At 49.7% G+C, this 57,671-nt stretch carries 46 protein-coding genes (1 of these 46 running past the window's edge); 27 read left to right on the top strand and 19 right to left on the bottom strand.

Annotated features, from left to right (window positions below; all coding sequences use genetic code 11):
- Window positions 1–1,495, top strand: the 3' portion of a protein-coding gene (locus tag ABD851_RS09285) for a BNR-4 repeat-containing protein (protein WP_344978467.1). 17 nt of this gene lie to the left of the window's left edge; the window shows 1,495 of its 1,512 coding nt (coding positions 18–1,512); the start codon falls outside the window, past its left edge; its stop codon occupies window positions 1,493–1,495.
- Window positions 1,496–1,590: 95 nt separating this feature from the next.
- Entirely contained in the window at window positions 1,591–3,171 is a 1,581-nt protein-coding gene (locus ABD851_RS09280; protein ID WP_344978465.1) for a glycoside hydrolase family 28 protein, read from the top strand.
- Window positions 3,172–3,174: 3 nt separating this feature from the next.
- Here the strand turns inward: ABD851_RS09280 and ABD851_RS09275 are convergent, their stop codons facing one another.
- A complete protein-coding gene (locus tag ABD851_RS09275; RefSeq protein WP_344978463.1) occupies window positions 3,175–3,750 on the bottom strand; it encodes an RNA polymerase sigma-70 factor in 576 nt (191 codons plus the stop codon).
- Window positions 3,751–3,872: 122 nt separating this feature from the next.
- Between ABD851_RS09275 and dinB the strand changes: the two genes are divergently transcribed.
- Entirely contained in the window at window positions 3,873–4,982 is a 1,110-nt protein-coding gene (dinB, locus tag ABD851_RS09270) for a DNA polymerase IV (protein WP_344978461.1), read from the top strand.
- 29 nt (window positions 4,983–5,011) lie between these two features.
- Here the strand turns inward: dinB and ABD851_RS09265 are convergent, their stop codons facing one another.
- Together ABD851_RS09265 and ABD851_RS09260 are read right to left on the bottom strand one after the other, a co-directional pair.
- Window positions 5,012–6,880 carry a M1 family metallopeptidase gene (locus tag ABD851_RS09265; RefSeq protein WP_344978459.1) on the bottom strand — a complete coding sequence of 623 codons (1,869 nt, stop codon included), beginning with the start codon at window positions 6,878–6,880 and terminating at the stop codon, window positions 5,012–5,014.
- Between the two features lie 23 nt (window positions 6,881–6,903).
- The gene (locus tag ABD851_RS09260) at window positions 6,904–7,422 is read right to left on the bottom strand and encodes a DUF4251 domain-containing protein (RefSeq protein ID WP_344978457.1); all 519 of its coding nucleotides are present in this window, start codon (window positions 7,420–7,422) and stop codon (window positions 6,904–6,906) included.
- A gap of 181 nt (window positions 7,423–7,603) precedes the next feature.
- Here ABD851_RS09260 and ABD851_RS09255 point away from each other — a divergent pair, with 181 nt between their 5' ends.
- Window positions 7,604–8,197: a nitroreductase family protein gene (locus tag ABD851_RS09255; RefSeq protein ID WP_344978455.1), complete on the top strand. Its 594-nt coding sequence runs from the start codon at window positions 7,604–7,606 to the stop codon at window positions 8,195–8,197.
- 40 nt (window positions 8,198–8,237) lie between these two features.
- Here the strand turns inward: ABD851_RS09255 and ABD851_RS09250 are convergent, their stop codons facing one another.
- The 4 genes from ABD851_RS09250 to ABD851_RS09235 all read right to left on the bottom strand — a co-directional run bounded on the left by ABD851_RS09250 (window position 8,238) and on the right by ABD851_RS09235 (window position 12,455).
- A complete protein-coding gene (locus ABD851_RS09250) occupies window positions 8,238–8,882 on the bottom strand; it encodes a hypothetical protein (protein ID WP_344978453.1) in 645 nt (214 codons plus the stop codon).
- 247 nt (window positions 8,883–9,129) lie between these two features.
- Window positions 9,130–10,488, bottom strand: coding sequence for an ATP-binding protein (locus ABD851_RS09245; protein ID WP_344978451.1), 1,359 nt, complete (start codon window positions 10,486–10,488; stop codon window positions 9,130–9,132).
- A 193-nt stretch (window positions 10,489–10,681) separates the two neighbouring features.
- Window positions 10,682–11,881: an energy transducer TonB gene (locus ABD851_RS09240; RefSeq protein ID WP_344978449.1), complete on the bottom strand. Its 1,200-nt coding sequence runs from the start codon at window positions 11,879–11,881 to the stop codon at window positions 10,682–10,684.
- The gene (locus ABD851_RS09235) at window positions 11,868–12,455 is read right to left on the bottom strand and encodes an RNA polymerase sigma factor (RefSeq protein ID WP_344978447.1); all 588 of its coding nucleotides are present in this window, start codon (window positions 12,453–12,455) and stop codon (window positions 11,868–11,870) included. Before ABD851_RS09235 ends, ABD851_RS09240 begins: the two co-directional genes overlap by 14 nt.
- 128 nt (window positions 12,456–12,583) lie before the next feature.
- Here ABD851_RS09235 and ABD851_RS09230 point away from each other — a divergent pair, with 128 nt between their 5' ends.
- The 8 genes from ABD851_RS09230 to acs all read left to right on the top strand — a co-directional run bounded on the left by ABD851_RS09230 (window position 12,584) and on the right by acs (window position 23,777).
- Window positions 12,584–14,530: a YfbK domain-containing protein gene (locus tag ABD851_RS09230; RefSeq protein ID WP_344978445.1), complete on the top strand. Its 1,947-nt coding sequence runs from the start codon at window positions 12,584–12,586 to the stop codon at window positions 14,528–14,530.
- A gap of 69 nt (window positions 14,531–14,599) precedes the next feature.
- Window positions 14,600–16,243 carry a carbamoyl-phosphate synthase large subunit gene (gene carB / locus ABD851_RS09225; RefSeq protein ID WP_344978443.1) on the top strand — a complete coding sequence of 548 codons (1,644 nt, stop codon included), beginning with the start codon at window positions 14,600–14,602 and terminating at the stop codon, window positions 16,241–16,243.
- Between the two features lie 16 nt (window positions 16,244–16,259).
- A complete protein-coding gene (locus tag ABD851_RS09220; protein WP_344978441.1) occupies window positions 16,260–16,529 on the top strand; it encodes a hypothetical protein in 270 nt (89 codons plus the stop codon).
- A complete protein-coding gene (locus ABD851_RS09215; protein WP_344978439.1) occupies window positions 16,508–16,903 on the top strand; it encodes a type II toxin-antitoxin system VapC family toxin in 396 nt (131 codons plus the stop codon). Before ABD851_RS09220 ends, ABD851_RS09215 begins: the two co-directional genes overlap by 22 nt.
- The gene (locus tag ABD851_RS09210; protein WP_344978437.1) at window positions 16,893–18,074 is read left to right on the top strand and encodes a carbamoyl phosphate synthase preATP-grasp domain-containing protein; all 1,182 of its coding nucleotides are present in this window, start codon (window positions 16,893–16,895) and stop codon (window positions 18,072–18,074) included. The genes ABD851_RS09215 and ABD851_RS09210 overlap by 11 nt, the downstream gene beginning before the upstream one ends.
- A 38-nt stretch (window positions 18,075–18,112) precedes the next feature.
- Window positions 18,113–20,224 (top strand): ComEC/Rec2 family competence protein, encoded by a 2,112-nt coding sequence (locus ABD851_RS09205; protein ID WP_344978435.1) that lies wholly within the window; start codon window positions 18,113–18,115, stop codon window positions 20,222–20,224.
- A 26-nt stretch (window positions 20,225–20,250) separates the two neighbouring features.
- Window positions 20,251–21,771 carry a bifunctional phosphoribosylaminoimidazolecarboxamide formyltransferase/IMP cyclohydrolase gene (gene purH / locus ABD851_RS09200; RefSeq protein ID WP_344978433.1) on the top strand — a complete coding sequence of 507 codons (1,521 nt, stop codon included), beginning with the start codon at window positions 20,251–20,253 and terminating at the stop codon, window positions 21,769–21,771.
- A gap of 68 nt (window positions 21,772–21,839) precedes the next feature.
- Window positions 21,840–23,777 (top strand): acetate--CoA ligase, encoded by a 1,938-nt coding sequence (gene acs, locus ABD851_RS09195; protein WP_344978431.1) that lies wholly within the window; start codon window positions 21,840–21,842, stop codon window positions 23,775–23,777.
- 72 nt (window positions 23,778–23,849) lie between these two features.
- On the opposite strand, the gene ABD851_RS09190 is transcribed toward acs, so the two are convergent.
- From ABD851_RS09190 to ABD851_RS09170, 5 genes are all read right to left on the bottom strand, one after another.
- Window positions 23,850–24,035, bottom strand: coding sequence for a hypothetical protein (locus ABD851_RS09190; RefSeq protein WP_344978429.1), 186 nt, complete (start codon window positions 24,033–24,035; stop codon window positions 23,850–23,852).
- Window positions 24,036–24,044: 9 nt separating this feature from the next.
- A complete protein-coding gene (locus ABD851_RS09185) occupies window positions 24,045–25,235 on the bottom strand; it encodes a PepSY-associated TM helix domain-containing protein (RefSeq protein ID WP_344978427.1) in 1,191 nt (396 codons plus the stop codon).
- A 52-nt stretch (window positions 25,236–25,287) separates the two neighbouring features.
- On the bottom strand, window positions 25,288–26,550 hold the full coding sequence (locus ABD851_RS09180; RefSeq protein ID WP_344978425.1) for a hypothetical protein: 1,263 nt from the start codon (window positions 26,548–26,550) through the stop codon (window positions 25,288–25,290).
- 99 nt (window positions 26,551–26,649) lie between these two features.
- Complete coding sequence (locus ABD851_RS09175) at window positions 26,650–29,082, bottom strand: TonB-dependent receptor (RefSeq protein WP_344978423.1); 2,433 nt, start codon at window positions 29,080–29,082, stop codon at window positions 26,650–26,652.
- 229 nt (window positions 29,083–29,311) lie between these two features.
- On the bottom strand, window positions 29,312–29,911 hold the full coding sequence (locus ABD851_RS09170; RefSeq protein ID WP_344978421.1) for a L,D-transpeptidase family protein: 600 nt from the start codon (window positions 29,909–29,911) through the stop codon (window positions 29,312–29,314).
- Between the two features lie 379 nt (window positions 29,912–30,290).
- Between ABD851_RS09170 and ABD851_RS09165 the strand changes: the two genes are divergently transcribed.
- From ABD851_RS09165 to ABD851_RS09105, 13 genes are all read left to right on the top strand, one after another.
- Window positions 30,291–30,971 (top strand): LuxR C-terminal-related transcriptional regulator, encoded by a 681-nt coding sequence (locus ABD851_RS09165; RefSeq protein WP_344978420.1) that lies wholly within the window; start codon window positions 30,291–30,293, stop codon window positions 30,969–30,971.
- Between the two features lie 1,184 nt (window positions 30,972–32,155).
- The gene (locus tag ABD851_RS09160) at window positions 32,156–33,436 is read left to right on the top strand and encodes a thioredoxin family protein (protein WP_344978418.1); all 1,281 of its coding nucleotides are present in this window, start codon (window positions 32,156–32,158) and stop codon (window positions 33,434–33,436) included.
- 120 nt (window positions 33,437–33,556) lie between these two features.
- Window positions 33,557–34,855 carry a glycosyltransferase family 25 protein gene (locus tag ABD851_RS09155; RefSeq protein WP_344978417.1) on the top strand — a complete coding sequence of 433 codons (1,299 nt, stop codon included), beginning with the start codon at window positions 33,557–33,559 and terminating at the stop codon, window positions 34,853–34,855.
- Window positions 34,856–35,401: 546 nt separating this feature from the next.
- Entirely contained in the window at window positions 35,402–36,622 is a 1,221-nt protein-coding gene (locus ABD851_RS09150) for a lanthionine synthetase LanC family protein (RefSeq protein ID WP_344978415.1), read from the top strand.
- Window positions 36,623–36,661: 39 nt separating this feature from the next.
- Complete coding sequence (locus ABD851_RS09145) at window positions 36,662–37,324, top strand: DUF5672 family protein (RefSeq protein WP_344978414.1); 663 nt, start codon at window positions 36,662–36,664, stop codon at window positions 37,322–37,324.
- A gap of 25 nt (window positions 37,325–37,349) precedes the next feature.
- Window positions 37,350–37,979, top strand: a complete 630-nt coding sequence (locus tag ABD851_RS09140; RefSeq protein WP_344978412.1) for a class I SAM-dependent methyltransferase — start codon at window positions 37,350–37,352, stop codon at window positions 37,977–37,979.
- A 328-nt stretch (window positions 37,980–38,307) separates the two neighbouring features.
- Window positions 38,308–39,963: a cysteine peptidase family C39 domain-containing protein gene (locus ABD851_RS09135; protein WP_344978411.1), complete on the top strand. Its 1,656-nt coding sequence runs from the start codon at window positions 38,308–38,310 to the stop codon at window positions 39,961–39,963.
- 1,095 nt (window positions 39,964–41,058) lie between these two features.
- A complete protein-coding gene (locus ABD851_RS09130) occupies window positions 41,059–43,278 on the top strand; it encodes a peptidase domain-containing ABC transporter (protein ID WP_344978409.1) in 2,220 nt (739 codons plus the stop codon).
- Window positions 43,279–43,325: 47 nt separating this feature from the next.
- A complete protein-coding gene (locus ABD851_RS09125; protein WP_344978408.1) occupies window positions 43,326–44,624 on the top strand; it encodes an HlyD family secretion protein in 1,299 nt (432 codons plus the stop codon).
- A gap of 35 nt (window positions 44,625–44,659) precedes the next feature.
- Window positions 44,660–45,811 carry a peroxiredoxin family protein gene (locus ABD851_RS09120; protein ID WP_344978406.1) on the top strand — a complete coding sequence of 384 codons (1,152 nt, stop codon included), beginning with the start codon at window positions 44,660–44,662 and terminating at the stop codon, window positions 45,809–45,811.
- 343 nt (window positions 45,812–46,154) lie between these two features.
- Window positions 46,155–46,688, top strand: a complete 534-nt coding sequence (locus ABD851_RS09115; RefSeq protein WP_344978405.1) for a hypothetical protein — start codon at window positions 46,155–46,157, stop codon at window positions 46,686–46,688.
- A 75-nt stretch (window positions 46,689–46,763) separates the two neighbouring features.
- Window positions 46,764–47,348 carry a lysozyme inhibitor LprI family protein gene (locus ABD851_RS09110; RefSeq protein WP_344978403.1) on the top strand — a complete coding sequence of 195 codons (585 nt, stop codon included), beginning with the start codon at window positions 46,764–46,766 and terminating at the stop codon, window positions 47,346–47,348.
- A gap of 135 nt (window positions 47,349–47,483) precedes the next feature.
- Window positions 47,484–48,464: a hypothetical protein gene (locus ABD851_RS09105; RefSeq protein WP_344978402.1), complete on the top strand. Its 981-nt coding sequence runs from the start codon at window positions 47,484–47,486 to the stop codon at window positions 48,462–48,464.
- On the opposite strand, the gene ABD851_RS09100 is transcribed toward ABD851_RS09105, so the two are convergent.
- The 3 genes from ABD851_RS09100 to ABD851_RS09090 are packed head-to-tail and all read right to left on the bottom strand — an operon-like array spanning window position 48,457 to window position 51,108.
- A complete protein-coding gene (locus tag ABD851_RS09100; RefSeq protein ID WP_344978400.1) occupies window positions 48,457–48,795 on the bottom strand; it encodes a HepT-like ribonuclease domain-containing protein in 339 nt (112 codons plus the stop codon). The genes ABD851_RS09105 and ABD851_RS09100 overlap by 8 nt on opposite strands.
- Window positions 48,792–49,094 (bottom strand): nucleotidyltransferase family protein, encoded by a 303-nt coding sequence (locus tag ABD851_RS09095; RefSeq protein WP_344978398.1) that lies wholly within the window; start codon window positions 49,092–49,094, stop codon window positions 48,792–48,794. Before ABD851_RS09095 ends, ABD851_RS09100 begins: the two co-directional genes overlap by 4 nt.
- 28 nt (window positions 49,095–49,122) lie before the next feature.
- Complete coding sequence (locus ABD851_RS09090) at window positions 49,123–51,108, bottom strand: glycoside hydrolase family 76 protein (RefSeq protein WP_344978396.1); 1,986 nt, start codon at window positions 51,106–51,108, stop codon at window positions 49,123–49,125.
- 93 nt (window positions 51,109–51,201) lie between these two features.
- Between ABD851_RS09090 and ABD851_RS09085 the strand changes: the two genes are divergently transcribed.
- Window positions 51,202–52,149 (top strand): TolB family protein, encoded by a 948-nt coding sequence (locus tag ABD851_RS09085; RefSeq protein WP_344978394.1) that lies wholly within the window; start codon window positions 51,202–51,204, stop codon window positions 52,147–52,149.
- A gap of 52 nt (window positions 52,150–52,201) precedes the next feature.
- Here the strand turns inward: ABD851_RS09085 and ABD851_RS09080 are convergent, their stop codons facing one another.
- Window positions 52,202–54,625, bottom strand: coding sequence for a hypothetical protein (locus ABD851_RS09080; protein WP_344978392.1), 2,424 nt, complete (start codon window positions 54,623–54,625; stop codon window positions 52,202–52,204).
- A 163-nt stretch (window positions 54,626–54,788) separates the two neighbouring features.
- Between ABD851_RS09080 and ABD851_RS09075 the strand changes: the two genes are divergently transcribed.
- Window positions 54,789–55,469 (top strand): DUF1345 domain-containing protein, encoded by a 681-nt coding sequence (locus ABD851_RS09075; protein WP_344978390.1) that lies wholly within the window; start codon window positions 54,789–54,791, stop codon window positions 55,467–55,469.
- 83 nt (window positions 55,470–55,552) lie between these two features.
- On the opposite strand, the gene ABD851_RS09070 is transcribed toward ABD851_RS09075, so the two are convergent.
- The 3 genes from ABD851_RS09070 to ABD851_RS09060 form a co-directional block, all read right to left on the bottom strand.
- Complete coding sequence (locus tag ABD851_RS09070; protein WP_344978388.1) at window positions 55,553–56,044, bottom strand: DinB family protein; 492 nt, start codon at window positions 56,042–56,044, stop codon at window positions 55,553–55,555.
- Window positions 56,045–56,135: 91 nt separating this feature from the next.
- On the bottom strand, window positions 56,136–56,972 hold the full coding sequence (locus ABD851_RS09065; RefSeq protein ID WP_344978386.1) for a class I SAM-dependent methyltransferase: 837 nt from the start codon (window positions 56,970–56,972) through the stop codon (window positions 56,136–56,138).
- A gap of 51 nt (window positions 56,973–57,023) precedes the next feature.
- Window positions 57,024–57,488, bottom strand: coding sequence for a DinB family protein (locus tag ABD851_RS09060; RefSeq protein WP_344978384.1), 465 nt, complete (start codon window positions 57,486–57,488; stop codon window positions 57,024–57,026).
- Window positions 57,489–57,671 lie beyond the last annotated feature (183 nt).

The raw sequence follows: 57,671 nt of genomic DNA, 5'->3' as shown, positions 1-57,671 counted from the left end.
AAAAAAAACTTGTCTTCTCCTCTTGTGCAGCCTGCCGGCGCTTTATGCAGCCGGGCAAAGCACTGACTCCGGCCGGGAATCCGACCCTTATTCCTACAAGTCGGCCCGGTTCATCGATAAGCAGGACGACGGCTACCGGGGTATCTGGTATTTCATCGGTCACCTGAAGGACAACCCCTACGTCTATAAATATGCCGGCGGCATGGCCACCTATCCCTCCAATCACTATCCCTTCTCGGTATATGTGCCCAAAGTAAAAAAGACCTTCTTCTGTTACGGCGGCACCGGCCATGACGGCAAATCGCTCTACCACGAGGTCGGCTACTTCAACCACCGCAACGGCAAGGTGTCGCGTCCCACCATCCTGCTGGACAAGGCCACCGGCGACGCCCATGACAATCCCGTGCTGCAGGTGGACAAGGACGGCTATATCTGGATCTTCTCCACCGCCCACGGCACCGGCCGGCCTTCCTTTATCCACCGCAGCCTAAAGCCTTACGACATCAGCCGCTTTGAGCAGATCCGGCCCGTCAAGCTGGTCGACGGCAAGGAAGTGCCGATGAACAACTTCTCCTATCTGCAGATGTATTACGACGATCACGGCTTTACCGGTCTTTTTACCCACTACGAAACCCAGCAGCTGAAATACGGCAAAAGAGGCTGCCGGGTGATCGGCTACATGACCAGCCCCGACGGCATCCACTGGTCGGCGTGGAAAGACATCGCCAACATCGAGGAAGGCCATTACCAGACCAGCGGCAAAAAAGGCAACCGTATCGGCACCTCCTTCAACTACCATCCTACCCGGAAGACCGGGGCAGGACTGGACTACCGGACCAACCTGTACTATGTCTTCACCGACGATCACGGCCAAAGCTGGAAGACGGCCGACGGCAAGGCCATATCCCTGCCGCTGCGGGAGATCCACAACCCGGCGCTGATCCATGATTATGCCGCCGAAGGGCTGAAGGTCTATATCAACGACCTGAACTTCGACCGTGAAGGCAACCCGGTGATCCTGTACGAGACCACCAAGGGCTGGGAACCGGGTCCGGAGAACGGGCCCCAGCAGTGGTATACGGCACACTGGACGGGTGGCAGCTGGCAGATCCTGCCGGTGACCGCTTCGGACAACAACTATGACATGGGCTCGCTTTACATAGAAGATGACGGTACCTGGCGGATCATTGCCCCGACCGATCCCGGTCCGCAGGCTTATAACACCGGCGGCTCGATCGTGATGTGGACCAGCCGGGACCAGGGCCGTCACTGGGAGAAGCTGAAGGAGCTGACGCCGGGCGCAGAGAACAACCAGAGCTACCCGCGGCGGCCGGTCGATGCCAACCCGGAGTTCTATGCCTTCTGGGCAGACGGCAACGGCAGGAAGCCCTCGGCTTCCCACCTGTATTTCTGCGACAAGCAGGGCCGGGTGTTCATGCTGCCGGAGCACATGAAAAAACAGGAAGAAAAGCCGGTTCGTGTTTTTGCAAAATGATCATCATCTCCGGCACCTGCCGCAGTCCCTGCGACAAGTGCCGGAAATGTATTATTTTGGAGCACATCCTGCTTAACTGCTCCAAATCATTTTCGATGAGAACAAGATGCCGGAGGAAGATATCCTTCCCAATGGTTTGCCTTTTGCTCCTGTCTCTATCCGCATCGGCTGCAGACATCAATATCCTGAAATACGGGGCCAAAGGAGATGGCACCACCCTGAATACCGTCGCCATCCAGCAGGCTATCGACGAATGCTCAGCCACCGGCGGAGGCCGGGTAACAGTGCCTGCAGGAATTTTTCTCTCGGGAACCCTTTACCTGAAAAGCAAGGTCAACCTGTTTCTCGAAGCGGGAGCCGTACTGAAGGGCAGCAGCCGGATCAGCGATTATCACGAGGTCCGTCATACACCGGCGCTGATCATCGCGGAAGAACTGCAGCAGGTATCGGTGACAGGTCCGGGCACCATCGACGGGAACGGCAAGGCCAAAAGTTTTCAGCATGGGGACAATGCCAAAGGGCGACCTATGCTGATGTTTTTTATCGATTGCAGCGATGTGGGGATAAAAGACATCCGCCTTCGCTCCCCCGCCTTCTGGACCCAGAAATACCTGGGCTGCGACGGCGTGCTGGTCACCGGCATATCGGTATATGCCCATGCCAACTGGAACAACGACGGTATCGATATCGACAGCAAGAATGTAACCGTTTCCAACTGCCGCTTTGATACCGACGACGACGCCATCTGTCTGAAAAGCGAACGGGAGGAACCCTGCGAGAACATTACCATTACCAACTGCGTGGCCGCTTCCAATTGCAACGGCATCAAAATGGGCACCGCATCTTCAGGAGGGTTCCGCAACATCAGCATCAGTAATTGCGCAATACATGCTGCAAGCGAGGACAACATCCGTCACTGGAAGACGACCCTTACTGGCATCACCGCGGATAAAACGGTGATCTCGGGCATCGCCATCGAAGATGTGGACGGAGGTCATTCTGATCAGATCAACATTTCCAATATTACGATGCAGTCGGTACAGACGCCGATCTTCATCCGCCTGGGTAACCGCCATCAGCCTGCCGGCTCCCTGCAGCATGTCAACATCGGAAACATCATTGCCACCAGCGAAAGCCAAATGTGCAATATCATTTCCGGCATCCCCGACGCTGACATCAAAGACGTAAGTATCCATGATATTCAGCTGGTCAGCCATGCGGCAGGCAAAGCGGCGTTGGCGGACTCCGTGCCCGAAAACACGCGGGGTTATCCCGAAAACCGGATGTTCGGGCAAACCCTGCCGGCCGCCGGATTCTTTATACGCCATGCGGAGCATATCCGCCTTTCGCGCATTTATCTGGAAGTCCCGCCTGAGGAAGAACGGCCTTTTCTGGTAGCCGATGACACACGAGGCCTGGAAGTCAATGATGCGGGATTTGTGAAAGGAACAGCGCACGCTTTTCCGGTACTTTATTTTATGCGCAATGCAAAGGAGGCAGCCGTAACGCCGCCCATGTTTCTTCCGTCATTTGACGTATTGCTACAGACGGAAGGCAAAGGACCGGCGGACATCCGTCTTTTTTTGAAGGAAAAACCGGCGCGCGGGAAAACCTTTTCTACAGACCAGGGAACAAAAAAAGACGCGGTAAAAGTATTCTTCCCCGGACAGGATTAACGGTCAATGCAGCCTTGCGATCAGCAGCAGCACAATCGTCAGTGAAGACTCGCCCAGCAGTCCCCGCAGGATGCGGATGGCGCGCATCTTCTGCGTCTTTACCGTATTGACGGAAACCCGCAGCTGACGGGCCACTTCTTCATTCCGCAGCTCTCCGAAATAACTGAGATCAACCACCCGGCGGCAACCCGCCGGCAATCGCTGCAGGGCCTGATGGATATGTTCCAGCGCTTCGGCTTCGATCAGACGATGGATAATGCGGTTCTCCGCAGCTTCTTCCGGCACGGCCCGCTGGTCCGCCTCGTATTTATGCACCACCTTCTCGTGCTTGCCGGCATTCAGACAGGCGTTTTTTATCGTAATGTACAGAAAGGAGCGAATAGCGGGGATACCTTCAAAATCGGTTCGCCGCTCCCACAATTTCAGAAAAGCATCCTGCACCACATCCCTCGATCTTTCGGTGTCTCCGAGAAAGCCGGAAGCAAAATAACAAAGCCGTGTATGGAACAGGTTGAAGATATGCCGGAAAGCATATTCATCTCCCTGGTGAAGACTCTTTATGTATGATTCGTCGGACATGAATGCTGGAACCGGTTTAACGTTGAAAGGTAGCTAAATTATTTTTTTCAGACAAGCTGCTTTGCTGCGCAGACAACGATCGGGACAACGGCAAAAACACTAATTTCGTATACGGCTTCATCATGGACCAGGCTACCGAGAACGAACCGCTGATACGTAAGATCATCCACATCGACATGGATGCTTTTTACGCTTCCGTGGAGCAGCGCGATAACCCTGAATACCGCGGCAAGCCTATTGTGGTAGGCGGTTCGCCGGAAGGCCGCGGAGGAGTGGTAGCCACGGCAAGCTATGAGGCCCGCGTGTTCGGTATCCGTTCTGCCATGCCTTCGCGCACCGCGGCGCAGCTTTGTCCCCAGGCGCTCTTTATCCGCCCTCGCTTCGATGCCTACAAGGAAGCCTCCGGAAGGATACGCAGCATCTTTTACCGCTATACGGACCTGGTGGAACCGCTCTCCCTGGATGAGGCCTATCTGGATGTCACCGAAGACAAGCTGCAGATCGGTTCGGCCATAGCGGTAGCCCGGCAGATCAAGCAGGCCATACGCGAGGAGCTGCAGCTGACCGCTTCGGCCGGCGTGTCGGTCAACAAGTTCGTGGCCAAGATCGCCTCCGATATGAACAAGCCGGACGGGCTGACCTTTATCGGGCCCTCCGCCATTGCCGCATTCATGGAGAAACTTCCGGTTGAAAAGTTTTTTGGTGTGGGAAAAGTAACGGCCGCGAAGATGAAAAGGATGGGGCTGCATACCGGCGCCGACCTGAAAAAGCTTGGAGAGAACGAGCTGGTACAGCATTTCGGTAAAACCGGCCGGTTTTACTACCGTATCGTCAGGGGCATAGACAACCGGCCCGTACAGCCGCACCGGGAAATAAAGTCGCTGAGCGCAGAAGATACCTTTCCGCAGGACCTGCAAAAACCGGAGGACATGCGGCAGGAGCTGCAGCGGCTGGCCGCCGTGGTAGCGGAAAGGTTAAAGCGGAATAACCTGCAGGGCAGGACGGTTACGCTGAAGATAAGATTCGGGGATTTCAGGCAGATCACACGCAACCGTTCCTTTCCCCATGCGGTCAGCGATCCGGAAACCATCTGCGAAACAGCAGCGCAGCTGCTCGACTCCATTCAGCCCGAAGATAAAAAGATCAGGCTGCTGGGTATCTCCCTTTCCAACTTCGGGGACGGGATTCCGCATCGTCAGCCCGGCGACGGAAAACAGATGCGTCTGTTCTGATACCGCCATTCGGGAGAACGGAGGCGTTGTCACAACGTTTTCCGGTTATCCGCTTCACGGGCATCCATAAAGATACCGCCATCCAACGCCACCGCGCGAACCGCCTTACGCGCCGGTACGGTCACTTTCGCCTGCCGCTGATCGGCCTGCCAGATGGCCGGCGTCTGGTGGAATACCGCCGTGTCCCCGTCGGTGTAATACAGCTTTACATCCACCGGCACGGCGAAGCCGCCCGTATTCCCAATCGTAAGGGTATATCCCTTGCCGGATTTGCGGACCTCCTGCAAAACAAGGTCGATGTAATTATTTGAAAAAAACCAGCTGTTCCAAAACCAGTTCAGATTACGCCCGGTGGCGTCATTAAATGCGTTGAAGAAATCCCAGGGAATGGGATGCCTGCCATGCCAGCGGTCCATGTAAGCATGCAGTCCCTTTCTGAACAGATCGTCGCCCAGCAGGTCTTTCAGCGCCAGATAAGCCAGCGAGGGTTTTACATAACCCCCGTTGCCATACCCTACGCCGTTCAGCTGGTTGGAAGGCGTAATAATGGGAAGGTCTTCTTCCGAAGCCGGATCATGGATCCAGCGGTTGACGCGGAATTTCCGGTAAACCGAGTCGGCCTCTTCGGGAGCCCTTTCCGTCCGCCCGATCAGCAGCTCATAGGTAGTGGCCCATCCTTCATCCATAAAAGCATAACGGGTTTCGTTGGTGCCCATATAGAACGGGAAATAGGTATGCGCCATCTCGTGATCCTGCACCATCCGCGAAAAAGCCGTATCGGGAGTCGTGCCGTCGTTGATCATCATGGGATATTCCATGTCGGCATATCCCTGGAAGGCGGTCATTTTCGGATAGGGGTAAGGCACCCCCGGCCAGTGATGCGAAAACCAGTCCAGCGCATAACGGCCCCAGCGCACCGAATGGTGAAAATCCGCAGCCGTGTCGTTATAAGCCGCCTGTACGCTTACCCGGCGTCCCTTCTCCACTGTCACCCCGGCCGCATCCCACACAAAATGATCGCTGAGGGCCAGCGCCATATCAGATACGTCTGAGGCTTTCCATTTCCAGATATTGAAGGCGTGCTGCGCCGTCACTTTCTTACCCTGCAGCTCCTTCAGGGTAGCCATATGAATAGTGGCATCAGACTGCAGCGACTGCTCCAGCTTCCGGGCATAAGCCGGCTGCAGCACCTCATCCGGGTTCTGCAACGTACCCGTGGCCCATACGATATAGTTGGCCGGCACCTTTACCTCCAGCGTATAGTCGTTAAAGTCGTTGTAAAACTCCTGCCGGTCGGAGAAGTCCAGCCGGTCCCATCCGTTGTAATCGTCATACACCGATATCCGCGGATAGAAATAGGCCAGGTAAAAAGTGGTGCTATCGATAACGCCTTCACGGCCCGGCGCCACGGACAGGTCGTAATGCCAGTCCATCGAAAGCGGGATCGAGTCCCCGGGCAGCAGGGGCTGCTGCAGGGGAATGTTCGCCCAGGTACCGAAGTCGTCGCTGTTCACCGGCAACGATTCGCCGCGGATCGCGAGGCGGTCGATATGCACGCCTGAACCGAGGTAATCCTGCTGGGTAAAATGCGCCCGCGGGGCCGCCGGCTTATGGATATTCAGCACCAGCCGCAATACCAGCGTATGCAAGGTATCGGGACTCCGGTTGAGATACGTGATGCTTTCGGTGCCGCGGACACGCGGGTCCGGAGGGGTAACGGTAACGGAAAGATGATAACGTCCGTAATTCTGCCAGTAGTTTTTGCCGGGGCGACCATCGGGGGAGCGGGTGCCGTTGTCGAACGCCTGCTTTATGTTGCGCGGCATATAAAGGGTCTGCGCAAAAGCCTGTCCTCCGGTCAGTCCGACCAGTCCGGCCCAAATAAAGAATCTGTACATGTGCAAGAAAGATAATGATAGGTTCAGGGATTGTCCGTTTCCTTACCCGCTTCCATGATCCCGTTAAAAGAAATAGGCTGACGGTTGGTGCTGATTACCTGCAGGGTGGCATACCCCGCTTCGGAAACGGTAAGGGTAAGCTGCTGCACCTCTTTTTCATCCTTCGGCTCGATCTGGATCAGCCACCCGCCCTTTTTACGATCGCTGGTGTTGTAGGTAAACTGGGAAGAGGAAAATTTGATGCCGCCCTTCGAGGGATCCATCGGCGCGGAATATGCCCGCCCGAAATAGGGCAGATAGGCTTCCACCTTGTCCTGGCTTACCTTAAGATCGTAATCGCTGGTCAGGTGCCGGGTACGTCCGCTGGAAGGAGATACCATCTGGGCTTTGAAAACATAGTTCCGGGCGTCGAGCATTTCCCGGACGGCAGCGGCTTTATCGGGGTCGGCCTTACCGGACTGTCCGGGCGTCATGCTCCGGGAGCAGCCGGCTGCCGCCGGCAGGAAGAAGGCGGCCATGCATAGCCAATGGATCGTTTTCATGATACGGGTTTTAGTACACCTAAGTTACGCTTTTTACCTGTATGACCTTTCTGCGCCACTTCTCTTTCCTTCGTTTTCCTCAGCAGGCTCCGCCGTGCCGGCAGCACCATTCGCTTTTATGCCGGGAAAGGAGATCGGTTGCCCGGGGAGCCTTACCTTTGCGGCATCAAAGTCAGCACTTATGACCTCACCGCTTTCTCCCGATGCAGCCGGCATCCTGAATACGATCATCCGTTCCCGCAGGACGGTAAAGCCCGAGTTTTTTACCGGCGAAGACGTTCCCCGCCCCGTGCTCGAACAGCTCCTGGAAAATGCTACCTGGGCGCCTACGCATAAGAAGACCGAACCCTGGCTTTTCAAAGTTTTCCAGCAGAAGGCGCTGGAGCGGCTGGGTAACTACCTCGCGGACCATTACCGGGCACATACGCCGGCGGATAAATTTTCAGCCGTGAAGGAACAGCAGAACCGGGAAAAGCCGCTGCGCTGCGCCGCCGTGATCGCCATCTGTATGCGCCCGCCCGCTGCGGACCTGCCGGAATGGGAAGAGATCGCTGCCGTAGCCTGCGCGGTGGAGAACCTGTGGCTGAGCATGACGGCTTACGGGCTGAGCGGCTACTGGAGCAGCCCCGCTGCCATGACGGAGGGCGCAGAGTTCCTGGAACTGCAGCCCGGAGAGCGTTGTCTCGGCATTTTTTACCTGGGGCATGCCCCGGTGCAGGATACGGTCCGCCGCCGGGCACCGCTTGCCGAAAAGGTGAAGTGGGTGACAGAGTGAGATACCCCCTGTCCTGAAAGGGGAAAGGCTAAGGGTTAAACTATGTCTGCAGGCAAGGCCTGTTTACTTTTCGTATCCATTCGTTACTTATCCGGATATAGTATGCCTGCCTGCTCTGATTGATAAAGGAAAACTGTATCAGGGCGTGCCGCATCGTCTTATCAAAGATGACCTGATCAATAAAAAAAGCATAGTTAAAGTAATAAAGCGGAACCACCCCGGCGCCGGTGATATCCCGAACGAGGCCGCGGCGGTAGAGTTTCAGCATTTTTTTCAGAAAAGCAGATTTTTGGTATGGATCACTAACACCCGTGTCCTTCAAAAAAGCGTTTAATGTATTCACCAGATCCGTATCGGCGATAAGCGGAGTAAACCTTCCTTTATTTGAAAGTTGAATGCTGTAATTATACTCCCCGCAATCAACCTGTTCCGGAAACTTGTAGTAATTAGCGGAAAGAAAGGAGCTGTAAACGCCGGGATGCGGGTATAACTGAGGGGGCAAATTAGAGGGAATATGCCTTCCATATATCTCAGCGCTGTCCAGCCTGTCCACAAAACAAACCCGTATCCGGGGCTGCAGCACCACATATTTTTCGTCAAAGGGTTTGCTGGCTGCGTCAGGGGTAAATCCACTCAACGTATCCGCACAATATGCATCCACAAAAGCATTGACCAAACGGCTCATTTTGGCCGAGACTTTGTCTAAGGAATCTTCCGGCACGTATTTATATTTCAGAATGCACTTCTCCGCCAGTTCCTGAGAATTTTTTCCATAAGCTTCCTTTAACTCCGTTAAACTTTGCGCGCTGGCGTCAACAAGTGGCCAGGCCCAAAGTAGCAGTGTAAGCAAGAGAAGAGGCCGCATAAAATGAGAATGGGTAAAATATGCATTAACTCAGACCATACCACTATAAAGTTAAAGAATAATATGATTATTTTTTGTTGATCTCGTCCTCGAACCACTTTATGTAATCTTCTATTTCGGAGACCAGATAATAAGGCAGATTGAGCAGATAACACTTTTTTTTGGCGGGTGTAGTTATCGTCGAAATCCTGACCTCTCCCGAATAGAAACGCAAAGCCATATTGTGGGGAGCAAGATCCATAAAAGCCATGAGAGAACGCAAAGTGCCGGTAGCACCCGACTTCACCTCTAACGGAACCAGCTTTTCTTTGTACCGGTATAAATAATCCACCTCAGCTGAAGCAGCGCTTTTTTCACGGACCCAAAAAGACAAGCCATGGAGAGCGCTATACTGACGAGCCAGTAATTCCTGTCCGACGATATGTTCTATAACCCTGCCATGATAGATATTATCCAAATCTGAAGTCCCCAGAAGCTCCTGTTGAATACCGACAAAATAATTCAGCATTCCTGTGTCCAATACCTGGAGACGGGGAGCCTTATTTAGGTCGGGTTGCAGCGGCAGCACAGGGCTCGTCTGCGGATATATGAGGTGTATGAGCAGGGCTTTTTCGAGCGAACGCAAGGCCTCGCCCATTTCTCTGGACCGGTAAGACGAATGGCCAAACCCGTGGAATTTAATTCTCTTGCCGGCTTCTGCGAAGCTGGAGCGTATAGCGTGCCGTATATATTCAGTCTGCGCTGGATTCGTGGCATATTTTTCTACATCATCCAGATAGGATACCAACAACGATTCATAAATAGAAGCAAGGGCCGTCAGATCCCTGTGGCTGGCATAATGCGCAACAATTTCGGGCATGCCGCCGATCAGGCAATAGGTTCTGAACAATTTCAGCAATGTGCTATGCGCAAAGGAGGGAAGCGGCACTGTGTGGAGCTGCTGCTGAGCAGCCTTTTCACCTGTAGCACCAAGAAATTCAGGAAAAGAAGCCGGATGAATAACGAGGTATTCTACTCTACCGACAGGAAAGTTAATATCGGGATTAAACAGGCTCTCAAGCATTGAGCCGGCTGCAATAACAGATAGATCCGGAGTTTCCTCATAAAAGTACCGGAGCTGCTGCAGGGCGCCCGGCACTTCCTGAATTTCGTCAATAAATATTAGCGTATGGGCGAGATCCTTCAGGAGAATATTTTTTCTGAAAAATAAGGTCTGAAGGAGGGTTTTAAAATCCGAAAAATGCTCAAACGGCTCCCGGTCTTCCGGAAGTTCCAGGTTAAGGTAAATAAATTGTGGATACTCCTGCGAGAATTGACGAACAACCGTGGTCTTGCCAACCTGACGGGCTCCCCTGATAACCAACGGCTTACGACCATCCTTATGCCGCCACTTACGGAGTTCTTCCAATATGTTTCGATAGAACATGTAACAAAATTAGGGTAATTTTTACAAAAATTTGTAACAAAATAAGCCCAAATTTCATTTGATCTTGTAACAAAATAGGGGCAATTTTATCCGGATTTTGTTACAGTATCTATCCAACCATCCGACGCCGGTTACCCAAGCGGGTTCTATTCCCGATTTTGTTACAGCATATACCCCATTCAGCCCCGGTCCTTCAGGGCAGTGTAAAGGGTACTTCCAAGCTCACCCGCGCCGGCCGGCCGTCTGCGGCCGGCTTCCAAACCGGACCAGCCTTCAGCAAACGGACGGCCTCTTCGCCACATCCCCACCCAGGGTCTTCCAGCACCTGTATGTCCTGCAGCGAACCGTCGGGCATCACCATAAAGGCGATTTTTGCATTTCCCTCCGTCCCGTGCGCCAGCGCCTGCCGCGGATAACGCAGGCTGTCCGACAGATACTGCCTGAGCGCAAAGTATCCACCCTCCGGCTGCGGGCGCAGCCCGGTAACAGTATCGTTTACCTGCACTTCTCCCTCCCCGATCCGGGCGCCTTCTGCCTGCTGCCGGGCATAGCCGGCCGCCTTCCGGCGCACGGAAAAGATAGAGACCTTTCGCGCATTATCCCGTGCAGCGGGAGCCGCAGCAGCGATGTCCCTGCTCCCGGCATCGTCTGCTGCTGTATCGTGTCCGCTGCCGGACGCAGCGGCCAGCACAGGAGCGGCCGGGGTATCCGGAACGCGTTCTTTTTCCTGGAGTCCGTCCGCCACGGGGTTAACTTTCCCGGAAGGGGATGCCGAGGCCACCTCGGGCTCCGCCGGCCTTTTTGCAGTGGTTACCTGTTTCTCGGCTCCGGCGGCAACAGATCCCCGTTCCGAAGCGACCAAGGAGGTTCCCGCGCCGGACGAAGGAGCATTCTGCCCGGTCGCCTTGGCAGCAACAGATCCGCTGTCACGTTCAGATGCAACAGCAGGCTGTCCCGCCGAAGCAGCAACCGACCCGCTATCTGCCCTACTACCCACCCCGCTGTCCGCCCTGCGGCTTTCCTGCATGACCAGGTCAGACAAGGATCCCGGTGGAGACCCATCATACTGCAAGCGGTAAATTCCCCACACACCGGCCAGCAACAGCGCTGCTGCGGCAGCCGCTGCCATCCATATACGTCTGCTCCGGGGCGGCAGCGCAGCCCGGCGAGCGGTCCGGGCATCGAGCCGCTGCCGGAGCTCCTCCAGGTGCCGGCGTTGGTCCGGGTCCCGGCGGGCATACCCTTCCAGCGCATCCGCCAGCAGAGGATCTTCCAGAGCCTGCTTCTCCAATGCGTGCATAGCCTTCCCGTCCAGCTCCCCGGACAGGTAGCGGCGGATCAGCTCGGGGGTGACCCCGGATGCAGGCCCGGTGGATGATCTATGCTTGCTCATGCCGTTGTCGCTCTATACATATTTTCAGGTTCCGCCTGCCGTTCTGGATATAGCTCTTCACTTTTTTGGGCTCATAGCCGGTCAGGGCTGCAATCTCCTTATAGCTTTTCTCCTTCAGGTAAAAAAGGTCCACGCTTCTCCGCTGCTCCTCGGGCAGAGTATCCATACACCGTTCCATGGCCTGCAGGTCAGCTTCAGGAGAAACCCCGTCTTCAGGATGCGAAAAATCCGCTTTTTCCACAAGATCAGCCGCATCCGCCCGCTCTTGTATCCCCTTCCCGCGGGCCGACCGCAACTGCATGAGACAATAATTTCTTGTCAGCACATGCAGCCAGCTTCTGAAATGACGCACTTCGTGCTGCCGGAGCTTTTCTACCAGCAGCTCAAAGACCTGCATCACCGCATCTTTCGCCGCCTCTTCCTCAAAATACCGCAGGCATACGCCATAAACCAGCGGCATATACCGCTCGTACAACCGGCCGAGATATGAAAGCTCCCCGGACGACTTATACCCCCGGATCAGCGTCTCGTCATCCGGCTCCTTATTATTTCCTATTGAACGCAAAAAGGCCACAGGCGATTTTCAGGGATTCAATGTTACTAAAAATTTCTTCCCCGGCTTTTATGGAAATCGAAAATTCTTCACATCATACGGCCGGAACCCATTTCGAACATCATCATTCACACAAAAAATAAAAACCGATGAAAACGTATCTCTTTTCTCTATACCTGCTGCTCGTCGCTTTCTCTCCCGCGGCCGCACAGGATATGCGCATCTCCGGTACCGTAACCACCATTCCCGGCGGACAGCCGCTCGGCGGCGTAACCGTGCAGGAAAAAAATGCCGCAGCGCAGACCTCCACCGATGCCGCGGGACATTACAACCTGATCCTCTCCCGGAAACCCGCCGTCCTCGAGTTCCGGCTGCAGGGCTACCATACCCGGACCGTTACCGCCGGCAGGGCCGACACCGTGATCAATCTGCAGCTCGAAACCCGGGCGCAGACGGCCCCCGAAGCAGAGGCCGCAGCAGCTCCCGCCCAGCTGAAAATGCGGCAGCATACGATAGCTGCCGTAATGCCGGCCATGGACCGCTCCGGTTATGGACTTATCCGCCCGCCCTTCGAGGGTTATCCGCCTTTTCATACAGAAGAATATGATGCCATCACGGAGAACCGTTTCGTTTCCCCGCAAAAACAGCCCCTGTCCACCTTTTCCATCGACGTGGACGCGGCCTCTTACAGCAATGTGCGCCGCTTTATCCGGAACGGGCAACTGCCTCCGCAGGACGCGGTGCGTATCGAAGAGCTGATCAACTATTTCAATTATGCCTATCCTCAGCCCGGGGGCGACGATCCGGTAGCCATCCATACGGAAGCCGCTCCCAGCCCCTGGAATCCCCAAAACAAGCTGGTACGTATCGGCCTGCAGGCCAGGAAGATCCCCGCAGACCGGCTTCCCGCTTGTGATTTCGTGTTCCTGATCGACGTCTCCGGCTCCATGGCCGCCCCCAACAAGCTGCCCCTGCTGCAATCCTCCCTCAGGATGCTGACGGGTCAGCTTCGTCCCCAGGACCGAGTGACCCTTATCACCTACGCGGGCGCAGCCGGCACCGTCCTGCCCGCCACCCCGGGCAGCGAACAGCGAAAGATAAAAACAGCCATCGACGCACTCCGGGCCGGCGGCTCCACCAACGGCGGGGCCGGCATACAGCTGGCCTACCAGGCCGCACGTGCGCAGTTCCGGGAAAACGGCAACAACCGGGTGATCCTGGCCACCGACGGGGATTTCAACGTAGGGATATCCAGCGACGCAGAACTGGAGCGGATGATCGAGAAAGAGCGGGAAAGCGGTATCTTCCTCACCGTGCTGGGCTTTGGCATGGGCAATTACAAGGACAGCAAGATGGAAAAGCTGGCCGACCGCGGCAACGGCAACTATGCCTATATCGACGACCTCGGCGAGGCCCGGAGGGTTTTGCTCCACGAATTCGGCGGCACCCTCTTTACCGTAGCCAGGGACGTGAAGCTGCAGGTAGAGTTCAACCCTGCCAGGGTACAGGGCTACCGGCTCATTGGCTACGAGGACCGCCTGCTGAACGATGAAGATTTTAACAACGATAAAAAAGACGCCGGAGAGATCGGCTCCGGCCAGGTGGTGACAGCGCTCTACGAGATCATCCCGGCAGGTATCCGGAGTCCGTTGATGGACAGCGTGGATAACCTGAAATACCAACGTACCCTACCGCTGCCGGCACAGCAGGGCAACGAACTGATGACCGTCAAGCTACGGTATAAAGAACCACAGGGGGGCAAAAGCCGGCTGCTCTCCCGCACGGTACAGGACACGGGAACTCCGCTGCAGCGGACCTCTTCCGGATTTCGATTTGCCGCTGCCGTGGCGGAATTCGGACTGCTGCTGCGGCAGAGCGATTTCCGGGGACAGGCCAACTACGGTTCCGTCCTGGAACTGGCCGGACAGGCGCTGAGCGACGACCCGGAAGGATATCGTCACGCATTCATCGATCTGGTGAAGAACGCGCAGCAGCTGACGCACGACGGCCCTGAGAACACCCCGGAAACAGAAAATTCCGCTTTTATTCCGCGAAATCACATTTTTCCCCTTTCAATAAAGGAGATTAAGCCCTAATTTTGCACGATTTCCCCGGCAAGAAGGGTCCGGATAAAAGTGGCTGATCTCAAAACCGTATTCACGCAAATGCCCAAAGACAATCGTTTCAAAACCGTACTTATCATCGGCTCCGGCCCGATCATCATCGGACAGGCCTGCGAATTTGACTACAGCGGATCCCAGGCCGCCCGCTCGCTCCGCGAGGAAGGTATCCGGGTGATCCTCATCAATTCCAACCCCGCTACCATCATGACCGACCCCATGATGGCCGACAGGGTATACCTGCTGCCGCTGACCGTGGAAAGCCTGGAACAGATCCTCGAAGAAAACCAGATCGATGCCGTGCTGCCTACCATGGGAGGGCAGACGGCGCTGAACCTGGCCAAGGAAGCCGACGAGCTGGGCATCTGGGAAAAATACAAGGTGGCCCTGATCGGCGTGGACATCAAAGCCATCGACAAAGCCGAGGACCGGGAGCTGTTCCGCCAGTATATGATCGAGATCGGCGTAGCCGTTGCGCCGGCGCATATCGCCAACTCCTTCCTCGAAGGAAAGGAATTTGCCCAGGAGATAGGGTTTCCGCTGGTCATCCGCCCCTCCTTTACGCTCGGCGGTACCGGCGGCGGCTTTGTACACGACAAGGACGAGCTGGACGAAGCCCTGCAGCGGGGTCTCGAGGCCTCCCCCATTCATGAGGTGCTGGTGGAGAAAGCCGTGCTGGGCTGGAAGGAATTTGAGCTGGAGCTGCTGCGCGACGCAGCCGACAACGTGGTGATCATCTGTACGGTGGAAAATCTGGATCCTATGGGAGTCCATACCGGCGACTCCATCACCATCGCCCCGGCCATGACCCTCAGTGACAGCGCTTTCCAGCAAATGCGCAACACCGCTATCCGCATGATGCGCGGCCTTGGCAATTTCGCCGGCGGCTGTAATGTGCAGTTTGCCCTGAACCCGGAGAATGAAGAGCTCATCGCCATCGAAATAAATCCCCGTGTAAGCCGCTCCTCCGCGCTGGCCTCCAAAGCTACGGGTTACCCCATCGCCAAGATAGCCGCCAAGCTGGCGATCGGCTATACGCTGGACGAGCTGAAAAACCAGATCACCCAGACCACCTCCGCTTATTTCGAGCCGGCCCTGGACTACGTGATCGTCAAGATGCCGCGCTGGAACTTCGACAAGTTCAAGGGCGCCAACGAAACGCTGGGTCTGCAGATGAAATCGGTGGGCGAGGTAATGTCTATCGGCCGCACCTTCCCCGAAGCCATCCAGAAGGCCTGCCAGAGCCTGGAAAATGAAGCCATCGGCCTGGGCTACTACGGGAAATCGCTGATGAAAGCCGACCAGCTGATGGAGCGGATCAAGACCCCTACCTGGGACCGCATCTTCCGTATCAAAGACGCGCTGATGGCCGGCCTTTCCGTAAAAACCATCCATCAGCAGACCTATATCGATCCCTGGTTCCTGTATCAGATCCAGGAGATCGTGGACCTGGAAAAACAGCTGGAGACCCACGACCTGGACAGCCTGCCCGCCGAGTTGCTGAAGGAGGCCAAAAAAATGGGCTTCTCAGACCAGCAGCTGGCCATGCTGCTGGGCAACTGCACGGATGACGAGGTCTATGAAAAACGGAAGGCGCTGGGCATTGTCCGTACCTACAAGATGGTGGATACCTGCTCCGCCGAGTTCGAGGCCAAAACGCCTTATTTCTATTCTACATTTGAGGGATAATGGGTATTTTTGCTATATGATGACGACAATTTCTATAAGATCAGCAAATAAAAAAGCCATCAGTGCTATAAAAACCCTGGCAAAAGAACTGGAAATGGAGGTGAATGAACCAGCTAAAAAAGAAAAATCTGCTGGTCAGCATAAATGGGAAGAGTTGATAGCGGCCGGAGTAATAGTGCCAGGTGATCCTTCTGTTAAAATAGCCGAATCAGCGGGTATATGGACGGGGCGCAACCTTACACTTGAACAGCTAAGAAAAAAGGGGTGGAAAAGAAAAATCCAATAATCTGTGATTCAGATATTCTGATCGATTATTTTAATGAAAAGAGTACCCGGTATCGCACTATTCTTCGTCATCTTCAATCGTTCGAAAACAACAACCTGCCGATATGTATTTCCATCATTACAAAAATGGAATTGATCCAGGGAAGCAAAAATAAAGCTGAGATCGACCGATTGCTTAAAAAATTAATCTTTCATCTTACAGAAGAAGTTTCAGCGCTCGCCTTTCGTTTTGTCCAGGATTTTTCAAAAAGTCATGCGCTGCAGATACCCGATGCGCTGATTGCCGCTACCGCAGTAACTTTTAATATTCCCTTATATACCTATAATAAAAAACATTTTAAATACATCCCCGGAATAAACCTGTATGTCCCATAACGAATCCATACCATCGAACAAGGAAAAGATCATCGTACTCGGCTCCGGCCCCAACCGCATCGGGCAGGGCATCGAATTTGACTACTGCTGTACCCACGGCCTGCAGGCCATCCGCGAGTCGGGTTACGAAGCCATCATGATGAACTGTAACCCGGAGACCGTGTCCACCGACTTCGACATGGCCGACAAGCTGTATTTCGAGCCGGTATACTGGGAGCACCTCTGGGAGATCATCGAGCTGGAAAAGCCCAAAGGGGTCATCGTGCAGCTGGGGGGACAAACCGCGCTCAAGCTGGCCAAACGCCTCCAGGAAAAAGGCATTCCCATCATCGGCACCTCGTTTAACGATATGGATATCGCCGAGGACCGGGGCCGCTTTTCGGATATGCTCAAGGAACTGGGGATCCCTTATCCCAAATACGGTACCGCCTATACGGCGGATGAGGCCATGAAAGTGGCAGAGGAGGTGGGTTATCCCGTGCTGGTACGCCCCTCCTATGTGCTGGGCGGACAGCGCATGCGGATCGTGATCAACGAAGAGGAGCTGGAAAAGGCCGTGGTGAGCCTGCTGAAGCACCTGCCGGGCAACAAGATCCTCATCGACCATTTCCTGGACCGCTGCCAGGAAGCGGAAGTGGATGCCATCTGCGACGGGGAAGATTTTCACGTCATGGGCGTTATGGAGCATATCGAGCCCGCCGGCATACACAGCGGCGACAGCAACGCCGTGCTGCCGGCCTTCAACCTCAGTCCCATGGAGGTGACCACCATGGAATTCTACGCCGAAAAGATCGCCCGCGCGCTGAACATCCGCGGTTTGATCAACATACAGTTCGCCATCAAAGACGGAAAAGTATACGTCATCGAAGCCAATCCCCGGGCATCGCGTACCACTCCTTTTATCGCAAAGGCTTATCAGGTGCCTTACCTCAACATTGCTACCAAGGTGATGCTGGGCGCGAAGAAGCTAAAGGATTTCAAGATTGAAAAACGGCTCCAGGGCTTCGCCATCAAAGAACCGGTGTTTTCCTTCAACAAATTCCCCGGCGTCAACAAAGAGCTGGGACCGGAAATGAAATCTACCGGTGAAGCCATCCGCTTTATCCGGGATCTGCGCGACCCCTACTTCCGGAAGCTGTTCAAAGAAAGAAGCATGCTGCTGAGCCGGTAATCCTCCGCACGGACCGGCTTTTTTCCGTACCTTAAAGGATGCTCCCTCCTCAAGTTCCGCTCTGGAAAAGGGCTCCCTTTGTACGGTTGCTTCCCCCGCTTATCGCCGGTATCGGCGCAGGACTGCTGTTTCCCCGCCTCCCCTTTCCCCTTTCAGCAACCATCCCCGCGCTGATGGCCGCGGTCTGCTATGCGGTATACCGTTGTCTTCCCCTCGCCGGGCGCTTCCGCTACCGTTATCTCCCCGGCTTGAGCATCCACCTGGCCCTGCTGGCGCTGGGGTGGCTGGCCGTACAACGCGCCGACTGGTCCCGCCGTGACGATTTTTCCGGGAAGCTGCCGCCGGCAGACAGCAGCTATATCGTAGCCCGGCTGGACGAGCCGCCGATAGAAAAACCCAAAACCTGGAAGGCGGAGGTCACCCTGCTGGAAATCATCCGGGGAAAAACCCGGGAGAAGATAAAAGGCCGCGCCCTGCTTTATTTCCGCAAAGCCGGCGCCCCACCCCCGCTTTATTACGGCGACCGCATCCTCATGCGCAACCGTCTCCAGCCCATCCGTAATTCGGGAAATCCCGGCGGCTTCGACTACCGCGCCTACTGCGCCCGGCAGCATCTCTATCACCAGGCCTTCCTGCAGGCGGCGGACTGGCAGCGGCTGGCCGGCAGCAGCGGCAATACGCTGAAGAAGCTCAGCTTCCGTTGCCGCGATGGCTGCCTGGCTGTGCTGGAGCGGTATGTTCCCGGGACCCGGGAAGCCGGCTTTGCCGAAGCCCTGCTGCTGGGCTACCGGGACAACCTGGACAAAACGCTGCTGCAGGCTTACGCCAATACGGGCATCGTGCATATCATCGCCGTCTCCGGTCTGCACGTAGGGCTGATCTATCTTATCCTGCTGGTCCTGCTCCGGCCCCTTTCCACGGGGCGGCAGGGACAGCTGCTCCGCGGCATCCTGCTGCTGGCCGCCCTCTGGGGATTTGCCGCCCTCACCGGTGCAGGCCCGTCGGTGATGCGCGCCGCCCTGATGTTCTCCATCCTGGCCGCCGGCGTGCTGTTTATACAGCGGCGGGACGATACGGGCAACAGGCTGGCTGCCTCCGCCTTCCTGCTGCTCTGCGGCAATCCTTACTGGCTGATGGACGTCGGGTTCCAGCTGTCTTACCTGGCGGTGCTGGGCATCGTCCTGTTCCAGCCCCCGCTGGCCCGGCTGTTCCGCTTCCCGTATCGCTTGCCGGCGGCTGTCTGGAAGGTAACGGCCACCACGCTGGCCGCCCAGGTGTTTACCCTTCCGCTCTGCCTGTATTATTTTCACCAATTCCCGCTGCTGTTCCTGCTGTCCAACCTGGTGGCGGTGCCGGCGTCTTCGGCGATCCTGGTCGCCATCCTGATGCTGCTGGCCCTGTCCCCCTTTCCCCTGCCGGCAGGATGGCTCGGAAAAGCCATCGGTTGGTCCATTGCCCGGCTCAACGACCTGACCCTGCAGATGGACAGCCTCCCGCATACCCGCTGGGAAGGCATTTCAACCGGTGTCACGGAAACGGTATTGCTGTTCCTCGTGACCGGCTGCCTGGCCGCCTGGCTGATGCGGCGGCAGCCCCGGAACCTGCTATGGGCACTCGCCCTGTGCGCGCTCCTGGCCGGCAGGTACGGCATGCGAAGAGCTGCCACACGACAACAGAAAAAGATCATCGTGTACAACATCCCGGGCTATACCGCCATGGACCTTGTGGACGGCCTCCATAGCTATTTTATCGGGGATACCGCCCTGCTGCGCCAACCCCTGCTTTACCGTTATCATCTCTTCCCCGCGCGCACCCTTTTGCAGGTGCACCCGGACCGGCACGGCAACCGACATATCTTTAAAAAGGGACCTTACCTGCAGTTTTACCACATCCGACTACTGCTGCTCGATTCCTCGTTTCGCAGCTTTATACCCGCGGCCACGCTGGCCGTCGACTATGTGATCCTCCGGCAGAACCCGCCGGTTTCCATGCGCTGGATCGGAAAATACCTTCCCGGAAGCCGTCTTGTTTTTGACGCTTCCAATGCCCCGTGGCGGATCAGGAAATGGAAAAGTGAATGCGAAGCGCTAAATTTGCCTTGCTTCTCGGTACCCGACAAGGGCGCCTGGATTGCGGATATCCCGCGATAAAAAACCATTCAACAACCGATCCTTCCATGCAAAAACAAATCAAATCGGCGCTGATCTCCGTATTTCACAAAGACGGGCTGGAAAACATCATCAAACAATTGCATGCCCTGGGCGTCACCATTTATTCCACCGGCGGCACCCAGCAGTTTATCGAATCGCAGGGCGTACCCTGCGTCGCCGTGGAAGCGCTTACCGCTTACCCCGGCATCTTAGGGGGACGGGTAAAGACCCTTCATCCCAAGGTTTTCGGCGGCATCCTGGCCCGCCGCACCGATGCGGGCGACCAGGCCCAGCTGCAGCAATACGAGATCCCCGAGATCGACCTGGTGATCGTAGACCTGTATCCTTTTGAAGAAACGGTTAAAAATACCCGCGAAGAGCAGCAGATCATCGAAAAGATCGATATCGGCGGCGTATCCCTGATCCGCGCCGCGGGCAAGAACTATAAAGACGTAGTCGTTATCGCTTCGGGCCGGGAATACCCGGTGCTGGAAAATATCCTGGCTGAGCAGCAGGGCAAGACCACGGTGGAAGAACGGCGGAAGCTGGCGGCCACCGCCTTCGAACATTGCGCCCACTACGATGTGGCCATTGCGCAGTATTTTATGCAGGAGCAGGAGCCGACCTATTTCCAGCAATCCGCAGCCCCCGCCCATGTGCTGCGCTACGGGGAAAACCCGCACCAGCAAGGCGTGTTTTACGGCCGTCTTGAAGATACTTTCCAGCAGCTGCACGGCAAAGCCATTTCTTATAACAACCTCGTGGACATCGATGCGGCCTGCCAGCTGGTGCAGGAATTTGATCCCGCTGCGGACGCTACCTTTGCCGTCATCAAGCATACCAATCCCTGCGGCATTGCCACCCGCCCCACCCTGAAGGAAGCCTGGGAAGCGGCCCTCGCCGGCGACCGTGAAAGCGCCTTCGGCGGCGTGCTGGTCTGTAACGCCAAAGTAGACCGGGACACGGCCGCAGCCGTCAGCGAGATATTTTTCGAGATCCTGGTCGCCCCGGATTTCGACCCGGAAGCCTTAGCGGTGCTGCAGCAGAAAAAGAACCGCATCCTGCTCCGGCAGCTGCAGCCGGTGCGCGTTGCACAGCTCAGCAAAAATATGGTAAACGGCGTGCTGGTGCAGGACCCCGACCGGGGAAATTACCAGGAGTGGAAAGATGCCGCCCGCACCTGCACCGCAGCGGAAAAAGCCGACCTCGCCTTTGCCAACCTCGTTTGTAAACATCTTAAGTCCAACGCCATCGCCCTGGTAAAAGACCGGCAGCTGATCGGCAAGGGCTGCGGCCAGACTTCCCGTGTGGACGCCCTGCGTCATGCGCTGGAAAAAGCCCGGCAGTTCGATTTTGACCTGCAGGGCGCGGTCATGGCCAGCGACGCCTTCTTTCCGTTCGACGATTGCGTGCGCATTGCACAGGAGGCCGGCATCACCGCCGTGATCCAACCCGGCGGCTCCATCCGCGACGGCGATTCCATCCGTTTCTGCCAGGAAAACAACATGGCGATGGTGCTTACCGGCATGCGGCATTTTAAACATTAAGAGCCTGTTTAAAATTTTTTTTACATTTAAGCTCCTTTTGCTCATCTCTCAAAATAAAAGGCAAAGTCATGGCATACCCCTATCAGATCAAAACGCAAGCCGATTATGAAAAGGCCTATAAAAAAAGCGTGGAAGACCCGGAAGGTTTCTGGTCTGCTATCGCCGATACTTTTTATTGGCGGAAAAAATGGGATAAGGTGCTGGAATGGGATTTCAGCGGACCCGATGCGCCGCAGGTAAAATGGTTTCAGGGCGCCCGGCTCAACATCACTGAAAATTGCCTGGACCGCCACCTCGATACCCGAGGGGATCAGCCGGCCATCATCTGGGAGCCCAATGATCCGGATGAGCATCATCGTGTGCTTACTTACAAACAGCTGCATCAGAAAGTATGCATTTTTTCCAATGCGCTGAAAAATAACGGCGTAAAGAAAGGCGACCGTGTCTGTATCTATATGGGCATGGTGCCCGAGCTGGCCATTGCCGTGCTGGCCTGCGCACGCATCGGCGCCATCCACAGCGTGGTGTTCGGCGGCTTTTCGGCCAAGTCCATCGCCGACCGTATCCTCGACGCTTCCGCCGACTTTGTGATCACCTGCGACGGGGCCTACCGCGGCAACAAGGTCATTCCCCTGAAAAGCGTAGTGGACGATGCCCTGGTGCAATGTCCCGATGTGAAAAAGGTGATCGTGCTCACCCGCACCCATACCCCGGTATCCATGATCAAGGGGCGTGACGTATGGTGGGAAGACGAGATCAAAAAAGTGGAAACGCTGGGCAACCCGCCCTGCCCGGCCGAAGAGATGGATGCAGAAGACACCCTCTACGTGCTTTATACTTCCGGCTCCACCGGCAAGCCCAAAGGCGTGGTACATACCACCGCGGGCTATATGATCTATACGGCCTACACTTTTGTGAACGTATTTAATTATCAGCCGGGAGAAGTGTACTTCTGCACGGCCGATATCGGATGGGTCACCGGACACAGCTATATCGTCTACGGACCGCTGGCCGCCGGCGCCGTCTCGGTCATGTTCGAAGGAGTACCTACCTGGCCCAATGCGGGGCGGCTCTGGGAGATCGTGGACAAGCACAAGGTAAACACCATCTATACCGCTCCCACGGCTATACGTTCGCTTATGGCGCACGGCCTGGGCTTCGTGGAGGATAAGGACCTCAGCTCGCTGCGTGTACTCGGCAGCGTGGGAGAGCCTATCAACGAAGAAGCCTGGCACTGGTTCGACGAGCATATCGGGAAAAAGCGCTGTCCCATTGTAGATACCTGGTGGCAGACCGAAACGGGTGGCATCCTTATTTCTCCTATCGCTACGGTAACGCACACGAAGCCTTCCTATGCCACACTGCCCCTGCCGGGCATACAGCCGGCGATCATGGATGAAAAAGGACAGGAAATACCGGCGCCGCAAAAGGGAGAGCAGGTATCGGGCAACCTTTGCATCCGATTCCCCTGGCCGGGCATGCTGCGCAGCACCTGGGGCGACCATGAACGCTGCCGCAAGACCTACTTCGACGCTTATCCCGGCAAGTACTTCACGGGCGACGGCTGTCTGCGCGACGGGGACGACGGCTACTACCGCATTACCGGTCGTGTAGACGACGTGCTGAATGTCAGCGGTCACCGTATCGGCACGGCAGAGGTGGAAAACGCCATCAATATGCACGCCGACGTGGTGGAGAGCGCCGTGGTCGGCTATCCGCATGATATCAAAGGACAGGGCGTCTATGCGTTCGTCATCACGGAAAAAGAGCCGGACAATCCCAATCTGGCCCGGAAGGATATCCTCGAAACGGTGGCCCGCATCATCGGCCCTATTGCCAAACCCGATAAGATACAGTTTGTAAAAGGCCTCCCCAAGACGCGCAGCGGCAAGATCATGCGCCGTATCCTGCGGAAGATCGCGGAAGGGGAAATGGAGAACCTCGGCGATACCACTACCCTGCTGGACCCCGGCGTGGTAGATGATATCAAGCAGGGAAAGCTGTAGGCCGCTACTTGTTGAATATAAGCGTTTCCGTTATTCCCGGATAAAAACGCTTTTTTCGCACCTCCGCGTTGCTCAGGCCCGTTGCCGGCCAAAAACATACCGGCAGAGTACCAGCACCGGTATCGCCAGCGCGGTCCAGGACAATGCATCCCAGAGGCCGTCGCCAAGCAGTGCGGAAAGCAGACCCAGGAGGGTCAGCGCGGCCAGGAGCAGCGGTATGCCCCAGAGCTTCAGGAAAGAATTTTGAGATCGGTTCATAGCCGTTTTTTAAACCGTTTCGCCGGCCGTGCTTAATGCCGGTGATGGTATATCCATCGTATCCGCGGCGCTTTCAAAGCGGGCCAGCTGATGGCGGGTAGCCTTCATACGGGCAAACCACAGGTATAGCCCGCTGATCAGCACCACAATGGTAGCCAGGTCGAGCAGCGCCCAGAGTATCTTCAGGGGAAGGCCCCCGTAGTCCCCGAAATGCAGCGGCTCCGACAAGAACAGCGTATTTACATACCAGGGCATTTTCCGCATATCGGTTAATGCTCCCGTTTTGGCGTCGATCAGCGCGGGCATCAGCAGCCGGGAGGTGACGGGCGTAGTGCCTTTCAGAAATATCGCGTAATGGTGGTTGCTCGAAAAAATGGTTCCCGGAAAAGCCACCAGCGAGGGTTCCATGTGCGGTGCAGCATCCTGTACCTTTTTTACGGCGGCGTCCACGGAGCTGAGCGTACCGCTAAGCGGCGGCTCATTTTTATAGGGCGCTACCATCTCGGCCAGCTGCCCCCGCTGCCACATGGCACGGATCACATCCGAAAGCGTATTGATGACGCCGGTAAACCCCACCACCAGCATCCAGGTCATCGTCACGATCCCCAGCAGGTTGTGCATATCCAGCCAGCGGAGCCGCCGGGAGCGCTGCTGCCGGATCATGCCGAAATCATATTTCTTCATGATGGGGCCATACAGCATAAAGCCGGAGATAATCGCCACGACAAACAATATCCCCATCAGCCCCAGGAAAAGCTTGCCGCCCGGACCGGCAAACATCTCGGTATGCAGCTCCAGCATCACATACATAAAGCCCTGATTCGGATTGGGACGATCCAGCACCTCGCCGGTCCGGTTGTCCAGCACTATGTACCGGCTGCTGTCTACCGGCGCATTCATGGCCGGCGCGGCATCCATGGTGATCTGGTGCGGATGTTCCTTCCGGTCCCAGAAAGCATAGCGGATCACCCGGCCAGGGTATACGGCGGCGGCTTTTTGCAGCAGGGTATCGAGACTGGCCTCAGGGGTGCCCTCCGGAACGTCCGATATTTCCTTTGCCTGGCTGGTCCATTCTTCGATCTCTTCCTGGAATACCAGGGGCAGCCCCGTAATGCAGAGGAGCAGCAGGAACACCGTACAGATAAGGCTGGTCCATTTGTGCCACCAGAACCATCTTCTTGCGCTTTTTACCGGTTGCATGACGTTGTTTTTTTTCGGCAGGGCCCCGCCGGGACCGCATGCCGGGAAACATTTATTTTCCGCTCAGCTTGACAAAGCCCCAGATCATACCGCCATCGGTGACATTGAAGACGGGCTTTGCCGTATCGTCCTTGTCGAGCACATAATAACCTTCGTACTTCTCTGCGGGATTGCTCACCCAGAAGTATATCTTGCCGTCTATTTCCGTGATGGCATCATTGGAGCCCCAGGCATAGAATACCTTGGGCATGCCTTTTATCTTGGTCCGCTCCCCGGTAGCCAGGTCGATCACATAATATTCCCAGATGATGTTTTGAAGATTGCTGAAATCTGCCGCAAGCGGCTCGGACGCAAACTCGGTATACAGCTTCCCGTCTTTTACCAGTGCGGTGGCAAAGGTGCTCTTCTGCTGATAGTCGTTGGCTTTGAGTATCCAGCTGTGATCGAAATCTGTTTCTCCTTTTTTGATACGGATGATGGAGGAGCTTTTAAAGGCGTTGCCCAGATCGGTAGCATAGAAATACAAGGCGCCGTCGTCGCCAAGCGTCCACATCTTATTGCCGCTGGAGCCCCAGCCGATGTTTTTCAAACCGTCGTATTTGATGGTTTTTTCCAGCTTGCCGCTGGCGATATCGATCACGGCGAATTCCACGTAGTCCACCACATCGTCCCCGTAACCCTGCTTGGCCAGGGTGCCGTAGGTGATGCCGGCATAGAGCTTCCCTTCCTTGGCGGCCAGGGTATGCTTACCGATGACCTGGTATTCGATGCCGTCCTTTTTCAGCGAGGAGAGGTCGATCTCCCCGGTACGCTGCATGCTATTGGGATTAAAGGTCTGTATCTTTAAGAGCCCCCGCTCAGGATCAAGATAAAAGCCGTGGGTTTCATCCACCACCAGGTAAGAAGGCTGGGCATTGGGGATAAAACCGGCTTCGGAGATCTTGCCGTCGGCCGAAACGGTATATTTCTGCAGACCTTCCTGGCCCGAGGTGCTGTATTGGTTAAAGAACCAGCTGCCATAGGCGCGGAATCCGAAGGCCTGCGCGATCTGCAGGGAATTTTTGCTGATGTTGCTGATATTGCCGGAAGGCAGGCCGTCAAAAGTACCGAAATATCCGCCCTCTACGCTGGACCCAAAGGGGCCGGAGGTGGTCATCAGCACATATCTTTCATTCCCACTGCCGTTGCCGTCATCCGGAGGCGGGGTATCATTGTCGCTTTTTGAGCAGGCTGTGGCGAGACATAAAAGTCCTGCCGCCATAACCGACAGGATAACGGGGAAGGACCTACGATTGAAGCTGCGCAATTGTTTCATCTGTTAGTTTTTTATCTTTTTAGTGATCATATAGGACCTTGCATATTAATATATCCTTATGCGATAGATATCGTCATGCCAGGTTTCATCCTGAAAAATTCAGGGTATGCTGTAATTGAGTTTCACGTAAAAGCTGCGCCCGGCATTCTGTATTTTAAAATTGTCGTACACCGGCACATCAAAAATATCCTTCACCTGGAAGCCCAGCGAAAACCCTTTTCCGGACGGGCTGTATACAAAGCCGGCGGTATGCACGCTCTGGTTGGGGATGATGTTAGGGGCATCGAACTGCGCTTTCCCCCAGAGTCCGAGAAAACCGTCCGGCTCCTTGTCTTTGGGTACCACATCCAGGTAATATTCCCGGACAAACAGGAAATGCCAGTATATCTTCAGGCGGTCGTTCTTCAGCAGGACCTTCCCCAGGGAGGCTTCCAGACCCGCGTTGGCAAAGAAATAAGGCGTATTCCGAAGGCGGGCGTCTTCCGTGCCGGGATTGCCGGTATTGAAAAGCCGCATGTCCTGGTAGGTAACGTTGCCGTTGGCTTCCAGCCAGTCCAGCAGCTTTACGCGGACATCCGCCTCTATACCGAGACCTTTCACCTGCTGTATGTTCTGGCTTTGCGTATACAGGAAATTATAAGGTACCTGCAGGATCATGTTCTTGGTGCGGCGGTAAAAGCCGTTGAGCTCCAGGGCAAACTGTCCGGGGCGGTCCAGGCGGTAGCCCAGGTTCAGGTTCATGCTGCGCTCCGGCTTCAGACCCAGGTTGGGCAGATGCATATTGCCGTCGCCGAAAAGCTCGTCCTGCTCAGGGAGGCGCAGGGTGGTTTCCCCGGAAAGCCGCAGAAAAGAAAAGCGGTTCAGCTCAAACTTCAACGCCTCCGCTGCCCCCCACTGGCTGTTCTTGTTGTCGTAGTCGATGGCGCCGCCGGCATAGTCCGATCCGGTAGCCCGGGTGGTATAGTGAAAATGCTTTACGATAAAATCATTGGTGAGCTTTTCTCCCGGGAAGCGGGTCTCGAGGCCCAGCGCCAGCACCCGCTTGTCGTACCGTGCGGGAAGCGACAGCACATCTTTTCCCGTATTGGTAAAGGTGATGCCCAGCGGATCGTGGCCCACGCGTTTGAAGCCGGAGAAGACCATGTTAAAGTCCAGCGTGTTCCGGTCGCCCAGCCGGTAGGAAAGACGGCTCCGGGAGGTGTAATAGGAATAGTTCAGCTGTGCCAGCGAGCCCCTGACGGAAAGCTCTCCCCGGCGCGAGGTCGACGGCGTAAAGCGGCCGTACCAGTCGTATTGACCCGCCGCAGTATCCACCTGCTTGATGTGCAGGGTGTTGACGGCGAAAAACTGGTCCAGGCGCAGCTTGTCATTGAAAAAGGCCTTTTTGTACCGCAGCGTGGGCACCAGCGCATACTGGCTGTTGAACGCCGCCCCGAAAGGCTGGGTCATGGCCGGAGCGAACTGGGCCTGCCGGTCGATATGGAAGCCGGTAAGACCGAGGCGCAGCTCATCGGCCCATTTCGTCCCGGACACGCCTGCGTAGATCTCTCCGAAATAATTCCGGAAACGGTTATGGAACAGCTTGACGCGGGTAGGATCATCCTCCTGCTTACCGGTTTCCGGGTCAGTGAGCAGCACATCCACATCATAATTATTGTCCGAATAATTGTAAAAGGCGTTGATGCCGGCAAAGAGTTTGGTGGTGGTATCCCGGAAAAACGCATTCAGGGCGGCCCGGTGGGTATTAAAAGAACCTGTTTCGTAGGAAGCTTCCAGCGACTTGTCGCGCGCGTGCTTGCTGACCATGTTGACGGCGCCCCCCAGCGCGTCGGCGCCAAGCCTTGCGGGCAGCACGCCCTTGTATACTTCCACCCGTTCCAGCATGTTCACCGGCAGCAGGGAGATGTCGTAGGCGGCGCCCAGGTAATCCATGGGGATGCCGTCGCGGAAATATTTTACCGAGCGGCCCTGGAACCCGTTGATGGAGAGGTTGGCCGGTGCGCCCAGTCCCCCGGACTGGCGGATACGGATGCCGGCGGTACGGTTCATCACTTCCACCAGCGTAGAGGGTTGCTCCTGCACCGCCCGGGTATTGATCACCTCGGCTTTTACGGGCTGGTCGGCCACCTCGCGGTTTTCCGATTTACCGGCTACCGTCAGCTCCCGCAGCCGGCCGATCTGCGGCTCGAGGGTGACGTTGATCCTGACGGATTTTTTTGCGGAAAAGTCCAGCAGGATCTCCGCGGCTTTGTCGCCCAGGTGGCTGATCCGCAGCAGGTAATGTCCTGCGGGGATACCGGAAAAGGAGAAACGTCCTTCGTCGTCGCTGACTGTCTGCCGGTTCAGTTCCGCGATCTGGACACTGGCCCCGGCCACGGGAAGCCCGTCGGGGTGCTTCACGGTGCCGTAGCAGGCATAAGTCGCGGCAGCGGCATGGCTATCGGCGGACTTGCTGCCGGCCGGCGATGGCTGCTGCGCCTGCGCCAGGAAGGCGATACCGCAAAATACAGGTATAAGTAAAATACTCCTCATGCTCCTTTTAAAACCAGATATCCGGCATTTTCCCGGCTTCGCAGCCGGCTTGTCCCTACCGAAGGGAATAAAAACCGGGCAAAGGTGCGGCTTCCCGCGGGGAATCACTATGCGGATGCGGAAAATGATTTGCGAGAAAGGGAATAATTGTTGGGGAGACAGGGGCGGACCGCGGGAGTATGGAGCCGCCCCGTTCCGGGGTGGCGGAGGCAGGCCGGCGGGAAGGCCGCTAACGGCGGATCACGACGGGCGTGCCGGTCTTGACGATGCGGAACAGCTCGTTGACATCGGCGTTTTTCATGCCGATGCAGCCGTCCGTCCAGTTGATGCGCATATCGATGGCGGGCTGGACGCCGGGGCGGACGCCGTGGATGCCGATACCGTTACCTGGTTTGGCCCCTGCGGGCAGGAGGCCCCGCGCTTTGCGGGCATTGAACCGGGCCAGGGACTGCGCATTGGGATAGTCGAGCAGCATAAACCGGCTCCAGCGGCGATCGTACCGCTTCATGGAGATATGAAAGGTCCCTTCCGGCGTTCTTTTATCGCCCTGCATGCGCTTGTCGCTCAGGTCGTCGCTCCCGAACACCACCTTGTACATCTTCAGCAGGCGGGTATCCTCGTAGAGGTAGAGGCGGTAGCTGGACTTATCGATCAGCAGAAACACCTTGTCCGGGTCGATGGAGGTCGGGTTGATGCGCCCGTCGCCGGGACCGGCGGTTATTTTCCCCGCATTCTTTTCGCGGACGGGACCCAAGACGCCGGGGCGGGCGGGAAGAACAAAACTGCAGCACAAGGTCAGAGCGGCCAGCAGGTAACCATATTTTAACATGACGGAAAGGATCGGCTTTGAAGGGATTAACGAAGCAAGGGGATTGTTTAGTATAGGTATGGGGGATAGAATTTATGACGATTGTACATTTTTATAGAAATGAAAAATAAAGCATTAAACATATAAATTATGTTAATTTCATTAGTTGTTCCAAGATTTCGACCAAAGTGTATCTACCGAAGCATTATTCTGTATTAGAAAGAGCTCGCGTCGTTTGATAGTGAGAATAGATGAATTCGTCTGCACAATACAAGCGTTAATGTAAATTTCCACCTCATCTATAATATCATTCCCACATTTGAGGTGTGTAGATCCCACATTGTAAAATAATTGTGTATCTTCATATGGAAAACCTGTTTTGTTCCTGAAAATCCTACTTATGGAAAAGAGGGCTACTCCTACTCCCGATCTATCTTCTACCTTGCCTTCACTGAAGATATTAAGTACCCTTCCGGCATTCATCTACATCTTCGACTATGAAAAACAAACTATGTCTTGGTGTAACAACTTTATGGAAAAGCGCACCGGATATACCCTGGTAGAAATGCAGCAGATGGGAAATGACTTTTTCACTTCGGTACTGCATCCGGATGATTTTATCAGATTGTTGAAGATTCGTGAAGAATTTCGAAAGGGCCAGAAAGAATCTTCCGGCATTTGTCGTATTAAAGGCAGAAATGACCGGCAATGGCATTGGCTCTATGGCACTGCCGTTCCATATGCACATGATAAGGATGGATTAACTCGGCAAGTGATCAGTATACTGCACCTGCTGAAACAAATGGAGACACTACCGCAGATGGCAGAGAGGCTTTATTTACTTATACAATCTAGCCTGAGTAATCAACTGAATAAGCTTACCTCGAGAGAAAAGAAGGTGCTAAAATTAGTCTCATCCGATAAAAGTGACGAGATAGTGGCCCGAGATTTATTTATAGAAAAGACCACACTAAAAACCCACAAAAAGCATATCCGAGAAAAACTGGGTTCTGAAAATTTCGAACTGCTCGTTGCATTGGCACATGCTTCTGAAGCGAAAAAAATTTCTGAAGAGAAATGATAAAATGAATAAAAGACTTCTTTGAAACCCGTAACAAGTCAAAAGAGTATAAAACTAACAGAGCAATAGCTTCAACCAATTTAGAAGGACCGCCATATTAAAAATCATCCTATGGAGGATTGACAAAAGGTTCTTTAGATTGTACATTTGTTAAGTACTTCTTAAATTAAGAGAGGAAAAGAATCAACAGTAGAGCTAAGCCGCAGTCCTCTCACCTATTTACGGAGAGGAGAAACAAGTTATTCGCCTTGTTAATGCCTGGTCATGTTTATTCATCTTCAATCCTCAGGCAACGTCGTTGCAACTGCTCGTCATTCGTTGCAGTTATTAAAAATACCCGTTCCAGAAGCCACACTGGTTCAACCTCTGAAAAAATATCTGAGTGATCTCAGGCAGCTGAGCATTGTGAATTCGCTAGCTAAATGGAAAGCAAAAGACCGGGCATTCAGGCTACGGCAGAACAACTTATTCAAATTCCTACACCTTTTATCACACAAATAATAAGCAACGCGGTTTACGATGTTGCAGAAAGTAAATAAAAATCAGATCATTGCTATGATTCAGCAAGCGCCAAATTGATTATTCGGAAAATTGCAAGACTCGAAATAACAATTGGGTCACCGGATAAATAATGCAATACTTCATGCCATTCAGGATAGAAATAATTAATTAATATTAATATAATATATCATTCACATAATTAATTTGATAAATTAATTTCACTGGTCTTTCTTCCCTCGGAGAAAGACATCGAGGCAGTGAAGTAATGCTTTCCTAAGCCTCAGGGAAAGCATTTTTTGAAAAGAGTGGCTTTAGAGGCGACGCCACATTGAGGCATCCAGCATTTTTTTACACTTAAATTTAGTTATCATGAAAAAATTGAAATTAAGTGAGTTAAACCTTTCTAATGCAAAGGTGCTTACAAGAGACCAGCTAAAAAAAATTTTGGGGGGTGACGGTAGCGGTGATGACAAGCAACAAAAATGCTGTCCAAAGGGTGATTGCAGTAGTGCACAATGTAGTACATGTGTTACCGTTCCTGCAGGAAGTCACGCTGATTGTAGTGCCAATCCAAATTCGCAAGTTTGTGATTGCTAGATTAAGTATAAGCATTATGCATAGTTTTGTAATTATGTATAATGCTTATATTTTCATCAAAGTTAATATACACAACAACTCATTTTATGAAGGGTAGCTTCTTGCCATTTCTATTATTTGCAAACATCTGTTACGCCCAACAGATTACCGGAATTAAGTTTGAAAAAAACCTTAGTTGGACAGAGATCAGACAAAAAGCCAAAAAAGAACATAAGTCCATATTTCTGGATGCCTATACCACTTGGTGTGCCCCCTGTCGCTATATGGCGGTAACCATTTTTTCACAAAATAAAGTGGGGAATTTTTTTAACAAAAACTTTATAAATGTGGCAGTACAAATGGATTCAACAGGGAAAGATAACGAAGATATAAAAAGATGGTATAAAGATGCGAAAATGATTGCAGATACTTATAAAGTGGATGTGTATCCAACTTATTTATTTTTCAATCAGGATGGCATTCTTGTTCATACTATAACCGGCGCCAGCGATAAGGCAAATGATTTTATAGAAAAAGCTAAAGATGCATTAGATCCTAAAACGCAATATTCAAAACTTAAAGAGGATTTTTTCGAGAAAGACAAAAGAGATTCAGCATTTTTACTACTGTTGATAAATTCAGCCACAACAGCAGGTGATGATTCGGCACTGCATACATACATCAATAGTTATATAGCCAGCCAAAAAAGTTTACTTACAGCGCGAAATATTGAGCTTATCGCACGAGGTACTTCTAAAAGTAGTGACAAAGGATTTGATGTTTTACTCAATTATCCAAAAGAGGTAGAAGCAGTTATCGGAAAGGAAAAAAGAATCAGAATATTAAATACCATTGCATTTGACGAAGAAATATTTCCGGTGATAATGATTAATGGTAAAAAAACAGTATACGGAGGTGGCCTGAGCATATATGGAGGCGGCACGATGAATAAACACGTCGATTGGCCGGCTATCAAAAGGAAAATAGATTTAAAATATCATAATTTATCTAATCAGATAATTTTTCAGGGAAAGCTTAAGTATTATGATTGGCTTGAAGATTGGGAAAATTTCAACGCCCTGTTACTTCGCTATACGTCAGAATGTAATAATATCGATACAAACTTAATAGATAATATGGCAGGCAAATTAATGCAGGACTGTAAAGACAAAAAATACTTTAATGATGCAACAAAATGGTCTGAAGTTTTAGGGAAAAATGAAAAGCACCCATATTATTTACAAACGTATGGTCGTCTCCTATATAAAGCTGGAAAAAAGAACGCAGCAATTAAGTACATAAAAAAATACGCCTCGCTTATAAAAACCTCGAATGAATCAACAAATGATCTAATAGAAAGAATGAAAGAAGGTGAAGAAATCGAGTAAATACATATACACTTTATATTTAAATAAACCGGTTTCAACATCAACAATTCAAATTTAATATATAACCTTCTTACTTAATAAAAGTAAACAAAAAGTAGTCAATAATCTCAGTATACTGTCATGGATGTTTTACAAATCATTCCCACATACATAATTAATTTAAAAGACAGAAAGGACCGAAAAAAACATATTTTTAAAGAATTTGCTTTAAAAAATGAATTTAATGTAAAGATGATTGAACCTATTAAGCATGGCATAGGAGCGATAAGTCTATGGACCACAGTCAAGTTTATTCTGCAAGACCTTGTTGATGATAAAGACAATTATATACTAATTTGTGAGGATGACCATAAATTCACGCACAGCTATAATATGAAATTTCTATTTGATAATATTAAAATTGCAGAATCCTTAAACGCTGATCTCTTAGTGGGAGGCGTGAGCAGCCTCACCAGCCTTATACAGGTATCAAAAAACTTATATTGGGTGGAAAAATTTTCCGGCTTGCAGTTTACTATTATTTTCAGAAAGTTCTTTAATCACATTTTTGAAGCTGACTTCGACCAAACAGATGCGGCTGATTATAAGATGTGTTCACTCACAGACCATAAATTCTTTATTTATCCATTTATTTCTATTCAGAAAGATTTTGGATATTCCGATGCAACACCTAAAAATAATTCAAAAGGTTGTGTCAAAAATTTATTTAAACAGAGTAATGAAAAAGTTAAACTGTTAAAAGAAGTTTCAAGTTTTTATAAAAAATATAAACTGGAGATTGGTGTGACTAATGATAAAAGTTGGGATAATATAATGATTCCTACTTATGTGATCAATTTGCGGGCAGACCTTAAGTCTCATATTCAAAAGCAGTTTGAAGGGAGAAGTGAATTTGATCTTATGATTATTGAATCCTGCAAACATAAAATAAAAACTATAGAATTATGGTTGAGTATTCGTAAAATAATTGAAATGGCAATAAAGAATAAAGATGATGTAATTATCATCTGCGATCCCACGCATGAATTTACAAGCCATTACACAAAAAGATTTTTAATACAAAATATTATAGAAGCTCATGAACAATATGCTGATTACCTATGTGGCGGAATAAATGGATTTGAAACAGCATTACCAATAGCTAATAGTCGTTTCTGGATAAATCAAATTTTGTCGACACAGTTTATGATAATCTATAAAAAGTTCTTCAAAAGAATTTTAAATGCACCTTTTCATGATGATGTAATTTCAAATTTATTATTATCAGAACTGGCTACAAATAAAATGGTAATTTATCCTTTCATATCTATCCAAATGAGACTAGGCGATTCAAATCAGCGGTTCAGTAATGATAAGATAATGAAAACCATAGAAAGGTTAGAAGTAATTCAAAAAATATACTCAATATTTGGTCAATAATATTCTCACATTAAATAACATGAAATATACCATTTATCACCGAGTATCCACCGAGTTCGAGATCACCCAGTCGGTTATGCTGAAGGATGGCTATATTCATACAGAAAAACGCAGTTTGGCTAATTACAATGAAGGTATGTCATTGTTGGAAGGCCTAGAGCTACAAGCGGTTATTGGGCTATTATACGGATTGGGCGCTAGGGGACAAATTGTTCGATGATTGGGACAACCGGCAGTTCATGAAATAGCGGGAAAGTTTGGGCGGCGAAAAATACCTACCGGACTGGCAAAGATCAAATCAAGACTGAAGGATCTCTCGAAGAATTGAATGATAGCGATTTACTCCATTATGAAGCTACTGAAGTTGACACTAGCCTCTTTGTCCTTGATCCATACTGTCTGCGTATATTGCATCAGATCACGATGATTAAGATCGACAGGACAGATAACGAAGTGACAATAATTTCATCCGTAGGGCGATCTAAACTACATCCGAAGAACCCTATTTCATAAAATACTTATTCAGCCGACCCTAATTATAAAAATATGAATCCATTAAAAGGTAATTCTTCAAATGTGAAGCATAAGTATGATGAAGGAAAACTGAATTATCTACTTAATTTAATTTCAATCAAATGTGAAGAGAATAATATTTATATCAATAACGACGGCCTATTTAACGGTAAGTCAGGAGTATCATTATTTTATTTCTACTATTACAGCCATACAAAATCTGAAAAATATTTTAACCTAGGTAGTAAATTGATTTTGGAAATTTTAGAGGATTTAAACAGAGGAAAATTAGTTACGCCCTATTTATCTAATGGCTTGTGTGGAATTGTATGGTGTATTGATCATTTATTTGAAAAAGGATATTTATCAGATCCGGCAGAAAATATTTTTGGTGTTAAATTATATGATTCATTAACAAATATTGCAATCGAATCTTTATCCTTAAATAATTACGATTACTCACACGGTGCTCTCGGCATTATGGCATATTTGAATGCTCGTGGAAAAGACGTCAGCCCAATACTAAGAAAAATAATCGATAATAGCAACTCAATTGGTAATGAAGTCTTCTGGAACCCAATTATTTTCTCCCCTGCGTTACCTCACAAAAAAGATTTGACTTTAGCTCATGGAAATGCCGGAGTTCTTGCAGTTCTTTTACAGCTCCTTGAAAAAACAAAAGAGAAAAAAATGCTCAGGGAGATAATAAAGGCTAGTTCTAATTATTTACTAAGGGGAATAAATCGGAATAGCAATGTTGATCTAATATTTCCAGACTATGTCACGAACGAATATAGAAATGAACATGGAATAAATATGCAATTGTCCTGGTGTACTGGAGATCTAGGTATATTATATACATTACATAAAGCTTTAAATATTCTAAATGAAGATAAAGAAAACGAGAAAATAATGGCATTACTTGAAAAATGCGCTTTTAAAAGACATGAAATAGGAAGCGGTAGCCCTGATTTGTTTTTCTGCCATGGTTGTATTGGGCATGCGCATATTTTTAATAGGCTATATAGGGAAACCAGGCATTCTCTATTTTTCACTGCTTCTGAATATTGGCTAAATCATATATCTGAATCAAAATTAAATAGCTCAATTTATAAAAATCAGATAAACAGTGATCTCCCAAACTCAATGAAGCTCGGACTTATAAATGGAATTTCCGGCATAGGATTAAGTTTAATTTTATTAATGTCACCCGAATCAGCAATTAGGCATTTTGGGGAAATGTTTCTTCTATAATATATTCAGATACAAATCCATTGACTAATTTTAATACTCATGTTAGACCTAGCGAACGTCACACTCATCGGCATAGATTGTTTAAATATAGAGAGATTACTTCTTGCATGTGAGATTTCCAAAAAGAAAATTCGTTTTGGTGAAATAAAAATGTTAAGTAGTATTCCTTGTAGTTCTCCCTACATTATATCAATTAATCCTTTATCATCAATTAATGAATATAGTCAATTCATGATAAAAAATCTATATGATTATGTCAATACTCCTTTTGCTTTAGTTATTCAGTGGGATGGCTTTGTCTTAAACCCCCGAGCATGGAGCAGCCGTTTTTTTGATTATGACTATATTGGGGCTCCTTGGAAAAATCATCACGTAGGGAATGGTGGCTTTAGTCTCCGAAGTAGATCACTTCTTAAGCAATTGGCTAAAGATAAAGTAATTTCCACATATTACCCTGAAGACATTATGATATGTAAAAAATATCGAAAATACCTTGAAGAAAAGGGATTTGTTTTTGCACCTGAAAACATAGCGATTGAATTTAGTGTTGAGGCACAACCATGGAATAATCAATTTGGATTTCATCAAACAGATATATCCAAATTTAATCTCCAAACCTCACTTGACAGAACTTGGCATTCCCTTCTTGTAGAAACCTACGTCAGTATCCAAGGACGAAGAATTGAAATTCAAGGTTTTTAATCTATCATTCAGAAATCAACAAATAATGCATCAACAAACCACCATTTACTACAGATCGGATATAATAAATATTTTAATCAAATCGTTTAATTATTCTTCTTATCTAGAAATTGGAGTTGACGATCCTGCTCTTAATTTTGATAAAATAGATTGCATAATAAAGCAAGGAATCGATCCTAATTCGCTAAGACGTGACATTCTTAAGACAACTTCTGATGATTATTTTAAAGGATTGAAAGATAAATTCGACCTTATCTTTATTGATGGATTACATCACTGCCAACAGGTACTTAGAGATATTAAAAACTCTCTGAAACATTTAAACCAGAACGGTACGATAGTATGCCATGATATGCTTCCTAGCAACGTAATTATGCAATTAGTTCCAAGATTATCCAATATCTGGACAGGTGATTGCTGGAAAGCATGGGGACACCTTAGAATGACCCGTCAGAATTTAAGTATGTTTGTTATTAATACAGATTATGGAATTGGAGTGATTAAAAAAGGCTTCCAAAAATTATACGTGCCAAGAATTTCTATGGCTAAAATGGATTATTCCTTTTTCTATTCAAACAAAAAAGATCTCATGAATATCTTAACAATATCTGAATTCATTGAATTGTTTGACAAGTCCGCTACATATAACGTATAAATTTCCAATTTATGAAGATATAAATCGTCTATTGAATGACAAACTCGCCTACACAATAAGTTCCAGGGAAGCATTTTGTCAGGCATCAATATCTTTTGTAATCTTCGATATATACCAAGACAAGAGAGGGCAAAAATGCTGAATTGCTTCTTACCCTGATATACGCTTATTAAGCGATTAAAATCATCCTGAGGAGGATTGATAAAATGAATTTCTAGATTTAACTTTGGAACTGATTCTGAATAAATCATGTCTTTTGGGCCGATGCCAATTATGTCACGCCTGTGAGAAAGACGAATATTAAAGGTCGTGATTATACATTTAGATCATGTTCAGTTTGCTTCATTCTACTCAAGGCAATCTCGTCACCACTGCCATCCATCTTCTAAAGTATCTGAAGGTTTCGGTAAGTGAAAGTACCCTTGAAAAGACATTTCTTTCTCATCCGGATTATCCAAGTTTGCTAAGTCTTTCTGACGGGCTACAGCGCTGGAATGTAAATACAGTAGCTATAAAAGTACAAGAAGAGAAATTAATAGAATTACCACTTCCATTTATTGTCCATGTTCAAATAACAGATGGGCAATTTGTAGTAGTGAAGGAAATAAAGAATGACGCATTTATTTATATAGGTGCTCAAGGAAAAGAAGGTCAATGGAATAAAGAGGAATTTCTCCGAATTTGGGACGGCGTAGTATTACTTGCCGAAGCAGATGTAAAAAGTGGTGATCCAGGTTATGAGAAAACCCGGAGAAAAGAGTTCTGGAGCCATCTCCTGTTGCCTTCAGGTGTAGCTATTTTCCTATTATTAGGCTTTGCTCAAATAGTAATTAGAAAGTTGAATAATGATACCGAGATTGGGTACTATACTGTATTCATGCTTTGCAGTATGATGGGAATGATAGTCACCTGCGCCCTATTATGGTATGAGTATGACAGGCACAACCCATTGTTGAAGAAAGTATGTTCAGCGGGAAACAAAGGAGGACAGTCTGGTTGCCAGGCTATACTAGACAGTTCTGCCGCCAAGGCCATTAAGAATATCTCCTGGAGTGAGATAGGTTTTATGTATTTTACTGGTGGTTATTTGTACCTATTGATGAATGAGGAAACAAATCTTTTTCTGCTTACCCTGCTAAATATATTGGCCCTACCCTATATTACCTTCTCAATATATTATCAGGCATTTGTGGCAAAACAATGGTGTATATTGTGTCTCAGCGTGCAATGCCTATTGCTGATAGAATTCTTATCTGGAGTATTCTTTCAAAATATTGTTTTTCTATCTGTTGGGATCACAACATCGCAATCATTAATTTTCATTTTGGCTTTTTTTCTCCCGATAACGAGCTGGTTTATTATAAAGCCGATTTTGTATGCGGCTAGGGAAAGAAAGGAATTGGGTTATCGACTAGACAGGTTAAAGAAAAATAAAAAAATATTCAATGCCTTACTTCAGGACCAGCTAAGCGCGCAACAAAACACCACGAATCTTGGCATTCTCATTGGCAACTCCAAGGCTAAAAATACATTAATTAAAGTATGTAACCCTTATTGCGGCCCCTGCGCTCAAGTACATTCTCAAATAGAAGAGTTGATCTATAATAATCCTGATTGGAATGCACAAATCATTTTCACTGCTACTGGAGAAGAACAAGATAGTCGAACAGCACCGACAGCACATCTCATGGCCATTGCTGCTCAAAATAATAAAAAAATGACACAACAGGCCCTGGATGATTGGTATAATGCTCCGAAGAAGGATTATAATGTATTTGCTCAAAAATACCCTATGAATGGAGAATTACAACAACAAAAAGAAAAATTGAAAGCTATGGACACCTGGTGTAAAGAAGCAAGAATTACACATACACCTACATTTTTTGTGGCACTTACATTTCCTGAATCAGAGAGGACCAGGGAAACAATGTTGTATAAGCTGCCGCACAACTATAGCATTGAAGATCTAATATATGTTAGATGAGAAGTTATGTAGTTATAGAAAAGGTAAGAACCACATCATCTCATCTATAAAAATCATGGGACTGAGAAGGAAAAGGATGAAATTCTAAAGCTATTTCGCCGGTCGTTTTTCTCTATGAAGCGGTGAAATATACTTCCTCGTGCTCCGGAGGGAGTACTAATATAAAGCCTTCTCAGCAGAAGGCTAAAAGGAGCATAAACTGCTATCCATGGAGCACGGAGAGTGGAGAAAATTTTATAGTTCTAACATTAAAAAATACACAAAATGAAAAAACTAAAATTAAGTGGGCTTAATCTCAGCAGCACTGAGATTCTCACAAGGAAACAATTGAAAAAGATATTGGGTGGAAGCGATGGGTCTGGGGGAGATGGTAAATGCAGTGGTCAATGTGGTGGTGGAGATAGTTCCCCTTGGACAGCAGATTGTGCAGTGAAAAGCGGTTTTTGCCTCTGTCCTAATGTCGGTAGTTCATGGAGCAACTGCAAGAGTAGTTAAAGGAAGAGATAAATTTGAAAAGTAAAGGGTTAGATATTAATTAAATATATGACCCTTTACTTTTTATAGCAAGAAATGTATTCATTGATCTATTTATATGGGAAACTCCCCAAAAAAGATTATTTTCGTCTCATTTGATCATCGTTTCGCTCTTAGAAGCGTTATTGTAGGAATTTGGCGGAATAGTTATGAATATCCTTTAGTAAAATAAAGACACTAGCTATCTAAGGGATTATATAATATCTGGAATTAGGATTTCTTTATAGTGAGGGCTATCAAAACAGACATAGATGCAGTCCAAGTTAGAGTTCTGACAGCATTTCATATTACCCCAGAAAGATCTAATATTAAGTCGGTGCTTATAATTCCACTGAAGAAAAGCTCCATCTTCCAGCTATGTTTTGAGAGTTGGATTGCTTCTGTCCCTTTCAGATAGAAATTATTATACAAAAAAGAACAAATTCCGATCGTCCTCCGCATCTAGATGGAAAAATACATTCATTTATAATTATAAACATAAAGGTGATGAATTAAACGATTAGTAGAAAATAAATATCCCTTAAATGCTTTAAGGCATTTAAAGAACACAATAATTAGACTATGCGCTTCCCCCACTATAAACAGCTAGACTCTTTAGATTGTGGTCCCACGTGTTTACGTATGGTAGCTAAGTATTATGGGAAGCATTACACCTTACAGAGCTTACGTGTCAAAAGCGGAATCACTCGAGAAGGGGTTTCCTTACTTGGCATCAGTGAAGCAGCCGAATTGATCGGATTTCGGACCATAGCGTTAAAGACAACATTTCAAAAGCTGGCAGGAGAAAGTATACTTCCACTCGTTGCCTATTGGAATCAAAGCCACTTCATTGTAGTATATAAGATCAATGGAAACAGAATTTGTGTAGCCGATCCAGCTAAAAGCCATATTGTGTATAGTAGGGATGAGTTTTTAAACGGCTGGAGCAACAGTAAAATGGATAATGGCGAAGAAGGCATTGTCCTACTATTAGAGCCTACCCCTAAATTTTATAAGACGGAAGATGAAAGTAAAGGGAGGTTGAATCTATCTATATTGCTTCGTTATCTGCTGAGTTACAGAAATCTGTTAACACAATTGATTCTTGGTCTAGTCATAGGAAGTTTGCTTCAGCTTATTCTGCCTTTTCTCACCCAATCCATCGTAGATATCGGGATCAATACACGGGATATCAATTTCATCTACCTTGTACTTATTGCTCAGCTTATGCTCTTCCTTGGTCAAACATCCGTAAATTTCATTCGGAGCTGGGTTTTGCTACATATCAATACACGGATTAACATCTCTATTCTATCCGATTTTCTTATCAAGCTAATGCGGTTGCCTATTGCATTTTTCGATAGTAAAATGGTTGGCGATATCATGCAACGTATGGGAGATCATAGCCGTATACAAAGTTTCCTTACAGGCCCAACATTGAGCAGTTTATTTTCTTTTTTTAATTTTTTGATATTTACCATCGTCATTGTGATCTATGATCTAAAAATCTTTCTTGTATTTCTATTTGGTAGCGTATTATATGTGATATGGATACTTTTATTTCTGCGCTCCCGAAAAAAACTGGATTATAAATTCTTTGATGTAGCCGCACAGAACCAAAGCAAAGTGATCCAGCTGATCCATGGAATGCAGGAAATTAAGATGAATAACTGTGAAATATCAAAACGTTGGGAATGGGAAAGAATCCAGGCCCGGTTATTCAAAGTGAGCGTAAAACAACTTGCGCTTACCCAATATCAACAAGGCGGGGGCTTTTTTATTAATCAAGCTAAAAATATCTCAATTACTTTCCTTTCCGCTATGGCAGTGGTACATGGTCAGATCACAATCGGAGCCATGCTGGCTATACAGTATATCATCGGCCAACTGAATGCCCCTATTGAACAATTTATCCAGTTTATTCAAAGTACACAGGACGCCCTCATCAGCCTCGAAAGGCTCAACGAGATTCACGGCATGAAGGATGAGGCCCCCCCACTCCTTCCAGGAGAAAATGGTAATGGGCGGGAATTAACAGCAGGAATCAGCTACTTGCCTGAAGATCATGGCATTGCGTTAACAAATATGAGCTTTAAATATCCTGGTGCGGGAAATGAGCCAGTGCTAAAGGATATTGACCTCCATATACCGGAAGGAAAAATGACGGCTATTGTCGGGATAAGCGGTAGTGGGAAGACCACCTTGCTAAAAATGCTGATGAAATTTTATACTCCTATAAGGGGGGAAATTCGTGTTGGGGAACATAGACTGGACTATATCAATAATAAGCTTTGGAGAAGCAAATGCGGGTCAGTTATGCAAGACAGTTATATTTTTTCAGACAGCATTGCACATAATATAGCTGTAAGCGATGAGGTACCAGATATGAAAACACTGATTCGGGCAGCCAAGGTAGCGAATATTCTAGAATTTATAGAATCTCTACCGTTAGGGTTTAACACAAAAATTGGTGCAGAAGGTACAGGCATCAGCCAAGGACAACGGCAGCGTATAATCATTGCCCGGGCGGTATACAAAAATCCGGAATATATTTTCTTTGACGAAGCTACCAATGCCCTGGATGCAAAAAATGAAACCATAATCATGGAAAATCTAGAATCTTTTTTTAAAAACAAGACAGTTGTAGTTGCTGCCCATCGCTTAAGCACCGTAAAAAATGCAGATCAGATCATAGTGCTCGACAAGGGACGGATCATTGAAAGGGGTACACATCAAGAATTAACCAAATTAAAGGGAGAATATTTTGAACTGGTAAGGGACCAATTGGAATTGGGTAGTTAATCGTAAGCAATTGACAAAAAAATAAAATCTCAAATCAGAAATCGCCAATGCCGGAAGAAATCACAACCTTAAATAGCCTGTCTATACGTAGCGAAGAAGTACAGGAGATTATTGGCCGACCTCCAAATTGGATTGTCCGCTGGGGAATCACTGTTTTCTTTATCATATTACTAATAGTTGTAGCATTAAGTTGGTTTATCCAATATCCGGATATCGTTACGGCATCTTTCAGACTTACTTCTATAAATGCACCGAAGTCTGTTATCGCACATGCGGATGGACAATTGATTAAACTATTTATAAAAGACCATGATCAAGTACATCAAGGGCAAATACTGGGTTTTATAGAAAGCACCTCAGATCCGGAAGAAGTATTGGGACTTTCCCGTATGGCAGATACTTTATCTGCCATGATCAATGCAGATCAAACAGAAGGGATTCAATTATTTGCCCGGAAACATTTTACTAACCTGGGCAGCTTGCAGACGGATTTTCAAACCTTTAACCAGTCTCTTCTACAATTTAAAGCCTACCTATCATCCGGATATTACCAAGAAAAGAAAGATATTCTTACAAAAGATCTGGATAACTTGAAACATCTCGAAGATAATCTATTGCAACAAAAAGAAATTGCAACGCGTGATTTTCAGCTTTCCCAACAGAGTTATCATATACAGGAAACATTAGCAGTAACAAAGGTAATTGCTCCCCTTGAATTCAAGCAGGAGGAAAGCAAATTTTTAAACAAGAAATTACCGCTCACACAATTAAATGCCTCTATCATCAGTAATAAATCTTCTCAAAATGAGCTGGAAGATCAGCTGCTCGAACTGAAAAAAAATATTTCAGAACAAAAAATCACCTTTCTACAGGCCATCAACACCTTGCAAAGTGCTATTAGCGCCTGGAAATACCGGTATCTGCTCATGGCTCCTGTAGATGGACATGTTTCATTTACCTCACTTCTGCAGGAAAACCAGATTGTTGAAAATGGAGATCAGCTATTTTATATCACTCCAAAAAATACGGGCTATATGGGTACCATGCTGATATCCCAGTTTAATATGGGAAAAATCAAACAGGGAGAAAGAGTACTGATCAAGTTCGCAGGCTATCCCTTTGAAGAATATGGAAGCGTGAATGGAAGAATATCTGCCATTTCCAATGTCCCTCTGGATTCCGGATATCTGGTAAAGGTCTTTCTACCGGAGCAATTAAAAACAAATTATAACAAAGAGTTGGCCTACCGAGAGGGCATGTCTGGTAGTGGAGAGATCATAACGGAAAATAGGCGACTGATAGAGAATTTTTTTTATAACATAAGAAAAGCGCTCGGAAGTCGATAAAATTTTTAAGTTTTCATAGCTAATATTCATTTCCAATGATTTTAGTATTTAGAATATTATTGCCCGTTGTTTTTATTTGCCTTTATTTTCTTTCTTTTGGGCAAAGAAAAGATTTCAGCCTAAAACTCAATTTCCCCCGGAAATTCCAGACAGAAAAGCTCACAATGTACCTTGATGACGGCAAATCACAAAAATTATTGAAAATAGTTAATAATCATAAGAATACTATAGACGTATCAGGGACCTATTACTCAAACTATGCTGCCATAATACTCCGATATCCAAAGACGTCATATTATAATTACCAAGAGATATTTTTTGTAAAAGATAAACCTGCCGCTATTACCTTTAGTCAATCTGATTCGACAGAATCACCTTTTGAGAATTATACTCTGGCAAATGCATATGACCTTAAGAAGGGAAAAAATAAGATACATGAATTTGATTCCACCGAAGTAAAAAAAATTGAAGGTTATCTTACCAGATTCGGAGATAAGATATTTGACGGAAGCGATACTTCATTAACCCACGAATTTGGACAGCTAAATCAAAATCTCTTTAGAAAAGATCTGGAATATGTGACAAGCAATGGCCAATTATATTATTCCTTCTTTTATTTTAGAAGGAATATAGCCCCTTCATATATGATAACGCCTGACTCTGCCCTGCACCTTTTCAACACAGTTTTTCCCAAGCGCTTTAAGGACAGCGAAGAGGGGAATACCATTCTAAAGATTTTACATGGAAGAATGCCTTTAAAAAACGGCAATTCAGCTCCGGTGTTTTCCGCCAAAGACATTAATGGAAAAGAAATCTCTTTGGCAGATTATCGTCATAAAAAATACGTATTGCTTACTTTTTGGGCCACCTGGTGTGGACCTTGCATCGATGAGATTCCCGATATAAAAATTCTACACAAAAAACATTCGTCAGATCTAATGGTTATCTCTGTTGCTTATCAGGGTCCAAGTTATGCAACTTATTTAAGCGATATAAAAAAATATCATATGGACTGGATTAATATTTATAATAATGAAGACCTTATCAATTTGTACGGAGGCGCTCTCCCTATTCCAAGAATTTACCTGATTGACAAGTCTGGAATAATAACCTATGTTTATGATAGTAATGCGACGACTAAAGAAAATCCTATCTCAGTACTTGAAAAACTATTAAGTAAAAAATAATTAAGCCCGGTACCCCCATCTGGAAATATCAGCCTCTACAATGCTTACAGCCGGCAGAATCCGTTTTTCTACTATTACCAGTACAAAAAGGACGGCACACAACGGCTCAAGCAGTTCAGCCTGTTGCCCATTGTTCCTTCCGTGTCATATATCTTCAAATTCAATAACCTGAAAAAGCAGACCAAACAGTGGTGGAAGTATTGAATTCTGCAAATTAATCCGTAACTTTTACCTGCTCTATCCTTAAGCCATACTCCATGTTCAACCTAAGCACTGCCGGTAAATGCACATGCTTTACATCTTTAGTTTTTTTTTGTTCGCAACCAGTCTACCCGCTCAGCACATGGACCGGGCATTTAATATTTTTAAAAAAGATATCCACCTGGATTACAAAAAGCCAAATGGGTTTGAAGAATTGGATTCTACTTCGCATTTTATGTGTGGAAGAAATGTCTGGGTCAACCCATTTGTTTACAACCTGATCAATCATAGTAAGGACATAGTAATAGCGGTTCAGATGTGGTCCTACAAAGACCTGAAGCAGCTCGAAGACGACATGTCCTACTATGGAATTCCTGTAAATTCGGCAAACGCGAATTATTTAAGAGACATTGAGTTTCTCGCCGATACGGTCCATAGCCAGGTAATCTATTATCCCCCTGCCTATGTAAAGAAAAAATTTAATGCAGACGATGCAGGAGAATACCTGCTGAACTGTCCCTATTTATACAGAAAAAAGTATGCGCATTGCCAGGTTGTATTCCTGCATAAAAAGAAAAGGGGTGATTTGCAGTTGTTTTACTATTATACGGATGATGCAAAAGAGAAAATTGAAAAATGCATTCATAAAACCGCAGGAATGATCCGATATCAATGATTTCCCTATAAAAACATCCAGCTATTTTGAAAATCGACTTCATCACCTCAGCTTTCCTATTCATAACCTAACGCTATGCTTATCCTTAATTCGTTATTCAGAGGCATGTCGGTCACGGCAGCAGTTGCTTTCCTGTCCGCGACCACCTTATTTGCCCAGCGTAAAACCGATCAGCGCAAAACCATGTCTACACAGGACAGTATCCTGTACGAAAAAAGAAAGGCCTTCTTCGTGGCCGCTTTTAAAGAGCAACGGGAGATGAACATCAAAGCCTATCAGACCTATCAGAAGAAAAAGGCAAAGATGGACAGCACATATCGGAGCGTTTTATCCGAATATAGCAAGGATACGCTTTTTGTCCGAAAAATGAAGGTTTCACAGCTCACTTGGGAAAAATCCCTGGAGGCAGATATGGACGCTATCTTTCCCCAGGTAAAAACAAACCCCATGTACTACGGCGATATACAACCACTGTGTGACTATGACCTCCGGAGTGCATTTGTCGACAGGAGAACAGCCTTCCTGGCACAATGGCTAAGGGGTTTCCCGGAAGGCGAATGCTGCAGCGGATCCGTAAAAATGAACCATGGCGAATATTTTGATGCTATCCCAAAAGAAGAGCTTAAAAATTATAGCTGGGGGCTTTCCGGGGATTATTAGTCCGAGACTTTCCTTTTATGCCAATAGTCGCCGCGGGAAATGGATGCAGATGATCACAAGCGAAAGAAGAGCCTATCAAAAATCGTGTTAGTCTTATCTCCATACCGCGTATATTGCATAGCATAATATCTTTTCATGCAAAGGCGACTGATGCGTTTCCACACTATAATATTGCTGCTCCCGCTGCTTTTTTTCAGCAGTACCGGATTCAAAGAGCCCAGGTTGTTGCCGGGTCCTGATCGAAACATTTCACTCATCCGCGACCCGAATTTCAGCAAAGGCATCAACCTGCGAGGCTTCTACGCAGAGCATCCCGAAACCATCCGGGCATTGCATCCCTTTGACAGCAATAAGACTGGCAAAGCCGTATGGATACTCGATCAGTGGGCCTCCCGCTACAACCTGAAAGATGCAGCACGGGAGCAGCTCCCGGACGGAAGCGTCCGTTATGCCAATACGGGGAAGACGGTCATCCTGCACAGACCGGGAAACGGCAATGCTGCCGACCTGGAGGTTTTCGGCTCACGGGAATACACCGCCCCGCGGAAGCCCAACCAGCCCTGGCCGCATCTGCTGCTGGAACAGGGCATGGACACCCGGTATCTGCTGAGCCAGATGGAGCAGCTGAATTTTCAGATAACGGCACGGCTCCGTTACTGCAATGACAAAATGGACAGCGCGACATTTAAATCGGATCTGCATACCGCACAGTTCAGCATCTACCTCTCCGTATCGAATGTCAATAAGCAATCGCCGGGCTATGGGGATTACCTCTGGTTCGGCCTTCCGCTCTACGACTACCGCTACCGGAATATCCCGCGGTTTGCGGCGGAAGACGGAGGGAAACCGGATGCCACAAAGAAATTCATCTACAGCTTAAGCGGAGCCCAACTCTATAGCGGAAGCTTCTGTGACGGAAAATGGATCAGCATTGACAAGGACCTGCTCTTTTTTATCAAAGCAGCGGTCAACGCCGCCCGGCAGCACGGTTATCTGCAAGAGACATCATGGGAGGATATGGCGATATCGGGCATGAACATCGGCTGGGAAATGCCCGGCACCTTTGATGCCGCCATGCAATGGAAGGATATGGAGCTAAGAGCTCAACTCAAATGATAAGCAATTGATTAACTTCCTTATTAAGGATCGGAATATCCTTCATAACCACTTTCCAGATAATCACGTCATCTACATTGTCATAGGCGTGAATGACTTTGTTCCTTAAATCGACAATGAGTCTCGCATAAGAAATAGGAAATTCCGGGCTTATTTTCAATAACTTACTTATTGCCTCACCTATAATTTCTAATTCTCTTTCTACAGCGCGACGCTTGGTCTTGCTTGATTTGTATTCCTCAAAAATACGACGTCCTTCCAAATGTTCGTCTATAGATTGGATGGATGTGAGAATATCGACAAGCAGCTTTTTCTCCTCCAGCGTGATCATAACACCTGGAATTTGTGCTGGTTAATGCTCTGTAAGAGATAAGGATTGGTCACGGTTTCTTCCGAGACCAGATCTACTTCTTTATGCAGGAGGTCCTGCAGCGCATACAACAAATTAAAATAATTAGTGCCGTATGTCTCGTAGTCTAAGTCAGGAGAAAAACTAATCAGGAAATCGAAATCACTCTTAGAATGCATAGTATCTTTTACAGCACTGCCGAAAGCATAGGCCCTCCTCACCCCATATTGCTGCATAAGGTGTTTGATCTGTGGAAGGTTTTGCTGTAAAAGGTTGTTCATGTCGCAAAGATAGGGAAAGTGGGGCTTTTTAATGCGCATTCCGCAGTACCCAGCTGTGCTCTTTGCCGAAACCCTTTATCTCGAGATGATCCGGGTATACGGATACGATGGCAAAGGCCTGGTCTTCCTGCTCTACCATACCCTTGAAGGAAACATAATTGACGCCGCCGCGGAGGAAATACTGGCTGACATGCACGTGGCCGTTCAGGTAAGCCATCACGTTCTTATAGGGCTCGATCAACCGGGCTACCTCGGAGGATTCCCAGAGCACGTCGCGACCCTTGTCGGGATACAGCGGCATATGACAGGTAAGGATCACCCGCTCTCCTTTCCGGACGGCCAGGTCCAGCTGCTCTTTCAGCCAGCGTAGCTGCTCGCTGCCCAGGGCCCCGTTCCAATTCTCCGCATTGACGGCCTTTTCTGCCTTGAGCTTTTGCAGGATAGCGGAAGCCTGCCGGTATTTTTCGCTTCCTTCGGGATTACCAAAAAGACTGACATCGCCGGCATCCAGCTCAATAAAACGCCAGCCTCCTTTTTCAAAGGCATAATAGGGATGCTTCAGCCCGAGCGTACGGAACATCTTCTTCGTTTGCCCGCCTCCTGTGTTAATCCCGAAGATCTTCTTCGACTGCTCCTCCCCTATATTAAAATCATGGTTCCCCAATACATGATACAGCGGCATCTTCAGCCGGTCCGTGATCTTATTGAGCGGGGCAAAGCTCTCAAATCCTTTGTCGATAAAATCTCCGAGGCTCAGCACAAAATCCACGCCCGCCGCATTCATCGTATCCACCGCTTCGCCCAGCTTGCGCAGGGAAGAACGGTAATGCCGGGTACCGGCATTGTCCTGATCGGCATACTGCACGTCGGCTATCACCCCGAAACGGAACAGGGGAGTACCGGCCAGGCCGCCCAGGTAATGCTGCTTTTCCAAAAACGCAAGACGGGCCAGTATCTCGAGCATACCCGACTGGTTGACCAGGTCCGAGGGGTTCGGCTTGCCCATCAGACCACTGGAATGCCGGTCTTCCTGCAGCGCATCATCCACACAGGCTGCAAAGCGCCTCACGTATTGCGGATCCGGATACACCTGCAGCAGGTGCTGGTAAGCCCGCAGCAGCACGGCGCTGAACCAGTAGCCGTCCCGCAGCTTCCCATCAGCACAGAAATAAGCGGAAGAGCTGTCGGCAATACGGACCGCCCGCTCCAGGTACTGCTGCTCCTTCGTCAGCGTATACAGGTATACGTTGGCTTGCAGCATAGTGCCGGAATTATAGGCGTACAGGTGACGATCGGCCTTTCCCGTAGTCAGGTTCAGATTGTCGTAGTACAGACCGGAGGGCGCCTGCAGGCTGCGGTTTACCCAGCCATATAACAGCAACGCCGTGTCAAGGTATTTTTTATCCTGCGTGGCCTGGTACAGCTGCAGAGCCACCAGTATGCCGGGACCGTTCGAGCAGGTATTCTTGGTCTTGCGGTTGCCCTCCTCCCAGTAAAGTCCTCCGCCGGCCTTCGTGTCAAAGCCGGTCATCATAAAACGATAGACCTGCTTGCCGACGTCCAGATAATTTATTTTGCCGGTACGCCGGTAGGCATCCAGGGCAGCGATGCCGATCCACTGGTTGTCGTCATAGAAGCGGGCGCCGCCGCCATCCTTTACCACATAGGAATCAAAGCCGGGTGCCGGAGATTCAGGACTGTAATATTGTTGGATGATGCCGAGGGTACGATCCACCAACCCGCTGCCGGCACCCAGCCTTTCTATCTCATTGTCCGCCTGCAGCAACCCGCACAGGGGCCAGAGGTAAGAAAATTTATTGTCCTTCTTCTCCGGACGCATATGCTCCCGGTAAAAACCGGTCTGCGCATCAAAAAAATTCTTTTCAATGGCGGCCTGCAGGGATTGTTCTGTCTGCCGATAGGATCCGGGCTGCCCTGTACCCGTAGTCTGAGCACGGCCGGCAGACACAACGGCAAGCAGCAAACAACCCCCTAAAATAACGCTTAATCGCATGGTGTAAAGATAATAGAGGAAAGGGAATATTTCGTATCTTCCCCTGGTTCGATTATTGCGATATATTTTACCCATTTCAACCCTGCTTGACTGATGAGAAAATTCCTACTCTCCACATTCAGCCTGGCTGTTATCGCCAGCACTACCTGCTGCTCCAAAAAGGATCACAACAGCGATAAGCCGCCCGCAGACAAACACACAGGCAATCTCTATTACCGCTGGGCCGATGAAGGCACACTGAAGCTCGACCTCGGTTCGGGGACAAAAAGTGTGATCCTGCCCGATGATACCAAACAGAACGGTTTTCATATGAGCAGGAAGCAGGACAGGTTCCTGCTCCTCACCGATATCGAGGGGGATTATGACAACGAGGCCTTCCGGCTGCAGGACGACAAGGGTACGCTAATAAAGGAGTTCAAAGTACCCGAAGGAGATTTTTCGGGATATGTCCATCCCCAGCTTTCCTATGATGATGCCTATATCCTCGCCACCTCGCTTTTACCGGATAATGTGATCGTCATCGATATCGCGCAGAACAAGACCTATATGCTCCACGACATGGAAGGACAGAAATTTACCGACGCGGTCTGGATGCCGGACGGCAGCGTACTGCTGTCTACCGCATCAGCGCTCTACCGCTCTGCTATACCTTTCAGCAACGTGGAGCTTGTGCAGCAGTTCGGCGCCGAAGCATGGAGCCATGTTACCGTACGTCCGGACGGGAAGAAGATCGCCTTCAGCAAGGATAAGCATATCTGGATGATGGATCTGCAGGAAAAAAAGCCCGCACAGGTCAGCACCGGCAGCGAAGCGATACCGGCCGCCTTCTCACCGGACGGGAAATATCTCCTCGCCGGCATACACCAGTTCGCCAGCGGCGGCGGTCCCTGGGCCAATTATTATACCCTGTGCATCCTTCCCGCCGACGGTCGCCAATACCCTGTTGAAGAAGGCAGCGATGACAAAAACATCTCCTGGGTGAAGGCCAGCGGTTCCACAGACCCCGAGGCTTGTAGCGGCACCGTACAATGGCTGGAATAAACGAACTCCGTTCTTTTGACCAAACGCTTTTTTGGAAAGATAAATATCCCGTTCAGCTATACCGGAGCTGCACGGATACCCGCGCATCCCGGTCGGTCTTTACCCGGAGCCAGTGCGCGCTGTACCCGTCCGGAAAAGTGTAGCGTACCGTCTGACCGGCCGACAGCTTCCAGCTGCGGTACAGCTGCCAGCCGCTGTGATCAAAATCTACTTCCAGGAACAAGGTTGTGTCGCTGTCGGCCTTCATCTCAAGCTCCTTTTTGTCATAGCCCGTCATCAGATAGGGCAGCGAATACTGTCCCGCCCGAACGGCGCTGTCCTTCCAGGGACCGCCATAGCCGACGGGCCGGCCCAGCTTCCACAGGTCGTCCACGCAGCCGAACCACAGACCGGGCCCGCCGTTACCGGAAGAAAAATAATGACCGTCGTGTACCGCATCCTTCTTTGTCCCGCTGATCACCAGCAACCCCCTCCAGGAACAGAAGTCCATGATCTTTTTGAAGTGAGAGCATACCGGCCGCATTGTGGAAAATCCGGATTCATCGGCCACTTCATAAAAGGTTCCGTAGGCGTTCAGCAGCGACCGTTCCGTGATCACCTCACGCCGTGCTCTGGGCCGGCCCTCGCTAAAGAGCTTATCATACAAAGGATGAATGCGGGGCAGGCGGTAACTGCCCGTATGGTCTTTCACGATAACCGATGCCGCATCGGCTTCCACCTCGTTTTTGACCGCACATCTGGACAGAACTTCCGCTTTCCGGTCCGGAGACGGCATGCTGAAAACAAGCTGCTGATCAATTTCATAGTAGCGTCCTCCGGTGTTGCCGGCGGACTGATCCAGGTATTGGAGATTCGTATTATGACCGGCCGGCCTGAGCAGTCCGCCGTGGTATGCTGCTGTTTCGATGCCGGCGATGGCGTCAAACAGCGAACGGTATTTCTCCGCATCATGACCGCGCGCAGAATAATGAAAATAAGCACTGGCTTCGCAATCCTGATCGGTCCTGACCTTTACCCAGCTTCCTTCCGACGCGGCCGGAAAAATATGAAAGGCATAGCCCTGCGGAGGAACGGCAATATTTTCATAGAGCTTCCAGCGGCCCGCTGTACAGGTTTCCAGGGTGAAGGTCACCGTACGGTCTGCTTTATGCGAAAGATGAACCACCTTTTTGCCAAAGCCCTCCATCAGGTAGGGAGAAGAGCTGACGCCCGCCGCAACCCTGTCGTGCTGCCAGACGCCGCCCCAGCCGCTTGCCGGCCCCCAGCCGGACAAGGCTTCGGGAGATCCGAACCAGAGATTGGACTGCGACTGCCCGGGTAATTTATTTTCCATCATGCTCGTTTCGTCGGTCGACAGCACGAGCTTCCCGTTCCAGTTGCAAAAATCCGTGATCATCAGCAGATGGCTGCACAGGGGCCGGATGCCTCCGGTATGCTGCAGGGAGAACTGTTGCGGGAAGTTGTAAAGCATGCCATGCATGTCCATCAGGCAGCCGCCGTCTCTGACGGCCCGGATCCTCGGCCATTCCGTATACCAGCCGTTCGGGCTGTCGTAGGTATGCGTAGCCTTGGGCAGGCGGAACTCGCTCCAGGCTCCGTGGTCCAGCAGCATCAGGATGACCGAACGCTTGTCCCATCCGAGGCTCCACGCAGGAGCATCATCATCGGGGGCACCGTAAATGCCGCCGGGGCCCGTCACTTCGGTAAACTGACGCCTTCTGACAATGCTCCAGCACTCCCCGTCCCATTCGGCCAGCACGCCGTTCTGCTCTTCATCCTGTGAGGGGCCGCCAATGCGGATCATGCCCGGCTTTATGGGGAAGACGGTATGCCGCTCCCCGGCATTGTTGGCCAGGATCAGCCTGCCCTGCGCGGTATAAGCGCCTTTCCCATGCCAGGCCGGGATGGGTTTTTCAAAAAGCAGACGCGACTGCAGGGTATGCACGTTGGCCTCATACAGCTTTCCCTCCATATCGTAGAAGTAGACCAGATTCGCAGGATCCTTCAAATGCCGGGCCACGGCGGTCAGCCGCCCCGGCATCCTGTCCGGTGGGATCACCCTGACACGGCCGTCCCTGCTGATAAAATAGGGCCCGATGATCAGCTGACCGGATTCCCGGTGTATCATCCTGCAGGCGGGTGTGCCGCCCACGCTTTCAGGATGCACTTCCAGCCTCAGCGCGGCATCGATGGAATACAGTTTATCGGCGCTGCCCTGCGGGGCATGCGGGGAATAGGTGATCAGCCAAAGCCGGTCTGCCCAGGGCATCACGGCGCCGATGCCGCATTCGCCGGGGAACTTCAGCGGGTCTTCCGACTTGTTAAATACCGCCAGGTGGGGGTATACGCCGCTGACAGCGATCGCCTCGGGTTTTCTTTCAGCGGGCAACACAGCATCAAAGGTGGCGTATGCCGGGCTTAAACAACATGCTGCGGTGCCCTGGCCCAGTAGTTTGATAAATTCGCTTCTCTTCATTTTTGAAAGATAGCGCTTTTATAACCCACGTCATATCCTTTCGGCCAGTTGATCGCCCTGGTATAATTCCAGTCTGCCAGGTTATATATTCAATATCGTTTGTGTAAGAACAGGATGCTTCTCCCGGGAAAAAATAATGTATATTTATTGATCATCGGAACCCATGCCATCACAGAAAACCTACTTTATAAACCGGCTGACCGCCGTTCAGAAGCTGATCCTGAGCATCGGGCTCGGCGTAATTGCCTATTTTATCTTCCCCTTTTCGACCGTAAAGGCGCTGCCGCACATCATGTTTGCCTGGGATATTTTCTGCGTTTGTCTTCTGGTGCTCACGTGGATCACCTTTTACACCACACCGGTGAAAGCCATTCGGCAACAGGCCCGGCGGCAGGACGACAGCCGGGTGATCATCTTCTTCCTGGTGCTGATCGCTACCTGTACCAGCATGCTGGCCGTCTTCCTGCTGCTGATCAGCCAGGAAGACGGGTCAAAAGACAAGGCCATCCAGCTGCCGGTGGCCATTGCCTGCATGCTGCTCTCCTGGTTCCTGGTGCATACCATCTTTACCAGCCGCTATGCCCATATGTATTATGCCGATCATGCCACCCTGCCGGATCAACAGGCCGGAGGGCTTGAGTTTCCCGAAGAGCCGAAGCCGGACTTCGTGGATTTCGCCTACTTTTCTTTTACCCTGGGGATGACCTTCCAGGTCTCCGATGTGGAGATCTCTTCGCGCCATATCCGGCGGCTGGCACTCTGGCACGGACTGCTGTCTTTCGGGTACAACGCCACCATCATTGCGCTGACGGTAAACATCGTGGCGGGGCTCACCCAGGGCTGATACAGGCGGGCTGACATGGCAACAACCAAATGAAAAAGGGACAGGCCGTTAAACGTCCCGTCCCCTTCTCCACAGCTTTCTGCTCAGTGTTCATCCGCGCTGGGTCCGTAGCTGCCGGGAATGGGCACATCCAGCAACCGCAGGAAAACGCCCAGCTGCGCACGGTGGTGCACGATCTGACAGTAGGTCATCCGGATCACGTCGGCCCGGGTGTAGTTCTGGAGGATATGGTCTCCGTTGCGCAGGATCCAGGGTTCGGAGAGCTGTTCCTCTCGGGCCTTTTCCAGATGGGCGCGGCCGTCGGACAGGCATTTTTCAAAATACTCCAGCAGGTCCGCCGTATTGGTGATCACCTCGGGTTGGTAGGGAGTGACGGCAAAGTCCAGTCCGCCGGTGGTCAACCCCATGCTTACCCAGGTAGGCAGCTCTGCAATATGGGTGGCCAGCCGCTGAACGGTCATACTTTTCGGATGAGGCTGCCACTCGTATTTTTCGTCAGGGACGCGCTCCAGCATTTTCCGGGTCGTTTGTGCTTCCTGTTCCATTTCCTTGAGGAACATCGGGATCATTGACATAGTCGATACGTTTTTGATGAGGATACAAAGCTACCGGGAGCGAGTGACAGCCCTGTGTCAGGAGGGATCCGGAATAATTTATTTTATTTTTTCAGACCGCCACGCGGGCAATATTGACCCTTCGCGGACCGGGGATATCCGTTTCCGGGTCTGCAAAATACCGCCGGGCCGCCGCCAGGGGATCCAGAAAGGAAATTTTCGAAAAGCCGTAATGCGACAGCTGCGCTTCCAGCTCCGGAAGATCGACGCGCGTCAGCCAGGGCTCCCCCAGCTCAGCCGCCCGCAGCGCCAGCGGATGAGGCTCGCCCGGCCGGTCTTTTTGAGAAAAGGTAAACACCAGCTCGCTGGAAGCAGGCAGGTCCGCCGCAAAGCGGAATATCCTGTCGTTCGCGGCAGGAGTCAAATAAGGCATGACCCCCAGCCAGGAGATAAAGGCGGGGCGTGCGGGATCAAAAGCCGACGCCCTTAGCGCCGCGCGGAGGTCGCCGGTCTCCAGGTTGACGGAAACAAAGCCGAGATTTTCCGGGACAGCGATACCGGCGTTTTCCAACAGTCCGCGCTTGTCCGCCTGGGTAGCAGGATGGTCCAGCTCAAAGATGCGCAGCTCATGCGCCCACTCCGGCTGCCGGTAGGGAAAGGTATCCAGCCCGGCACCAAGGATGATATATTGCCGGACACCCCGGCGGAAGGCTTCCGAAAGACAGTCTTCTGCATACCGGCTCCTGAGCAGCACGTGCGCTCTCAGGGCGCGCGCTGCCGGATGTGCATACCTTACCGCGTTCTCCCGGATATGCCGGATAAGGTCTTCCGGCAGCAACCTGAGGATCACCGTATCATCCAGTATTTTCGGACCCGGGTCCGAGAGCTGATGCACCGCGCGGAGCATAGACACGCCGCGGGAGGTGATGCTTTCCTTATCCTTGTCCATTATTATTGCAGCGTACTTTTCTGTTTTCTTTTCTACAGCGAAAATAAAGGCTCAGCCTTGCTTTATGAACCGTTTGAGCGTCATCACGGCGGCAAGATGGAATCCTTCGTGAAACAGGAGAAACTGCAGAACGTCTTCGATGTTATGCAAGGTTACACCGTAACGGGTATGCCGGACCTCATATTCTTTGAACAGGCCCTGCCGGTAGTCTTCGTCCAGCCGGTCGATGGTGGAAAACGACAGCTTTTTTATTTCTTCCAGCCCGTTCCGGTCAACAGGATCCTCCGGCTTTGTCCCGGAAGCATACCTGCTGATAAAGGTTCCTTCCACTACAGGCGACAGCCCCGAACGCAGGTAGCACATCGCTTGCTGGCTCGCTACGAGGTGCGCCAGGTTCCAGGCAATGTTATTGTTGAACCCCGCAGGGATCTCATTCATCTGCTCCGGCATCAGGTGGCCCACCTGCTCCAGTAAAAAATGCCGGATATTCTTCACCCGGTCGATACGCTCATCCATAGGTCTTCGATTAATAGACAGAAAGGAAAATTCTATTCAGCGAATGTACCCCTTTTTTGCCTTTGCCACAGCTACATCCGCCGGGCTTATTTTATTATCTTTAACGTCTTGTGCTATTAAAAACATAATGCGTGTTTGATCTTTGAAATTTTGAGTCCATTTTTGAAATTGATAAACTGGAGT

Source organism: Compostibacter hankyongensis (assembly GCF_039541075.1).
GTDB lineage: Bacteria > Bacteroidota > Bacteroidia > Chitinophagales > Chitinophagaceae > Compostibacter > Compostibacter hankyongensis.
The sequence above is the reverse complement of the archived record's forward strand: the minus strand, read 5'-3'. Positions and strand labels throughout refer to the sequence as shown.

What these genes read in the sequence shown, in the direction of transcription:
- ABD851_RS09280 (WP_344978465.1), top strand. Translation starts at nt 1,591, where the DNA reads ATGAGAACAAGATGCCGGAGGAAGATATCCTTCCCAATGGTTTGCCTT.
- ABD851_RS09275 (WP_344978463.1), bottom strand. Translation starts at nt 3,750, where the DNA reads ATGTCCGACGAATCATACATAAAGAGTCTTCACCAGGGAGATGAATAT.
- dinB (WP_344978461.1), top strand. Translation starts at nt 3,873, where the DNA reads ATGGACCAGGCTACCGAGAACGAACCGCTGATACGTAAGATCATCCAC.
- ABD851_RS09265 (WP_344978459.1), bottom strand. Translation starts at nt 6,880, where the DNA reads ATGTACAGATTCTTTATTTGGGCCGGACTGGTCGGACTGACCGGAGGA.
- ABD851_RS09260 (WP_344978457.1), bottom strand. Translation starts at nt 7,422, where the DNA reads ATGAAAACGATCCATTGGCTATGCATGGCCGCCTTCTTCCTGCCGGCG.
- ABD851_RS09255 (WP_344978455.1), top strand. Translation starts at nt 7,604, where the DNA reads ATGACCTCACCGCTTTCTCCCGATGCAGCCGGCATCCTGAATACGATC.
- ABD851_RS09250 (WP_344978453.1), bottom strand. Translation starts at nt 8,882, where the DNA reads ATGAGCCGTTTGGTCAATGCTTTTGTGGATGCATATTGTGCGGATACG.
- ABD851_RS09245 (WP_344978451.1), bottom strand. Translation starts at nt 10,488, where the DNA reads ATGTTCTATCGAAACATATTGGAAGAACTCCGTAAGTGGCGGCATAAG.
- ABD851_RS09240 (WP_344978449.1), bottom strand. Translation starts at nt 11,881, where the DNA reads ATGAGCAAGCATAGATCATCCACCGGGCCTGCATCCGGGGTCACCCCC.
- ABD851_RS09230 (WP_344978445.1), top strand. Translation starts at nt 12,584, where the DNA reads ATGAAAACGTATCTCTTTTCTCTATACCTGCTGCTCGTCGCTTTCTCT.
- carB (WP_344978443.1), top strand. Translation starts at nt 14,600, where the DNA reads ATGCCCAAAGACAATCGTTTCAAAACCGTACTTATCATCGGCTCCGGC.
- ABD851_RS09220 (WP_344978441.1), top strand. Translation starts at nt 16,260, where the DNA reads ATGATGACGACAATTTCTATAAGATCAGCAAATAAAAAAGCCATCAGT.
- ABD851_RS09210 (WP_344978437.1), top strand. Translation starts at nt 16,893, where the DNA reads ATGTCCCATAACGAATCCATACCATCGAACAAGGAAAAGATCATCGTA.
- ABD851_RS09205 (WP_344978435.1), top strand. Translation starts at nt 18,113, where the DNA reads ATGCTCCCTCCTCAAGTTCCGCTCTGGAAAAGGGCTCCCTTTGTACGG.
- purH (WP_344978433.1), top strand. Translation starts at nt 20,251, where the DNA reads ATGCAAAAACAAATCAAATCGGCGCTGATCTCCGTATTTCACAAAGAC.
- acs (WP_344978431.1), top strand. Translation starts at nt 21,840, where the DNA reads ATGGCATACCCCTATCAGATCAAAACGCAAGCCGATTATGAAAAGGCC.
- ABD851_RS09190 (WP_344978429.1), bottom strand. Translation starts at nt 24,035, where the DNA reads ATGAACCGATCTCAAAATTCTTTCCTGAAGCTCTGGGGCATACCGCTG.
- ABD851_RS09185 (WP_344978427.1), bottom strand. Translation starts at nt 25,235, where the DNA reads ATGCAACCGGTAAAAAGCGCAAGAAGATGGTTCTGGTGGCACAAATGG.
- ABD851_RS09180 (WP_344978425.1), bottom strand. Translation starts at nt 26,550, where the DNA reads ATGAAACAATTGCGCAGCTTCAATCGTAGGTCCTTCCCCGTTATCCTG.
- ABD851_RS09175 (WP_344978423.1), bottom strand. Translation starts at nt 29,082, where the DNA reads ATGAGGAGTATTTTACTTATACCTGTATTTTGCGGTATCGCCTTCCTG.
- ABD851_RS09170 (WP_344978421.1), bottom strand. Translation starts at nt 29,911, where the DNA reads ATGTTAAAATATGGTTACCTGCTGGCCGCTCTGACCTTGTGCTGCAGT.
- ABD851_RS09165 (WP_344978420.1), top strand. Translation starts at nt 30,291, where the DNA reads ATGGAAAAGAGGGCTACTCCTACTCCCGATCTATCTTCTACCTTGCCT.
- ABD851_RS09160 (WP_344978418.1), top strand. Translation starts at nt 32,156, where the DNA reads ATGAAGGGTAGCTTCTTGCCATTTCTATTATTTGCAAACATCTGTTAC.
- ABD851_RS09155 (WP_344978417.1), top strand. Translation starts at nt 33,557, where the DNA reads ATGGATGTTTTACAAATCATTCCCACATACATAATTAATTTAAAAGAC.
- ABD851_RS09150 (WP_344978415.1), top strand. Translation starts at nt 35,402, where the DNA reads ATGAATCCATTAAAAGGTAATTCTTCAAATGTGAAGCATAAGTATGAT.
- ABD851_RS09145 (WP_344978414.1), top strand. Translation starts at nt 36,662, where the DNA reads ATGTTAGACCTAGCGAACGTCACACTCATCGGCATAGATTGTTTAAAT.
- ABD851_RS09140 (WP_344978412.1), top strand. Translation starts at nt 37,350, where the DNA reads ATGCATCAACAAACCACCATTTACTACAGATCGGATATAATAAATATT.
- ABD851_RS09135 (WP_344978411.1), top strand. Translation starts at nt 38,308, where the DNA reads ATGTTCAGTTTGCTTCATTCTACTCAAGGCAATCTCGTCACCACTGCC.
- ABD851_RS09130 (WP_344978409.1), top strand. Translation starts at nt 41,059, where the DNA reads ATGCGCTTCCCCCACTATAAACAGCTAGACTCTTTAGATTGTGGTCCC.
- ABD851_RS09125 (WP_344978408.1), top strand. Translation starts at nt 43,326, where the DNA reads ATGCCGGAAGAAATCACAACCTTAAATAGCCTGTCTATACGTAGCGAA.
- ABD851_RS09120 (WP_344978406.1), top strand. Translation starts at nt 44,660, where the DNA reads ATGATTTTAGTATTTAGAATATTATTGCCCGTTGTTTTTATTTGCCTT.
- ABD851_RS09115 (WP_344978405.1), top strand. Translation starts at nt 46,155, where the DNA reads ATGGACCGGGCATTTAATATTTTTAAAAAAGATATCCACCTGGATTAC.
- ABD851_RS09110 (WP_344978403.1), top strand. Translation starts at nt 46,764, where the DNA reads ATGCTTATCCTTAATTCGTTATTCAGAGGCATGTCGGTCACGGCAGCA.
- ABD851_RS09105 (WP_344978402.1), top strand. Translation starts at nt 47,484, where the DNA reads ATGCAAAGGCGACTGATGCGTTTCCACACTATAATATTGCTGCTCCCG.
- ABD851_RS09100 (WP_344978400.1), bottom strand. Translation starts at nt 48,795, where the DNA reads ATGATCACGCTGGAGGAGAAAAAGCTGCTTGTCGATATTCTCACATCC.
- ABD851_RS09095 (WP_344978398.1), bottom strand. Translation starts at nt 49,094, where the DNA reads ATGAACAACCTTTTACAGCAAAACCTTCCACAGATCAAACACCTTATG.
- ABD851_RS09090 (WP_344978396.1), bottom strand. Translation starts at nt 51,108, where the DNA reads ATGCGATTAAGCGTTATTTTAGGGGGTTGTTTGCTGCTTGCCGTTGTG.
- ABD851_RS09085 (WP_344978394.1), top strand. Translation starts at nt 51,202, where the DNA reads ATGAGAAAATTCCTACTCTCCACATTCAGCCTGGCTGTTATCGCCAGC.
- ABD851_RS09080 (WP_344978392.1), bottom strand. Translation starts at nt 54,625, where the DNA reads ATGAAGAGAAGCGAATTTATCAAACTACTGGGCCAGGGCACCGCAGCA.
- ABD851_RS09075 (WP_344978390.1), top strand. Translation starts at nt 54,789, where the DNA reads ATGCCATCACAGAAAACCTACTTTATAAACCGGCTGACCGCCGTTCAG.
- ABD851_RS09070 (WP_344978388.1), bottom strand. Translation starts at nt 56,044, where the DNA reads ATGTCAATGATCCCGATGTTCCTCAAGGAAATGGAACAGGAAGCACAA.
- ABD851_RS09065 (WP_344978386.1), bottom strand. Translation starts at nt 56,972, where the DNA reads ATGGACAAGGATAAGGAAAGCATCACCTCCCGCGGCGTGTCTATGCTC.
- ABD851_RS09060 (WP_344978384.1), bottom strand. Translation starts at nt 57,488, where the DNA reads ATGGATGAGCGTATCGACCGGGTGAAGAATATCCGGCATTTTTTACTG.